The following is a 55,429-nucleotide window of genomic DNA, read 5'->3' on the forward strand; positions in this document are numbered from 1 at the left end:
TTGCCCGTGTGAAAGTAGGTAATCGTCAGGCTCCCCCTCAGCTGAAAACATCAACCCCGCCCGCACAGGCGGGGTTGCTGCGTTTACAGCCCGGCTAAAATTCAGCGAAGCGTCAGCTCTCGAACACTCGTCATCAAGCCCCGCGTGTCGGCTACTCTGCATCTGCGATCGACCGTTTGATATTTCCCAGGTTAATTCGGATTCCAAACGTTGACAGGATTCATCTCGAAAAACAAACTGCTGTGCGAGTCGCTGTTGATCAACAACTGAGGATCGCATGAACCAGAAGCCAATCATCGCTGCAGCAATCGCCGGAGCCATCATCGCTTTGGCACCGTTAAGCCCACAGGCGGCACAGCCTGCCGCATCGGCTGCGTCGAGCGCAGCCATCGCGGGAGTCAGTGTGCTTCAGGCCGAAGGGACCGTGCAGGCGGTGGATCGCGTCGCACATACCGTCACTGTCAAAGATGCAGCGAGCGGTCAGGCAACTTTCAACGTCAACCCCGATACAACGAAGCTCGCAGAGCTCAAGGCAGGGGACAAGGTGCGTGTGCGGATGGTTCGTGATGCGGTCATCACGCCGGCGTCCCACCCGTCGGCGAATATGACTGGCCAAGGCGCGGCAAACGCCGATCCGATGGCACATAGCAACGTCGCGGCGGAAATCGTGTCGGTCGATCAGAAAACGGGTGTGCTCGCGCTGCGCGGACCTAAAGGCGCAGTGTTTCACATTCAGGCGAGCAACGCGGCGCAGGTCGCGCATCTGCCAGCGGGTACGCATGTGGAAGTCGTCTACGCCCCGACCGCGAATGTGTCGGTATCGGCGGCTCAATAGATCGACCTCGCCTGGGCGACGTCATCGCCCGAGCAGCGGGTCGAAGTCAGCGGGTCGAAGTCGACATAGGCGGCGTGGCAGCGGTTCTATCGTGACCGCCGGCGCGCTTCTTAAAGGCCCGCGCTTACCAGCTTGAGCCGCGTAATTTCGGACGGGGCGCCCAGTCGTTTCGGCGGCCCCCAATAGCCGGTGCCGCGGCTCGTATAGACCCACAAGCCATTCAGCCGAGCCAGTCCTGCCGTAAACGGCTGCTGCAAGCGGACGAAGAAGTTCCATGGGAAGAACTGTCCGCCATGAGTATGGCCCGACAGTTGCAGCGTGAATCCCGCATCGGCCGCCGCCTCCGCTGTGCGCGGTTGGTGCGCGAGCAGCACCCTGATCAGCACGTCGCCGGGGGCGCCTCGCAGCGCGGCCGCCGGATCGCTGTTATGCGCAGGGTCGTAGTGCCCCGCCGAGTAGTCGGTTACACCCGCGATCACCGCTTGCGCACCGTCGTGGTTCAGCACCACGTGCTCGTTGAGCAGCACGCGCAACCCGAGCCGTTTGAATTCCGCAATCCACGCATCGGCGCCCGAATAGTATTCGTGGTTGCCCGTGACGAGATACGCGCCATGGCGCGCGGTGAGTTTCGACAACGGCTGTGTATGAGCCGACAACTGTGCGACGGAGCCGTCGACCACATCGCCGGTTACGGCGATCAGGTCTGGTTCGAGCCGGTTTACCGCGTCGACGATCGCATCGACATAGTTGTGCTTGATGGTCGGTCCGACGTGAATATCGCTGATCTGCACGATGGTGAAGCCTTCGAGCGCGCGCGGCAAATCGTCGATCGGCACTTCGATCGTCACGACGCGCGCGCGACGCCGCGCGTTGATGAAGCCGATAGCCGTGGAGATCAGCGCAAGAATCGGCACTGCGGCCGCGCTATTCTGCCGCCAGTGTGCAATCGACACCGTGTTGGGCCACAGTGCATCTACCGTCAATAGCGACGCAAGGACGATGTCGCGTGCGAATGTGAGCACGAGCAGCGACGAGAAAAAGCCCATCGCCAGCAGGCCGACCCACGCGAAGCGGTCGCCGACCGACTGCTGTTCGAAACGCCGCGCCAGCATGCCGGCCGGAATCAGTAGACATGACAGTACGAGCCAAAGCACACAAAGTGCTCGCCCGATCGAACCGATCGGCAGGTCCGGAATGATCCGGAAACCTACGTAGAGGTGAAACAGAACACCGATAGAGACAAGGCGAACGAAGAACGATGATAGGCGCATGGTAAAGGGTAGCGTGACGCGTCGGTGCCAGAAACGACAGGGTCTGTCGCGAAGCAACGTCATAGATGGGAACGCCGGCCAGTCATTCTACCGGCAGATTTGACGAGAGGTTGGAGGCGTAAAAGACAGTGCTCGACGGCTTTGCCGGGAACGGTATCGCGATGGTCCCGCGTACCGATCCGTCCGGCGACTGCCGTGGCGGACGAGGGTTCATACTTACGTCTATCTCGATATTATCGGCGCCGCGTTCGCGGCTTTTGATATGCACGACCTGTTCGACGATCTGCCTGCACCCGATGTGGCGTGGTTTCCCGATTGGCTCGCGCCGGCAACGGCCACCTCGATGCTCGAGCGCATCATCGATGAAGTCGCGTGGCGGCAGGACACGATGGGCACACCCGCAGGCCGCGTGCCGCTGCCGCGCCTGACCGCGTGGCAGGGCGAGCCCGACGCCGTCTACGTTTATTCAGGCATCCGCAACGTGCCGGACGCGTGGACTGCAGCGGTCGGCGAACTGAAAACCGCGGTTGAAACCGCTTGCGGCGCGCGCTTCAACAGCGTCTTGCTGAATCGTTACCGGACCGGCACGGACAGCATGGGCTGGCATGCGGATCGGGAACCCGAACTTGGTGACGAGCCGGTGATTGCATCGGTGAGCCTTGGCGCCACGCGCAGGTTCGACCTGCGCCACAACCGGACTGGCGCGGTGCAGTCGTTCGGGTTGAATAGCGGCAGCCTGCTCGTGATGCGCGGCCGCACGCAGGCGGAGTGGCGGCATCGAATCCCGAAGGAGCCGCGGATTCAGGGCGAGCGGATTAATCTGACGTTTCGGTATGTGATGCCGCGCGGCGCGTCGGCTGGCCGTTGAGGATCTCGGGTGTCTATAACATGTTCAAGATATAAAATTTATGCGCATAAAGATGCGCAGCAATTAATAGGACGCCGTCGTCGGCGACCATGCGACACCATGAGATTCGCCCTATGTCGTTTGGACATGCCATGCTGTAATAACTTTGTGCTTACTCTTTACTCCGGCTCACTTAACATTTTTCAGTCGAGGCAAGGCCATGAAAACGACGATCCGCAAGATGGGTAACTCGCATGGTGTGCTCATTCCGAAACCAATTTTGGCCCAGCTGGGACTGGAGGACGAAGTGGACATGCAAGTGGAAGGGAACGCGCTCGTGCTGCGTCGGCCGCAGAAAAAGGCGCGCGAGGGCTGGGCCGAAGCAAGTCGATCCGTTGCCGCGGGCCGCGGCGGTCATCTCGTGATGGGCGAGTTTCCGAATGCGGGCGACGAGGGGTTCATATGGTAGAGCGCGGCGAGGTCTGGCTAGTTGCGCTGGATCCGACCGTCGGCAGCGAGATTCAGAAGATGCGGCCCTGCGTGGTCGTGTCGCCGCCGGAATTGAATGAACACCTGAACACGATCATCGTCGCGCCGATGACCACCGGCAGCAAGCCGGCGCCGTTCCGCGTCGGCCTCACGTTTGCACGCAAACGTGGGGTGATTCTGCTCGATCAGATTCGCACTGTCGATAAAGATCGATTGATCAGGAAAGCGGGGGCCATTTCCGATCAGGCGCTCGCGTCAACGCTATCGGGGTTGCAGGAAATGTTTGTCGACTAGCGACGTCAAACGCCGCGGGCGCGACGACGGCGGCGTCGAAGGCCGCCGGGCCAGATTCATTGCATCACCGATGCGCATTCAGGCCTCGTGATTCACCGTCTTGAATTGAGCTCGCACCTTCAACCCGCACCTTCAGCGACACGAGCGCGACCAACGTAAACGCCGCAACACGAGCAGGCACCGCATACTTGGAATCCCGCTAGCCGCCGGCGTCGATGCGGCGCCTGACCGTCGCCACCAGTCGATCGAACGCGAGCGTGCTCGCAGGAAGCGCCACCGTATCAGGAAAGTGTTCGCGCGCGATGTCGGTCAATACCTGGCCCGGCGGCGCTTCGAGTAAAACGCGTGCGCCCATTTCGATCATCGCCGTCAGCGCATCGAACCACCGGACGGTATGGCGCATGTTGGTCACGAGGTCGTCGCGAATCGCATCGGCGGTATGCAACGGTCGTCCACCGCGATTGCCGATATAGACGCTTTGCGGTGCATGGAACGGGACATTGCGTGCGTAGTCGGCAAGTTCGTCGGCGGCGGCGCCGAGCAGTTCGCAATGCGACGGCACGCTGACCGCCAGTCGCGTCGCCTTGCGCGCGCCGGCGGCAAGCGCGGTATCGATGAACGCGTCGAGCGCGTCGTTCGCGCCCGCAACGACGATTTGCCGCGGAGCGTTCACATTGCCGACGAACACGCGCGGCTGCCCATTACGCGTGACTTGTGCAGCGAGCGTCTCGATCTCATGCTCGGTCAGTCCCGCGATGGCCGCGAGTCCATAACCGGCCGGGTAGGCGCTTTCCATCAGTTCGGCGCGCTTGCGAACGAGACGTACCGCATCGGCGAATTCGAGTGCGCCGCAACAGACGGCCGCGGCATAGGCGCCGACCGACAGCCCTGCGCTGAAGTCGGCTGTCAACCGTTCCACAGCTAGCGCACGCGTGATCGCCACTCCGGCCACGACCATACCGATTTGCACGGCAACGGTCGATTGAAGGGCGGCGTGATTATCTAGCGTCAACACATCGAAGCCGAGTACATCGGACGCTTCGGCGAGGGTCGCGTCGCTCGCGGGGTGGACGGGAAGCTGATGCAGAAAGCCTTCGGTCTGCGCACCTTGTCCGGGAAAGAGGAGGGCGAGCGTCATCGTATCGCGGCCCCGTCATCGCATGTCGATGGAAAAATGGAAAGCTGCTGCGATCTCGATGTCTTGCTTGCCGACGACGAGCCTGCCGTTGCGGCGCCGATTACCGCGGTCCACGGATCGTTCACCAGCGACGCGCCACCATTCGCGCGCACCATCACAGACGTTTTTCCCGCAGCAAGCTCGGCCAGTGCGACACCGCCGGCCGGCGTGTCGAGCTGCGCATCCACCCGCACGCCGAGCCGCTGCGCGAGCGCGAGCAGTTCGGCGAGCAACTGTCCGGCTGCGGCGCGGGCGAGTGGTTCAGGCGCGCGAACAAGCAGATCGAGATCGCTTGATCCATTGACCGTGGGCAGGCCGGTCGCGAGCTCGAAGCCGGCGCTGCCGGCCGGGCCCCAGACATACTGTCCAAGCGAGCGAGGCGCACGACGGAGTTCGGCTAGCATGAAAAATGCGGGCAGCAGTTCGCGCCCCCGCACGGGTTCTTGCGTGACGAGTGCTTCCGGCGGCACTGCAAACTCGACATCGCCGTCTTCGACCCACGTACCGTACCGTTGCGCCCGGCTCGCGCCGCGTATGCCGACCGCGACGGAACCCGGCGCCGACGGCGCGCGTCGCACGACTGCGAACGGCGCCCGCAGCAACGCCTCGCGAGCCCAACCAGGCTCGCCATCACGCAGCGGGACGCGGTGCAGCCGCAATATGTCGTGCGGCCGCCAACGCGCATGACCGCAGTTGCGGCCATCGCCGGGCGGCAGCGCAACCACCATCATCACGCCGCATCCCACTGCGCAGCAAGCCGCCGCCGCACTTCAATCGACGCGGCGCGCGTCTTATGCGCGGCCGCCGACTCGAGACGATGCGACAACCCGCGCGTCTTGTCCGCACGTGCGTCGCGTATCGAATCCGCAAGAATGCCGCGCACGCGTTCGATATGCGCGCCGCTCGGCGCATCCGCATCAATGTCGCCGATCAGCGTATCGAGCAGCCCCAGCCTGGCAAACGACGCGATCGAATACGACATCGGCACGATCGTTTCGCCAAGCTTGTCGAGCTCATCGACGGTACGGCGCGTCACGCGCGCCGCGGCTTCCTTGCCCATCGCGTGGACGAGCGTGCCCGGCGCATCGAGCGCGAGAATCCGGTTCGCCTGATAGCCGTGCGCGAGAAACGCGCCCGACATCGCCGGCCCGACGATCAGCGCGATCACCGGATGTCCCGCGTCGCGCGCCGTCGCATAAGCATCGACGCCGGCCGCGCACGCGAGATGCACGCCGAGCATCTCTTCACGATAGCCATACGCCTGGCTTTTCACATCGACGATCGCGACAATCGGCCGCTTTTTCGCGGTATTCGCGTCTTGCGCAATCGCATCGCGCACCGCACGGGCGAGCAGCCACCCCTGTTCGAGGCCGACCACGTTGTCGACGGCGCGCGGAAAGCGGTTGTCGGGATCCGGCACGACCGAGACAAAACGTGCGAGCTCGTCGCCGAGCGGTGCGTCGGCGCTCCAGACCGGTGCTTTCGTCGCCGGTTCGCCGGCCAGCGCGTGGAACCAGCGCGCGCCGCGTGTCAGTTGGGTATCGGTCACGGTCACTCCTTGCGCGTCGCAGTCGACGCATGGGCTTGATGAGATGCTTCGGCGTCAAACACTGCGCGCATCGTTTCGGGCGTCACCGTTTGCGGATCGATCGCGGCGAGCCGCGCGAGGTACGTGTCGACCTGCTCGCTGCGATGTGCGGCGGGCAGGCCGCGTGCAAAGGCGTCCAGCACGGCGCTGCGCACCGCGACGACATCGTCTTCGACGAGGCTGTCCGCGAGCCCCGTCGCCGCGCGCTGCTCGCCGCCGATCAGTTGCCAGATGCGGCGTTTGTCGCTCGAATCGAGCTCTTCGATACCCGCTTCCTGCTCGATCACTTCGGGTCCGTTCATGCCGAGCCGCCCCTGTTTCGTGACGACGAGGTGCGAGCACAGCGCCGCGGCCAGCGACATGCCGCCGAAGCAGCCGACCATGCCCGCGATCACGCCGACCACCGGCACGTACCGGCGCAGGGCGACGATCGCGGCCTGCATCTCGGCGATCACCGCGAGCCCGAGATTGGCTTCCTGCAGCCGCACACCGCCCGTTTCGAACAGCACGACCGGGCGCACGATCCGGCCGCGTTCGCAGTCGCGCAGCGCGAGTTCGAGCGCGGCGGCGAGTTTGCTGCCCGAGACCTCGCCGATGCTGCCGCCCTGAAACGCCGATTCGAGCGCGGCAACCACGGCGGGCTCGCCGTCGATCGTGCCGCGCGCGATCACGGCGCCATCATCGGCCTGGCAGACGATGCCTTGCAGCGGCAGCCACGGCGATTCGATGCGGTCGAACGGACCGAGCAGCTCGCGGAACGTGCCGGGGTCGAGCAGGGCGCGCGCGCGTTCGCGCGCGGGCAATTCGATGAAGCTGTCCGCAAGGACCGGCGCAGCCTGAAGCGCGGCAGTACTCATCACGCACCTCCCCGGGCACCCGAAGTACTACCTTGGGCGCCGCCATTCGCCGCGTCGGCATCGATTGCTTCGATCGCTTCCGCCAGCCTCAACGCAACCACGCCGGGCGTCGCGCCGAAATCGTTGATCTCGATATGCGCCGCGCCGTCGTAGCGCTGGAAGAAGCGATCGAGCACGCTCTTCCAGATATGGCTATACCCGTCGACGCTAGTGCGCACGTCGACGGTCGCCGTCATCGAGGCGGCGGGCGACAGCAATACTTCGAGGTCGCCGGACCCGACCACGCCGACATGCGCGCGGGCCTTGAGGGCGCGTTGCGCCGGATACTCGAACGTCAGGTGTTCCATGAGGCTGTACTCCCGGTGAAGTCTTGACGAGACAGTTTGTCGAGAAAGAGTGTCGCGGCGAGCAGATCGGCCGCGCCACCCGGAGAGGCGTTCAGCGCGACGAGCGCGCGATCGAGTGCGGCGAGCGCGACGCGCCCGCCGGCAGTCGAACTGCCGCCCGCCGCCAGCACGCGGCGGGCGCCTTGCTGGCCTGCGCGCAGGCCGGTCAGGCCGGCGCGATGCAACAGGCAGGTGTCGTCGAGCGAGGCCATGATGGCGAGCAGCGCGTCGACGCGCGCCGATGTCTCGTCGATGCCCTGTGCGCGTGCACGGAAGAGCGCCGGCAAACCGACTTCGAGCGCATGCGGAAAGCCGTCCTGTGCTTCGCGGCGCGCACCGCCGACCTGATAGCGCTCGCGCACGCGTTCGCCGTTGCTGTCGGCGGGCGCGGTAAAGCGATCGGGGAAGCAGGCAATCTGCGCGCCGAGCGAGCAGACTTCGGCGGCGCCGGACGCCGCACCGGCGGCGCGCGCAACGGTCCGCGCCGCCGCGCCGCTGATCGCCGCGCCCGCAATCATCAATCCGATAATCCAGATCGCGCCGCGATGCGCGTTGCTGCCGCCCGTCGCGCGCATCATCGCCTGTTCGCCGCTGCGGCCGATCTGCGCGAGCTCGGCACGCAGCGTCGCCGATGGCGTGCGTTGCCGCGAAGCGCGCGCGAGCGCTTCGAAGGTTGCTTCGAGCGCACGCGCCGAACGGCGCATCGTCGGCAGATCGAGATCGCGATGCGCGCCGCTGCCGCGCCCGTCGACGAGCGCCGGCTTCGGCGTCAGCTCCGCTTCCTCGATCAGCGATTCGACGGCCAGCCGCGCCAGTTGCGCATCGGACAGCACGCAGTGCGCCGCGGCGCACGCGCCGCCGCCGCGCTTCCCGCAGGTAGTCGAAGCGCCCGCTACCGCCGCTCTTAGCGCCGCAGTCGCAGTCATCGCGTCACCAGCTTCTGAAGCGTGCCGGCGGCGCGTACAGGCCGCCCGACCACGTGACGAGATCGTCGATGCTGCGCGCCGCAAGCAGCGAGCGTTTCGCATCGCCGCGCCGGATGCCGAGATCTTCGGGATAAGCCACGATGCCGCGCCGGCGCAACTCGGCGGTTTTCTCGGGCTTCGCGCGCAAGCCGATCGGCGTGACGCCGGCCACCGCGGCAATGGCCGCACGCCGTTCGTCGATGCCCTCGGCCTTGTGCAGATGCGCAATGCCTTCTTCGGTGACGACATGGCTCACGTCGTCGCCGTAAATCATCACGGGCGCGATCGGCATGCCGCTCTTCTTGCCGACGGCGATCGCGTCGAGCTCGTCGACGAAAGTCGGCTCGCCGCCTTTCTTGTACGTCTCGGCCGTTTGCACGACGAGCTTCTGGCCGCGCGCAACCGGCGCATCGCCCTTGAGCAGCTTGAGCCACGCATCGCTCGCATGACGCCGGCCGCGCGGATCGTGACCCATGTTCGGCGCGCCGCCGAAACCGGCCAGACGTCCGCGCGTGACGGTCGACGAATTCGCGTCGGCGTCGATCTGCAGCGTCGAGCCGATAAAGAGGTCGACCGCATATTGCCCGGCCAACTGGCACAACACGCGGTTCGAGCGCAGTGTGCCGTCGCTGCCGGTGAAGAACACATCGGGCCGCGCTTCGATATACGCTTCCATGCCGACTTCGCTGCCGAAGCAGTGCACGCTGTCGACCCAGCCCGATTCGATCGCCGGAATCATCGTCGGGTGCGGATTGAGCGTCCAGTGGCGGCAGATCTTGCCGCGCAGGCCGAGCGATTCGCCGTACGTGGGCAGCAGCAGTTCGATCGCCGCGGTATCGAAGCCGATGCCGTGATTCAGCGACGTCACGTTGTACGGCTCGTAGATGCCGCGAATCACCATCATCGCGGTGAGCACCTGCAGGTCGCCGATATGGCGCGGATCGCGCGTGAAAAGCGGCTCGACCGCGAACGGCCGGTCCGCTTGCACGACGACGTCGACCCATGAAGCCGGGATATCGACGCGCGGCAGTTTGTCGACGATCTCGTTGACCTGCACGATCACGATGCCATGCCGGAACGCGGCGGCTTCGGCAATGGTCGGCGTGTCTTCGGTATTCGCGCCGGTGTACAGATTGCCGTGCCGGTCGGCCTGCTCGGCGCACAGCAGCGCGACCTGCGGCGACAGGTCGACGAACATCCGTGCATACAGCTCGACATACGTATGAATCGCACCGATTTCGAGCTTGCCGTCTTCGAGCAATTGCGCCACGCGCAGGCTTTGCGGTCCCGCGAACGCGAAATCGACCTTATGCGCAATGCCCTTTTCAAACAGCGTCAGATGCTCGGGCCGGCTGATGCTCGAGATCAGCAGATGCACGTCGTGCACTTCGGCGGGATCGATCTTCGCGAACGAGCGCGACAGGAAGTCCGCCTGCTTCTGGTTGTCGCCTTCGAGCACGACACGGTCGCCCGGGCGGATCAAGGCCTGCAACGCATCGACGATACGCGTGGTGGGCAGCACGCCGTCTTCGAGCCACGGGGCGATTTGCGCAAGACGGCGGGCCTTCTCGTCTCGCCGTGTGGTCCACGAGCGGGCGGGCGCCGCGTTCGCGCTAGCCGTCGTCGCGATCAGACGGTTGGGTTCGAGTCGCTGGTTCATCGGCAGGGGTACTCACGGATGGAGAGGTTGAAACGCGCGCGCGTTTCGCGCGCGGCTTGCGCTTGTGTGCCGTTTCTTCGGTCTTTGCGCGGTCGGTCAGAAAACGGTAGATCAGCTCCCCGGTGCCGATCAGGTGAGCGGCGACAAGCGATTGCGCAGCCGCGACATCGCGGCGCTGCACCGCGTCGAGCAATTCGACGTGTTCGTGATCCGATTCGCCCTTGTACTCGGGAAAACCGAACTTGAGCCGCAGATAGCGTTCGCCGCGGCGGTGCAGATTCGCAATCATCTCGCAGAGCTGCGGACGCCCGGCGGGCGCATAAAGACTCATATGAAACGCCTCGTTGCGCGCCACGTAGAGCGACGGATCGGGTTCACGCTCCGCAGCTTTGCACAACCTGGTCACTTCGCGCAGCGATGCAGCCGTGTGCCGCGGAATGGCAAGGCCGAGCGCGAGGCTTTCGAGCGCGGAGCGAATCTCATAGATCTCGCGCGCTTCGTTCGCGGACAGCGGCGCGACCGTCGCGCCCTTGTGCACCTCGACTTTTGCCCAGCCTTCGCTTTCGAGCTGGCGCAGCGCCTCGCGCACCGGAATCGCACTAACCGAAAAGTGACGCGCGATCGCGTCCTGCCGCAGCGGAGCGCCGGGCGCGAGCGTGCCTTCGACGATGGCAGCGCGCAACGCGTCCGCGATCATGCGCGATGCGCTCGAGCGGGGCGCGCCGGCGGTGGGCAGGAATGGCGCGGCGGTCGCGTCCTCCAGGGGAAAACCATTGGTTGCGGTGTTCATGATGGCATATATTATATACAAAAATGCAAGTTTTCCAGCCGGAAAAACCCGCGAAACGCCCGCCGCAGTAAGGCGGGCGTGGCTTTTTGAAAAAAACGTCCGGTGGAGAAAACCAAGGGGCCTGGCGCGCGTGCTGCACTGTCGTTTCAGCTTGCGCAATACCACCGCGCATTTCAACCGCACGCATTTCGCACATTGAAACCGCAGTATCTGGAGGAGCATGACTGATGGATTCAGTAACCGATTCCGACCGCGCCGTTGCCGCGCGTCCACGCAAGACGCCGCTCAACCGCTCGCAGATCGCCGGCTTCTGGGGCGCATGGGCGGGCTGGACGCTCGACGGCATGGACTCGTTCATCTACGCGCTGGTTCTGACGCCGGCGCTGACCGAACTGCTGCCGCGCTCGGGTTACGCCGCGACGCCCGCAAACGTCGGCCTTGCCGGCTCGATCCTGTTTGCGCTGTTCCTCGTCGGCTGGGGACTGTCGTTCATCTGGGGGCCGATTGCGGACCGCTTCGGCCGCACGAAGGTGCTGGCCGCCACGATCTTTACGTTCGCGATCTTCACGGGTCTGTCGGCCACCGCGCATAACGTGTGGGAACTCGCCATCTACCGCTTTATCGCGGGGGTCGGCATCGGCGGCGAATGGGCGCTCGCGGGCACGTATGTGGCCGAAGCGTGGCCCGAGGACCGCCGCAAGATGGGCGCCGGCTATCTGCAGACCGGCTATTACGCAGGCTTCTTTCTCGCCGCCGCGCTCAATTACACGATCGGCGTGCACTTCGGCTGGCGCGCGATGTTCCTGACGGGCGCGGTGCCGGTCGTCATCGCGATCCTGATCCTCACGCGCGTGAAGGAATCGGAGAAGTGGCAGAAGGCCGAGTCGAAAGCGGCGCAAACGAAACCGATGCGCGAGATTTTCTCTCCTGCGTACCGGCGCCGCACGTGGGTCGCCTGCGCGTTGCTGACGATCGCGATCATCGGTTTGTGGGCCGGCGCCGTCTATGAGCCGTCGGCGGTCATCCAGCTCGCGACGCGCTCCGGCATGGACAAGATCGCCGCAACGAAGCTGGCCTCGCAAGCGACCGGTCTGCTGTCGATCGGCACGATTCTCGGCTGCCTCGTGCTGCCGCCTATGGCCGAGCGCATCGGCCGCAAGATGACGCTCGCCGTGTATTTCGCGGGCATGGCGGTGACGATCGCGCTGAGCTTCGGCTGGGCGTTCTATCTGCCGAACGGGCTCGCGCCGTTTATCGCGATTCTGTTCGTGCTCGGCTTTTTCGGCGGCAACTTCGCGTTATTTAGCCTCTGGCTGCCCGAGCAGTTCGAAACGCGCGTACGGGCGACGGCATTCGCGTTCTGCACGTCGATTGGCCGTTTCGTCGGCGCGGGCGTGAACTTCCTGCTCGGCGCGGCGGTACTCAATATGCATACGCTCGGTGTTCCGGTCGCGCTGACGGCGATTGCATTCGTCGTCGGTCTCTTCATCATTCCGTTCGCGCCGGAGACCAAAGGCAAAGTGCTGCCGCAGTAATCTGCACTGCTGGCCGGTATCTTGCCGAAGGCGCGCGGCGACAAGCCGCGCGCCTTTGCGCTTCTGGGGTTACTTCTCCGACTTTCTCGTCTTGCGCTCGCCGGGCACAAAAAAAGCTCGCCGAACGCACACTGCCGCCCGGTGTCGAAGCCGACAATGAAGTCGACCTGAGCAACGCGCAGCCATTCGATGAGCGCAGCAACCCGATGAGGAGGAGCAGCATGAACCGACGCATTCTTTCCGCGGTGATAATCGCAAGCGCAGCCGTAACCGCACTGGCAAGCAGTGCCTCGTACGCGCAACTCAATCTCAAGCAGTTCGGTATTGGCGGCGGCGACAGTTCGTCCGGCAACGCCGCAACGGGCGCTGCGTCGGCGGGCGGCGTGTCGCAATTGCTGCAGAACTACGTGGGTGCGAACCAGCAGGTGCTGGCGGGCCAGTCGAGCCTCGCCTCGGCGATGGGCATGTCGGGCGCCGCAGGGCAGGCGCAGCAGGCCGCCGGCCTGTTGAGCGGCGGCACGCCGTCGGTCAGTCAGTTGACGCAGGTCGGCAGCACGCAGCAGTCGCTGTCGCAGCAACTGACGCAGGCCTTCGCGAACGGCGGCGGTGCGTCGCCGTCGGGCTCGATCGACAAGCAGGCGTTCTCGAGCGGACTCGAATCGCTCGGCAAAGGCGTGAGCCAGTATTCGAGCCTGCAGTCGAGCCTCGGCGGCGTCGGGCAGATGAACCCGACGTCGCTGCTGCAGTCGGGCCTCAATCCGCAGTCGGCGCAGGCCGCGTCGTATATCGCGCAGTCCGCGCCCGGGCAGTTGCAGTCGCTCGCGTCGACGCTTTCGCAGGCCGTGCAGTTCGCGACGAGCCATGGGATCAGCGTGCCCTCGATCGCCAACTCGGCGCTCAAGGGATTCTGACGAACGCTAACGACCGCGCGCGACGTCAGCCGTATTCGCGCGCTTCAAAGGATGCGCACCGACCGGGCTCACGCCATGATTGCGCGGCTGTTTATTCAAACCATCGTCTGGCTCTTCGTGATGGGCGCCGTGCTGTTCGCGTCCGCGGGCACGCTCGCATGGCCGTTTGCATGGCTCTATCTCGTGGAAGTCGGCGTGCTCGGTCTCTGGCTCGGCGTATGGCTTGCGCGGCACGATCCGGCCTTGCTTGCCGAACGCATGAGCATGTTCATGCAGCCGGCGCAAAGCCGCTGGGACAAACTTTTCATGCTGTGCGCGGGGATCGGGTGGTTCGGCTGGCTCGTGTTGATCGGGATCGATGGCGGGCGCTTGCATCGATCGGGCATGCCGCTCTGGCTCAACGTGTGCGGGGCGGTTGCCGTTTGCGTCTGTATCGTCGCGACGCGGTCCGTGTTCCGTGCGAATAGCTACGCGGCGCCGGTCGTGAAGATACAAACGGAGCGGGGCCACAAGGTCAGCGATAGCGGACCGTATGCATACGTGCGCCATCCGATGTACACCGCCGCGAGCCTGTACCTTGCCGGCACGCCGCTGATGCTCGGCTCGTGGTGGGGCCTCGCGTGCGTGCCGTTGATGATCGCCGGTCTCGGCTACCGCGCGGTGCTCGAGGAACGCATGCTGATCGACGGGCTCGAAGGCTACGCCGACTATGCGGCGCGCGTGCGCTACCGGCTCGTGCCGCATGTCTGGTGACGCGAGAAGGGCGCGATCGGCCGACAAGGCGTCGCGGCAGTCAATCCGACGCGTGCCGCGCCGCGGCGCCTGCGTCACGAATCGTTCATATTGCGCAGCGCGAAAATTGACAGCGCGGCAAATCGTGGATAATGCTGCGCGAAATGCGCGATCAGGGCGCGCCGCCGACCGGTGGCGAAGTCCGATCCAACGTCGCGGCCGAACTGCCGGCCGTCCGGTTTACCCACCGGATTGACGAAAGCGAGAGGCGCATCAAACCCACGAGGTCGAAACGAAATGAACATGAACAGTCAGGCTGAAGCCGTTTGCGCGCGCGCGGCGCACGCAAACCCGCTGCTGGCGCAGACGATGCCCGCCTATGAGCAGATCAAGCGCTACGTGCTGGCGCGCATTGCCGAGGGCGCATGGACACCCGGTGCGCCGATTCCTTCGGAGACGGAACTCGTCAAGCAATTCGGCGTTGCGCGCATGACGGTTTCGCGCGCGTTGCGCGAACTGACGAACGAACGTGTGCTGACCCGCGTGCAAGGCGCGGGCACCTATGTGGCGCCGCCACGCTATGAATCGACGGTGCATGCGGTTCGCAATATCGCCGATGAAATCGCGGCACGCGGCCATCGGCATTCGGCGCATGTGCTGATGCTCGAGGCAAGCGCTGCGCAAAGCGCGCTCGATGCGCTCGGGCTTGACGAGGGGCCCGTGTTCCACTCGCGCATCGTGCATTGCGAAGAGGGCGCGCCGATCCAGTATGAAGACCGCTTCGTGAACCCGCGCCTTTTTCCCGAGTATCTCGAGCAGGACTTCACGGTCGAAACGCCGAACCAGTATATGGTGCGCGTCGTGCCGATCCAGCGCGCCGAGTTCGAGATTCACGCGCAAAAGCCCGAGGCGCAGGTGCGCCGTCACCTGCAGATGGAGATGGGCGAGCCCTGCCTGATGCTGTGGCGTCGCACATGGGTCGGCGCCGAGATTGCGACGTCGGTGCAGTTGTGGCATCCGGCGTCGCGCTTTCACCTTGCGGGCGCGCTTTAGATTGCCGCGTTGCACGTCCCGCGTTGAAGCCGGCTTTAGTACCCGGCTTCAACGCCTCGCTCCAAAGCCTGGCTTCGAAGCCTCGCCTTGAAGTGCTCCGGCGCGCTCAATGCGCATTCAAATGCCTTGCAATCGTCGGGTACACATCGATCGACGCGTTCTTGCCGAAGATGCAGTCGATATGCCCGTACCCGTCGATCAGATGCCGCTCGTAATTGTCCGGCCCGAATCGCTCGACCAGCATATCGAAGGTCATTTCGGTACTGGCCGGTAAGTAGCAGCGATTTTCGGCGCCGTGGATAAACGCGATCGGCAGCTTCATTCCCTCGAGATCCCTTAGATAGACGTCTTCGCCTTGCGCATCGACAATATGGCCTTCGCGCACGATGCGTGCGAGCTGCATGAAAAGCTCGATATCGTGGACGCCGAACAGTTCGTCGAGGTTGGCATGCAGCGGCTCGTTCAATTGCGCATGCTCGTAGACGAGTCCATAGAGGAATGTCGCGCGATGGCAGACCGCGCTATTGCATGCTTCGTCGTCTTCGTTCGGGAAGAAGCGCAGCGCCTCGTCGAGCAGATTGTGCGGCCACTTTTCGTGACGCGTGTACGCGGTCAGATCGTCGACGCCGAGAAAGCGCAGAATCTGCGGCGTATGCAGTCCTGCCTTGACGCGTTGCAACAGTCCCGGCACCAGATGCGCGGAAACCTGCGACAGCACGACCGAGCGCACGCCGCGCAGGCCCGATAGCAGCGCCATCGTCGTGACGACCGCGCCGAGACAGTGCGCGACCACCTGAATGTCTTGCGCGCCGCTCAGTTCGCGCACTTTTGCGACGGCGGCCGGAAGGTCGTAGCGCGCGATCGCATCGGCCGTGGTCGGCTCCGTCGCGCTCGGCAATTCGATGCTCACGCGCAGATCGACGAGCCAGACATCGAAGCCCGCCGCGCACAGGAATTCGACGAGGTTCGTTTCGATCAGATCGGTCGAAAAAATGCGGCTCGATACGCCGGAGCCATGCACGAGCAGCACCGGACCCTTCGTGCCGCCGTGATAACGCGTGAGCCGCAGGGTTTTGTTATCGGGCGCGGGGGTGTTGAAGTAGCTGACCTGCGGCGCCGGCGTGCGCAGCGCGCGACGCGCGCGCGGCGTGACATCGTCGTCGGCGAATTGCAGCGGCGCGGCGACGCCGCCATATTCGGTGAACAGCACGCCGGCAAAGAACTCGCCGAATTTCCGCGTCCATTTGAGCCGCGTGGCGAGATCGGGCGCATTCGTCACTTCGATCGTGCGCTGCTGCTTGAGGAAATTTTCGGGCGTGATGATCAGCGTCGCGCGGCCGAGGACGGCGGCGTCCGCTGCTTCGGACGCGCGCACTTCGAGATAAAGCGTGTTGGTCTGCTCCCACAGATTCAGCAGCGACGAACGGGTGATGATTTTCTGTCCGAACAGGAAGACCGTCTTGCCATCGGCCGCATTGAGCGTCATCCGGTAGTTCATGTTGCGGCGCTCGACATGCTCCGGGTCGACGACGAACAGATTGAAGCGGCCGTTCGAGATCTGCAGCGGTTCGGGAGACAGCGCCGCGCAAGTCAGCGTGCCGATCATCGCGGCCGTGTGCTGCGGATTGGCGAGCATGTCGGCAAGATCGGCCGATTCGACGGTTGCCGTGAAGCTCATCGGCACGCCCTGGTCCGCGGTTGCGCCGCTCGGCACATAGGTGCCTTTCATCGTTTCAGTGAAGCGCAGGCCGATTTTCGGCTGCGGCGGCGTAGCGGCAGTTCCGACCGCCGCGTAGTCGATCTGCCAGCCGCGTGCGGCGGCGAGCTGCGCGCAGTTGCGCTCCGCGAGCGCGGAAATCGTCAGCAGCGGGTTCACGCCGAGCGAGATCGGGATCACGGCGCCGTCCATCACATACAGGCCCGGATGCACCGCATGGCCCGCGATGCCGGAAAACACGCGTCCGGCTTCGTCGACGACGCCCTGTTGCGCGTCGTCGGCCATCGCACAGCCGCCGAGCGGATGCACGGTCACCGTGCGGTTGCGGAACATGTCGGATGAGATCGGATTGCGCACATACTCGCCGCCGAGCGCACTCGTTGCCGCTTCGAGCGTGTGCTCGACGACGTCGTAGATCGGCTGCTTGCCGGCGTTCGGCCAGGCGACGCGCGGACGGCCATCGTCGTCGACGGTGATGCGACCGCTTTCGTCGTCGTGCGCCATCACGAGGAAGGTCTGTGTGTTGCGCATCGCGCCGTAGTGCGGCCCGCGCAGCATGCTTTCGATCACGCGCGCTTCGTCCGCGAGCGGCGGATCGCCTTCCGGGTCCGGCATCGACACGCCTTCGACCGGCGCGGCCGCGCCGAGTACGCCGGCGAGGAAGCCGCCGATCGGCGAGGCGAGCGACCCTTCCTCGATCACGAAGCCGTCGCGCACATCGGGCGTGTTCCGATGATCGATGATGCCGGTGATGGTCGGTCCGACGCGCGGCAGATCGCCGCGCCATTGCGCGCCCCAGCCGACACCGTTGATTTCGTGGTCCGTATTGAACGCGAACGCGAGCACATCGCCGTTGCCGGTAAAGCGGTGCCCGAGTTGGGTCGACACGGGCAGACCTGCTTCGTTCGAGCGCAGCAGAATCGCGGTCGAGCCGAGCGTGCCGGCCGACAGGATCACGATATCGGCCGTGATCGACATCTCGGGCGCTCCGTACAGATCGCGGCCCAGCGCGACCGGCTGATAGCGGACGATCCATTTCTGCCGGGCCTGATCGCGCAACACGGAGTGGACCGCGACGCCCGTGAAAATCTGCGCGCCGTGCGCGACGGCATCGGGCAGATAGTTCATATGCGTCGAATTCTTCGCGTCGTAGTTGCAACCCGAATTGCAGTCGCCGCAGCCGATACAGCGGCATTGATCGACGCCCGCGGCGTTCTTGCCGTCCTTGAACGTGACGGTAATGGGCGGCCGGTAGAAGCGGTCTTCCATGCCAAGTCTTTGCGCGGACAACTCGAGCGCCGCGAGCTTGGGCAGCGGCTTCGAGTCGTGCGTGAAATCGTCGGGCACCTTTGACGGCTGCAGCATCGCGCTGGCGAGCACAAGTCGGATCGTAGCCATGTCGTTCTGTGAGCCAAGGAGTTGGTAGAATGTTTTGTCTTCCTAAGACCGCTTGGCCTCCGACTTGGCTGCAGCGCGACGTTAGCGTTGATCAGCGACGTACCGCCGAGACCGCAACCGACCACCACGTTGACGTCGGGATTCACGTGCACTTCGAGCAGCGCGAGCGGCGAGCCTTCCTGGCCGATGCCCGTGTTGTATTGCACCTGCGTAAGCCCCTCGACCGGCGTCTTCGGGTATTCGCCAGCCATGAATTCGCGGCCCCGCTCAAGCAGACACACGTCGCGTTTCGCGCGCGCCATGCGGCTCGCCGCGATCGCGCCACCGTAGCCGGACCCGACGACGACCACCTCGTAATGCGGCTTCATCGCCTCGAGGGCGCTGGACAAGCGGTTCATTTCGACCACCTCTTTATATTCGATGTGCAGGGCGGGGGAGACCCTGACGACGAGGACGGCTCGCGCGCTCGCAGCCGATCTGCAATGAGGCATGCAACCCGAACATCCTGGACTGCGCGGCAGAAAATGCAAAGGAGTTCGTGAGATAAAAAAGCGGACGGTGCCCGCGCGGACTTCGTCGATTGCCGTTGCTAATGCTTCGGTGTGCTGCGCGGCCGCCTGTTACGCGGCCGCTTCAAACGGTTCGCCTTCGATGCTCGATTCGACGGCGAGCAGGTTGAGCACGACAAGGATCGCCGCGCGGTTTTCGATGTCGATTGCGATGCCGAGCTCGCCGGTGAGCCACCGGCCGATCTTCGTGTTGGAAAAATCGATCGCGTCGGCCGTCTTTTTCATGGTGACGCCGAGCTTGACGGCGCGATAGTGATACGACGGCACGCGATGCCGCGTCGCCACGGCCGACAGGCCGCCCTTGCATTCGGAGCACCAGCCGAGGATGCCGGCGAGCACGATGCGCTCGGGTTCGTCGAGGTCCGCGATAAACGCGCGTGCGGCGGTGCGCACGCGCTGCTCGTCGAGGCCGTATTGCAGCAGCACGCTGTCGATCGGATCGTCGAGCGCGTGCGCGCGCAGATCGATTTCCTGCGCCATGCCTTCGCTTTCCATCGATACGTTGCGCTGATGACTCGCGCTGCGCAGACAGTCGATCAGATAACGGCGGAAGTACGCGCAGATCGCATAGCTGTTGGACGGCGCGCTTTCGGGGCACGCATGCGACTCCATATGGCCGGGCGCGAGACGCAACACCTTCGAATAGATGAACTGATGCACGAGTTCTTCCTTGTCCTCGCCGAGCGCATGCAGTTCGAGCGGATGATAGCCGCGCAGCGCGCGTTTCACGAGGTCGTACATCGACACCATTTCGTCGTCCGACAGTTGCGTACGGCGGCGCCACAGTTCGGGAAGGACCGCGTCGTCAAACGTGCGTGCGAATTCGTGAGTCGATACCGCGCTCATGGAAGCCTCCGTCGGGTGAAGGGCAAGGAAGCGCGGTGGAGGCGGGAAGTCCGCCGGAGCCTGGGGGGCAAAGGTGCTGAATCGGTCTTCGCGTGCTTCGGAAGACCGCATGCCGCGCTGGAATTGGTATGCAGTATGGGTTTCGCGCGGCGCATCGCCTATATGGATTAAGTGATAGCTGAAGGGTAAACCGATGGGTAAACCAGCTACGCGTTCAGGTGCAGGCGTTTGTGCGCTGCGTCATCGGGTCCGCATCCCGATACCCGAATGGAATATTGCAGCGGTAGACTCTGCGTACACGAAAAACGACCACGAAGTAACGCAGCCGTTCAGCCCTGCGAGCGCGCCTGCTTTACCTCAAGGAGACCGCACGATGCGGGCCGATCCGATCCAGCGTGCCATCGACGAAGACCTCGTCCGCGTGCTTTACGCGCAGGACCCGATTGCCTTTTTCTCGCACTGGTTTTCGATCGCAATGCTGGTCGCGCTGTACTGGGCCGATATGCCGTACCCGCAGCGCTTCGCCGTGTGTTTTATCTTCTACGCGCTCGCGAACTGCGCGGGTCTCGCGCTATGGATGTGCCATCGGCGCTGGCCCGACGCACTGCAGGCGCGCGCGTGGATCTATCTGCATGCGGTGCGCAACGCGCTGCTGTATGCGGCGCCGGGTCTTGCGATCTGGTTTGCGTTTCAAAGCACGCATACGAACCTGCCGCTGCTGCACACCGTACTGATCGTCACGCTGGCCGCAGGCGTGTTTATGTCGAACGGCTTCGACGTCGTCAATTTCTCGACGTCGATCGCATTCCTGCTGCTGCCGTCGATCGTGCTGCACTTCGGCGTCCGCACGTTCGACCGCACCATTCTGGCGATCGTCCTCGCGTTCTTCTTCTGCGCGATCAACGTCTATGCGCTTAGCTATCGCAAGCTGTTTCAGCGCGTCGTGCAGGCGCGCGTCGATCAACAGACGCTGGCCGAATCGCTGGCCGAGCAGAAGCTCGTTGCCGAGGAGGCGAGCCTCGCGAAGTCGCGGTTCTTTGCAGCCGCCAGCCACGACTTGCGCCAGCCGCTGCACGCGATCGGTCTGCTGGCGGCGTCGCTGAACGACCCGACGGCAACCCATGCGCAACACGCGAAGACCGCTGACCATATCGTCAACAACGTCGAGGCGCTCAATCAGCTGTTCAACCAGGTGCTCGACCTTGCGCGGCTCGAAAGCGGCGTGACGCAGGTGGTCAAGCTGCATTTCCGGCTCTCCGAACTGTTCGAGCGCGTCGGCAACCAGTACTGGCCGCAGGCCGCGGCGAAGGGGCTCGCGCTGCGTATCGCGCCAACCTCGGCCGTCGTGCACGGCGACCCTGTGCTGCTCGAGCGGATTCTCAGCAATCTGCTGTCGAACGCGGTGCGCTATACGGAAAGCGGTGCGATCTGGATGGGCTTCAGGCGCTCGGGCCGCCTCGCGGGCGGCTATATCGAGGTGCGCGATTCCGGCATCGGCGTCCCGCCCGATGAACAGGAACGTATTTTCGAGGAGTTCTACCAGGTGGCCAATCCGCAGCGCGACGCGCGGCAAGGGCACGGTCTCGGCTTGCCGACCGTCAGACGCCTCGTCGAACTGCTCGGCGGCGAACTGCAATTGCGCTCGCGGCCTGGGCGCGGTTCGGTGTTCCGCTTTACCGTCGACGCGGGCGACCCGGCGCGCATCGTCGCGGGGCTCAACGAAACGGCGAGCGGAGCGTCGGCGGCACTCGGCCGGCATGTGCTGTGCATCGACGACGAACCGGCGATTCTCGAAGGGCTGTCGAGTCTGCTTGGGCGTTGGGGCTGCATCGTACGCGGCGCGCACGACGAGTTGCAGGCGTTGCGTGCAATCGATGAGGGCTTCATGCCCGACGCGGTGCTGTGCGACTACCAGCTCGCGAACCACCGAACCGGCGCGCAGGCGCTCGCTGCCGTGCGCGACGCATTGCGCCGGCGTGGCCGCGATCAGGTCGTCACGCTGCTGATTACCGGCGATATGGCGTCCGCCGAACTGCAGGCGCTTGCGCGCGATGGCATTCCGGTACTGCACAAGCCCGTGACCGCGGCGCGGCTGCGCCGTACGCTCGAGATGCTGTGGCAGCAGCCGCAGACGCCGATGGTCGTGGCGTTCGCGCCAAACGAGCAGGAGGGCGCGGTAGCGCCTCAGGTGGCGCAGGCAATACAACAGCAGGCAATGCCGCAAGCGCTGTCAGGAAGGCGCGCGTAGCGCGTTTGCCGCTCGTGTCCTGCGGTGCAGAGCAGCGCAACCGGATCGGTGAGCCGTTATGCTCGCCTCGTCGCCTTCCTTGCACCGGACGTCGCCGCGTTGAACTCCCTTCCGGTTTGCAGAAGAAAAACTCCACCCAGTATTGCCGCCATCGCTATCAGCTCGATGCCCCGAACCGACTCGTGGGCGATCAGCGATCCCATGATTAGTGCGATGACAGGCGGAACGTAGGTCACGCTGGAAGCGGCGACTGCACCAAGCCGGGCAACGATCGCGTAATAAAGGATATAGGCGAGGCCGGTGCCCGTCAGACCAAGCCCCAGCACGAGTCCCAAAACTGCGCGGGCATTGTCGGTGACGTGCATCATGCCGCGAAAGTCCGTGATGCAGCTAATGAGGACAAGAGCGAAGCCGATCTGCCAGGTGGAGAGAACGAGCGGCGAGAGGTCGAGGTTCGACAAGAACCGCCGCGCGTAAACGAACGAGCATCCAACGCTCAGCGAGCCGGCGATCATGTAACCGACGCCTCGCGGATCGATGCCGCCGCCGTGCGCATTCCACGGCCGGGCGATCATGAGCACGCCTACGAACCCAAGGACGATGCCACCGATCATGCGTACATTCAGGCGCTCCTCGCGCAGCAACGCCCACGCGCAAAGAAACGAGAAGAGCGGGATTGCGCCGCTCAACATTCCCGCGACACTCGATGGCAGGAGTGCAGTTCCTTTGGCGAACGCGTAGTAATAGATCACGGTGGCGAGCAGCGACATCACGATGAAGTGGTGTGCGTGGCGCAGGTGTGTCCATCTGAGCGCCCGCGTGAAGAGCGCGACCGCGAGCAGCGGCATGAAGCCGAAGAGCACGCGAAGAAACACGATCTGGCTGGCGGAGATCTCAACGCTTGCCCACTTCATGAACAGGAAATTCGTGCCCCAGACAAGGCCGAGCGCCGCGAAGGCGAGATAAGCGGGATTCATGACGTCAAAATGGCGGAGCGGATGATGGGGTCTCGATTGTCTTCGCGGCGCCGGTGCGCTACAAACCATTTAAACTTTGCCATGGAATAGAAAACCTGCACCATGCGACGCTATCCTCCACTGAAAGCACTCCCCGCGTTCGAAGCCGCGATGCGGCGTGGCAGCTTTACGCTCGCCGCCGACGAGTTGCGCGTAACCCCCGGCGCGATCGGTCAACAAATCCAGAAACTCGAAGCGTGGCTCGGCGTAACGCTGTTCGTTCGACAGATTCGGCAGGTGACGCCCACTTCGGAAGGTCGAGCGTACTTCGCGCAGATTCGGCCTGCTCTTGCGGAAATCGTTAGCGCGAGCCATCGTCTTCGTGAGCGCCGCAAGAAAGGTGTCCGCCTATCCATGCCGCCGAGCTTTGCCGCGAAGTGGTTCGGGCCGCGCATGGCGGATTTTCTGCAAGCGAGCCCGGGAATGTCACTGAGTCTGAGCACGACCACAACGATGGTTGATTTCGAGCTGGATGGAGTCGACCTGGCCGTCAGACACTTCGACGGCAACGCTCCGCATCTATGCGTACAACTGCTTTGCCATGACGAAGCTCGTGTGTACTGCCACCCTGCATATGCGAAGAAACGCAAGTTGAGGCGGCCCGACGATTTGCGGTCGGCCACACTGCTGCACAACACGTTGCATCCGTACTGGAAGGCGTGGTTCGATCGTTTCACTGGACTCGATGAATCTCAGATAGAGGCTATTGCCGGCCTGCAGTTCGACCAGTCATTGATGGCAATCGAAGCGGCGGTATCCGCTCAGGGCGTTGTGCTGACAAGTCCACTGTTGCTTGAAGCGGAGCTCGCGCGGGGAGAACTCGTCGATCCGTTCGGCAAGGCGCTGCCGCTAGAGCGTGGCTACTATCTCGTCCATCCCGACACCGGCGAATCTCAACAAGCCGTGCAATCGCTCAAGGGCTGGTTCGCCGGGCAAATGGCTATCGGAACGCCAGGCTAGTTCGCACTCTTGACCGCGGCCGTCGACGGACCGCGCGCGATCATGAAATGTCTGCCGGCCACCGCACGGCGACGTATCGATGCGACGCCGTGCGATGCCGGGCTATCGTCGGCGTATCAGAACGCAGGCAAGTCGTTTACCCAGCGAATAATGTTTTTCAAATGGTCTGCCGGATCGCCGGGTATCGTGGTGGTCCACGTTTTGTCCTTCATGATCGACAGCGGCGCATAGGCAATTGCACCGACAATGACTTCAGAAGGCCGTGGACTGAAGATGCGGCACCAGCGCCATCAAGGCCGACCCATGCTCGGGTGTATGCGCGGCAAGCGCATTGAGGCGAGCGGTCATCATGTCCTTATCGAGGATTGTGTACAGGCCCCCATGCTTCATCAGCGTCGTCAACGAACGGGACGTGCTGTGCGGACCGGGCCGTGATCGAATGGCGTGATTCAACGCGCGAAGGTTTGCGCACAGCAGGGCGTCCTGATCTGTCTTGAGCATCGCTATACCTGTTTGGTGAGATTCAATGGGAAGTGAGGCAGTTCGTCGGCCCAGGCTGCAGGAAATCAGCGAGGGCATCGATGCTCTGCTGCAACACAGGCTCCGATTTCAAAACAGGTGAACGGCCGTCGCATTCCGTGTTGAAACTGATGCCTGATGAAGTATGAGATTTGTATCGGGCGCGAAGCGGCTTCTCTATCGTTGCGTCTATGCGCTCAAACCCCGTTTCAATGGCATGTTCCCGGCGGCGGGCGCGATTCTGTGGACGACCTCTTCGGAAGCGCTGCCTGGCGATCTCGACCTCCACGTGTCCGCCACGCATCTGTTCGACCCGGCGCTATCGCCGACGGGCGGTGCGTTGGTGCTCGCGGTATCGGTGACGCAACCGGAATCGCTCGGACGATTGCGGCTCGCCAACCGCGACCCGCGCTGCGCGCCGCACATCGACTACGCGATGCTGACCACGGATCGCGACCGCCGCCGCATGCTTCGCAGTTCAGAATGTCGTTTTGACTCGCGCCCGAACATCACGGTAAAGTCGACTTCCTTTCTGTAGACGCGGCTCGACAGTTCCGGAACGATGCGTTCCGTGAACCACGTCGCGATATTCCAATACATGTCCTTGTAGCAGCCCAACACGCATGCAAGATGCGTGGCCGCGGGGCAAGGTCGTCATGCCTGCTCTTTTGTGTGTCAATCGATACATATTTGGCTTGACAGAGGGCTCGTCGTAACTATGATATCTATCGAATGTTTCAGAAAGGTATTTTTCGCGTTGCCGTTAGAAAGAAAGCGCGTTTTTGTGGCCGGTGCGAGCCGCGGTATCGGCGCTGCTATCGCGCGGCAATTGTCGGCTGGACAAAGGGCCTCGCCCGCGCCGCTGGCGACAGTGGGGAAGCTGGTGAGCTGGCGGGCCTTTTCAGCGGCGCTTGCCGGACCTTTTATCACGCTGGTGGCGAGCCGTCTGCCATACCGCTTCGTTCTTCTCCAAACAAAGGAATTTGATCATGGAATCTCGTCTTTCCGGCAAGGTTGCGTTTGTCACGGGCGGAGCGCGGGGCATTGGCGCGGCGGTGGTGCGCCGTCTCGCGCGGGAAGGGGCGGCGGTCGCATTCACATATTACAGTTCGGCGGACAGCGCGCTGGCCCTTGCCGACAGCGTCAAGAAAGACGGAGGCAATGTGCTGGCGATCAAGGCCGATGTCGCGAACGACGAAGCGCTCACGCGCGCAATCGACGATGCGGCGAAGGAAATGGGCAAGGTGGACATTCTTGTCAATAATGCCGGCGTGCTGTATCTCGGCACCGTAGACAGTTTCTCGCTGCAAGATTTTGACAAGACACTGGCCGTCAATGTCCGCGCCGTATTCGTCGGCGTGAAGGCGGTGTTGCCACACATGGGACAGGGCGGCCGCATCATCACGATCGGCAGCTGCAATTCCGAGCGCATGCCGTTTCCCGGCGGCAGCGCTTACGCGATGAGCAAGTCGGCGCTGCGCGGCCTGACGCAAGGCATGGCGCGCGACCTCGCGCCTCGAGGCATTACCGTAAACAACGTGCACCCGGGTCCGGTCGACACCGATATGAATCCGCAGAACACCGAGTTCGGAGCGAAGCTGCACGAGTTGATGGCGGTGCAGCGGCATAGCACGGCCGACGAGATCGCCGGCATGGTGGCCTATGTCGCGAGCGACGAGGCGGCATTCGTGACAGGCGCGAATCTGGGCATCGACGGCGGCATCAACGCGTGAAGAACTGGCACGACCCGCATCGTGCATGCAGAGTGGTCACGGTCGCTTGCCTGTAGGGCAGGCGTCCTGTTTCGTGGTGCCTGGACCGTGCGGAGATCTTTTGCGTCGTTCAACGGCGCGCGGCCGTATTTCCCGTCAATACAGGCCAGCCTGCCAGCGCAGCCTTGCCGGTTTTGGCGAGCGTGGTGCGACTCGCTCCATCGCGAGCCTGGATCGACATGCCTTGTTGTACCGTCATCAGATACGTGGCCAGCCCGTTGACATCTGTGCAAGCCGCAATCTCTCCGGTCTTCACGCCGGACGCCAGTTTGCGTGCCAGGGTTTTTGCGCAATCGCTTCGTCTGCGTATGAGTTCGTCGCGGACCGAGGCGCTGTCGTCGGCGGCGTGGAGTGCCGACAACACAACGAGGCATCCGGTTGGTTTGCCTTTGCGCGTAAATGCCCGTGCGCTCTCCATCAGAAATCCTTCTGCTGCGTCATAGGCGGTCTGCGCAGCCGCGACGGTTCCCCATATCGAAGCCCCATCCGTTTTGACGTAGAACGCGACTGCCTCGCGAAAAAGCGCTTCTTTCGATCCAAACGCCGCATACAGACTCGGCGACGCAATGCCCATCGCAGACGTCAGATCGACCATCGACGCGCCATCGAAACCTTTCGCCCAGAACACATCCATCGCGCGGGCCAGAGCCACGTCCCGGTCAAAGCCACGCGGTCTTCCACGGGTTCCCATCGCGAACTCCAATTATTTGTCGTTCAGTATATATTCTGACCGATAGATGCCAAGCCGTAACGGAACGACTGCTTTTCGCGCGAACGCTGCCATTGCGTGCGGCATGCGCCTCATTGATTGCGCGAGGCGCTTTGGTCCGCGTCGGGCCAGGCAGACATCGCAACGTCGATCATGTGCTCGAGCACTTCAGACGACGCGCCACTCTGCGGAAAGTTCAGAACCGCCTGCAAGACGCCGAGATAGTACCAGGCCAACGCGTCCACATCGCTCTCAGGTTCAAGCTCGCCCGTCGCTACGGCTTCGCGCAATAGATTCGCGAAAACTTCGCGTTGCCTCGCAATGCCCGCAAGTGCAGTTGCCTTGCCCGCGGCGGCGAGATCGATCAATTCGACGCTGCTTCGCGCCAGCAGGCAACCGGCCGGGCGCCGCGACGCGCCGGGTTTCGGCAAGAAATCGCGCAATATCGCCTCGACGCTCGCACGCGCCGAATCGGCACGCGCCGAAGTCATCCGTTTGATCACCCGCTCCGTGTAGACCTCCAGCGCATCGCGGAAAAGGTTGTCCTTGTCGCCAAAGCGCAGGTAAAGGCTCGAGCGCGACAAGCCGGTCGCCTCTGTGAGGTCATGGATCGAAGCGGTCGCATAGCCGTGGCGCCAGAAGACGTCGATCGCGGCGGCGATGACGGCGCCCTCGTGATATTGCGGCTTTCCACTCATACATTCTCCTGTTGACAAGCTGGAACGATTGTTCCATCATTCTTGTACCGATCGTTCCATCATACATCAGGGGAAGTGCCGTGCTCAATGAGTCACCTCAGCCACCTCAGCCGGTATCGCGCCGCATGCGCGTTGCCGTCGCAGGCGCGACGGGCCGTGTCGGCGCCACATTAATCGACCGACTGGGCGCCGATCCCGTCGATGTCATTGCACTTACGCGGCAAAACGCCTCAGCGCAATGGGCATCGAACGTGGCTGCCGCGACGGTGGACTTCGACCGGCACGCCACGCTTCAGGAAGCGCTTCGCGGCGTCGATAAGCTGTTTGTCGCACACGGCACATCGGCCCGGCAGGTGCAGAACGAGATCGCGCTTATCGACGCCGCCGTAGCCGCCGGTGTTCGCCACATCGTCAAGCTTTCGGTCATGGGGCCGGCAACGCGGCTCAATCCGTTTGCCTGGCACATGCAGATCGAAGCCCATCTGGCCCGCCTGCCGGTCGCGTCGACTGCACTGAGGCCCGCCACTTTCGCCGACGTGCTCAAGCGCGCAGGCGCCCTCGTAGCGGCAGGCCGTTGGGCCGGGGCAGCAGGCGACGGCAGTGCGAACTTCATCGATACGCGAGACGTTGCCGAAGCGGCACGCGTTGCCTTGCTCGAAGACGTCGCTGACCAGTCCCAGCGCGCATATCACCTGAGCGGGCCGCGCAACTGGACGATGCAGCAGATAGCCGACGAGTTATCGCATCTGCTCGGCCGGCCGGTTGTGTATCACCATCGGTCGCCGGCGGAGCATCGCGAGGCCTTGCTTGCCGATGGGCAGCCCGCGCTGGTTGCCGACCTGCTTGTTGGTTTGGACCTGCTTTTCAGCGAATCGGCGCTCGCAGAAACCACCTCGACCGTCGAGAAATTGACGGGCCAGCCTCCGCGTTCCTTGTCTGACTGGCTGAGAGAAAACATCGCGATCTTCCAGCAATAAGCGCATTCATCGCTCGCACTCGCGAGGCGCTGAAAGCGTGCCGATTTAAGGTTGGTACCTGGAGGCGGATTGGAACGGCCAGAGTTTCCCGCAGTCTGGCCATAACTCCATAGAAATCTTGCGGGGACATGAGACAAGTGATGAACAATCGATCGTTGCGCGCCCGCCGCGGGCTACCGCTTGCGGTACTGCTTTCGTTGCTGGCAGGACCGGCTTTTTCGCAAACAGCGGACGTGACACCCGCCGACACCGAGGCGGTTCGCGAGCTGTTTCTCCAGCAGGCGGCCGCCGAGACCGCACATGACATCGACGCGCTGAACGGCATGTTCGCGCCTGCCGCGCCGGGGCAGCCCGATCCCGTGTCGTTCGTGGCGCGCGCATACCGCTTTTGGGGCAAGGACGCCGTGATGCAGCATTTCAAGCAGACCTTCGCCGGGACATGGAGTCTCGAGCCAGACCCGAGTGCGCTGCGCGTCATTGCGCTAAACCGCGATACGGTACAGGTGTACGCACCGACCAAAGTAACGATCGGTGTGCCGGGTCAGCCGGCGAAGACCGCGACGTTTCTGATCAACGAGTTTATGATCCGCAGCCCGTCCGGCTGGAAGGTTGCCACGGTGATTCCGGTGCCGGCGCAATAGAGCGCAATAGGGGACGAGCAGATGACTATTCATACCATGCTGGCCTGCTGCGCCGCTGCCTCGCTGGTCAGTCTCGCGCACGCTGAAACGCCGCATCGTTTTACCGATGCGGACCGTCAGGCCGTTGAAGCGGTTTTCATCCGGCAAGCGCAGGCGGCCACCGCGCACGACATCAACGCGTTCGAGGGTGTGCTGGTCTCGGCGCCGGCCGGCGAGCCCGATCCGATTGTGCTGCTCGCTCGGTCCTATCAGTTCTGGGGCAAGCCGGCGCTGATCGAGCATTTCAAGAAAACGTTCGAGGGCGTGTGGAAGTTCGAGCCGGACACTGCGAAGATCCGTATTGTTCCGCTGAGCGCTGACGTTGCGCAGTTGTATGCGCCTACGCGGGTCACGGTCGGCGCTTCGGAAGCCACCGCAAAAACCGCGTCGTTTCTCGTCTATGAAACGGCCGTGCGAACCGCTGACGGCTGGCGCATTGCTTCGATCGTGCCGGTGCCCGCGCAGTAGCCGGTGCGTATTGCAACATGGATGAAGGGCCGGTCTTTATCGCCGGGCAGCGAGCGTGTTTTCGCATCGCCGCTCACACGGCGACAAACCGCGGGTCCAGATTGGCAATGGCAAACTCCCGCACGTGCTGCACAAACGACTTCAACAACAATGCAGGCGGCCTCTGGGATGGCGTCAAAATCGAAAAGTCCGTAACCAGTGCCGGCTCGAACGGCTTGAACACGACGCCCATGCCGCGATAGCTCCATGCGCTCATTGCATCGATCAGCGAAATCCCAACCCCAGCCTCGACGAACGAACAGATGGCATGCGACACCTGTGTTTCGAGCTGGGCCTTGAGTCGAATGCCGTGAGCCGCAAACAGCGCTTCGATCTGCAGCCGCGAATCGAGCGTGCGCGGATGCGCAATGAAGCGCTCTCCGGCAATGTCCTGAGGTCGAATCGTGTCCAGTGCACAGAGCCGATGCCCGGCTGGTAACGCGCATACCATCTGCGTAGAGATCAATCGCTCGCCGTGCGCGCTAGGATGATTCATCGACAGGATCGCAAAGCCTATATCGCAGCGTTGGCCAACAACCATATCGATCACCGACGGCGACGAATGCACGAGCACGGACACGTGAGCCTCGGTATGTGTCTTCAGATAGTCGGCAACCGCATGCGGCAGGAACGACAACGCGATAGCGGGTGCTCCCACGATCTGCAGCGTGCCGCGCTGTAACGCACGGATTTCTTCAGCCGCGCGTGCGATCCGGTCGACTCCGAAGAGCGAGCGTTGTACCTCTTCGTACAGCGCTTGCGCTTCGACGGTCGGATAGAGCCGCCCCTTCACGCGCTCGAATAGCGAAAACCCTAGCGATCGTTCGAGATCGGCCAGAAGACGTGTCGTCGCAGGCTGCGAGATATGCAGCATCTCGCTTGCGCGCGTGACAGTCTGGCAAAGCATCGTGGCCCGAAAGGCTTCGAGCTGGCGCAGTTTCATTGAGCAAGATCCATAACAAAATATTATGGCGTAGCCAAAAAAAAGAATTTTCCATCCGATTTTTCTCTACCTATTGTGACATCCAATGCGCTTTTGCAGAGCAATTTGCGCGTGCAGGAGCCATAGCCTTTTGTGTTCGGGCGTTCGTTCCTGCCACGGTGCAGGCAACCGGGGAGAAAAAATTGATCAGGACCAGACTGGCCGCTGCGGCATTCGCGGCTTGTGCGTCGCTTAACGCGCTCACGGCATCGGCGCAGCCCACGCTCTACGTCGGCTCATACGGCGGTTCGACGCAGACTGCGTTCGAAAAGAGCATCATCCCGGCGTTTGAAAAGGCCCATGACGTCAAGATTGTCTACGTGCCGGGCAATTCGACCGACACGCTCGCAAAACTCCAGGCGCAGAAGGACAAGGAAGAGCTGAACGTGGTGCTGCTCGACGACGGCCCGATGTATCAGGCAGTGCAGTTCGGCTTCTGCGACAAGCTCGCCGAGGCGCCGGTCTATCACGACCTGTATCCGCTCGCGCATATGAGCGACAAGGCAGTCGCGCTGGGCGTCGTGGCCACTGGCCTTGCCTACAACACCGATGCGTTCAGGAAGGCCGGCCTGCCACCGCCGACTTCGTGGACCGCGCTGACCGACAGGCGCTTTATCCAGAAGATCGCGATACCGCCGATTTCGAACACTTATGGCTTGCAGACGCTGCTGATGTTCGCTCGTCTGAATGGCGGCGGCGAGACCAATATCGCGCCTGGCTTTAACGCACTGATCAAGCAGGTCGCGCCTAACGTGCTCGCGTGGGAGCCGTCGCCGGGCAAGATGACCGAACTCTTTCAGGACGGCGACATAACGCTCGCGGTATGGGGCAGCGGCCGTGTACTGACGCTCGCGCAAACCGGCTTCCCGATCCGCTTCGTGTATCCGAAGGAGGGCGCGATGGCACTGCTGACCGCGGTGTGTCCGGTCGTGCAGAACAAGCAGGCGGAGCTCTCGCAGCAGTTCGTGCAGTACCTGCTGTCGACGCAGGTTCAAACCCTCCTCGCGCAAACCCAGGCTTGGGGGCCGGTCAACAGCAAGACCCAGCTTGCGCCCGCGGTTGCGGCGACCGTGCCTTACGGCAAAGACCAGATTGCGAATCTGAAGACCACCGACTGGGCCATTGTCAACGAGAAGCGCGCCGACTGGACCAACCAGTGGAACCGGCAGGTCGAGCGCTAAACGGCCGCGCGCTGATCTGACTGAGTTCTCTTCCAAACCGACGGCGCAACGGGCGATCCTCGTTGCGTGCCACCATGACATTCCTGCAACTCGACAGTCTGTCAAAGCGCTTTGGCGATCTCAACGCCGTTCAGGGCCTCTCGCTCGACGTGGCGCGCGGCGAGTTCGTCTCGTTGCTCGGCCCGTCCGGCTGCGGCAAGACGACGACGCTGCAGATGATCGCCGGCTTCGTCACGCCAAGTGCCGGCCGCATCCTGCTCGATGGCCGCGACATCTCGCGACTCGCGCCCGAGAAGCGCGGGATGGGCGTCGTGTTCCAGAGCTACGCGCTGTTTCCGCACATGAGCGTCGCGGAGAACGTCGGCTTCGGACTCGACATGCGCAAGGTGCCGCGTGCCGAGCGTGCGAAGCGGATTCGGCAGACGCTGTCGCTGGTGCGGCTGGAGGGTCTCGACAAGCGTTACCCGCGCGAACTGTCGGGCGGCCAGCGCCAGCGCGTCGCAATTGCACGAGCGCTGGTGATCGAGCCGGAAGTGTTGCTGCTCGACGAGCCGATGTCCAACCTCGATGCCAAGCTGCGCGAGGAGATGCATATCGAGCTGCGCGCGATCCAGCGTCAACTCGGCATCACGACGATTCTCGTCACGCATGACCAGGTTGAAGCGATGACGATGAGCGACCGGATTGCCGTGATGCACGGCGGACGCATCGTGCAGATCGCCGCGCCGCTCGATGCTTACGAGCGTCCCGAATCGCCGTTCGCCTCGACGTTTCTCGGCCGCACCAATGCGCTCGCGGGCACCGTGCTCGAACGCAAGCCGCGGTGCTGCGTCGTGCAGGTCGGCGCGCGCACGGTGCATGTGCCGCACGATGGCCGCGAGATCGGCGACGCGGTGAACGTTTACGTGCGCCCTGAAAAATTGCGGCTGACGGCGGGCGGGGACGGCGCACTGCCGGGCCTTATCCGCACGCGCCTGTTTCTTGGCAGCCACTGGATGCTCGAGGTCGAAAGCGTGCTCGGCACGTTCCGTGTCAGCCAGCCCAATATCGGCACGCCGCCGCCGACTGAAGGCGAGGCCGTCAACGTTGCGTGGTCGGACGACGATCTGCGCATTCTCAACGCGGAGGCATCCCATGGCTGACCTCGCGCTCGCCCCGGAACGGCACGCGCAGCGCGCCCCCTGGCTACTCGCCGGACCCGCATTGCTGCTGTTCGTCGGCCTGCTGGTGGTGCCGATGTTCCTGATCGCGGTACTGTCGTTCCATGCGTTCGACGGCACTCGCGGCGTTCTGCCCGGCTACACGGTGTCCAACTATATCGAAGTGCTGAGCGATCCCTACTATCACGAAATATTCCTGCGCACAGCGGGGTTGTCGCTTGCTGTCACGGCGCTGTCGATCGTGCTCGGCGTGCCCGAAACATTGATTCTCGCGCGCATGAGAAGCCCGTGGCGCAGCCTGTTTCTGCTGATCATCCTCGGGCCGCTGCTGATCCCGGTCGTGGTGCGCACGCTCGGCTGGGCGATTCTGATGGGCCGCGTCGGCCTTATCAACGAGGCATTGCTCGCGCTGCATCTGACCGATTCGCCGGTCCGGCTGCTGTTTTCGATGACGGGCGTCACGATCGCGCTCGTGCATGTGCTGGTGCCGTTCATGGTGATTCCGGTGTGGGCGTCGATCCAGAAGCTCGACCCGCAGGTCGAGAACGCCGGCCTGTCGCTCGGTGGTCCGCGCTTCACGGTGTTCCGGCGCGTCGTGCTGCCGCAACTGCTGCCGGGCGTATTGTCGGGCAGCATCATCGTGTTCGCGCTGTCCGCGTCGGCGTTCGCCACGCCGGCGATTCTGGGCGGCCGCCGGCTCAAGGTCGTCGCGACTGCCGCTTACGACGAATTCCTGAGTACGCTCAACTGGCCGCTCGGCGCGGCGATCGCGGTCCTGCTGCTGATCGCGAACGTCGCGATCATCCTCGGATGCAACCGGCTCATCGAACGGCGCTTCCGGGCGATCTTCGAGTCCTGACCGGAGCGTTCACGATGCGCAAGAATGGTGTATTCCCGCTTCTCTATCACACGCTTTTCATCGCGTTCATGGTCGCGCCGCTGGTCGTGGTGGTCGCGGTGTCGTTCACCGGCAAGGGCTATATCTCGATGCCGACCGACGGGCTGTCGCTGCGCTGGTTCCGTGCGCTCGGGCAGGCCGACGATTTCATCTCCGCGTTCTGGCTGTCGATCCGTCTCGGCGTCGTCGCGGCGACCGTCGCGGTCGCGCTCGCGGTGCCGGCCGCACTCGCGCTGACGCGCTACCGGTTCGCCGGGCGCGGCGCGTTGACGAGTTTCTTTCTGTCGCCGCTGATGATCCCGTACGTGGTGTTGGGCGTGGCGTTTCTGCGCTTTTTCACGCTCGCAGGGCTGACCGGCTCATTCTTCTGGCTCGCACTGACTCACGTGATTGTCGTGATGCCGTATGCGCTGCGTCTCGTGCTGGCATCCGCCACCGGTCTCGAACGCGACGGCGAGCGTGCGGCGCGCTCGCTCGGTGCGGGACGGCTCACGGCGTTTCGCCGCGTCGTATTGCCGCTGATGCTACCGGGCGTCGCGGGCGGCTGGATCCTCGCCTTCATTCAAAGCTTCGATGAGCTGACGATGACCGTGTTCGTCGCGACGCCCGGCACCACGACGCTGCCGGTTGCGATGTACAACGACATCGCGCAGAACATCGATCCGCTCGTGACGTCCATTTCGGCCGTACTGATCGTCGGTACGGTGCTGCTGATGATCGTGCTCGACCGCATTGCCGGACTCGACCGTGTCCTCATCGGCAAAGGTTGATGACAGGGATACCTTCAATGAAAGCAACTGAGGTGATCGTGGTCGGCGGCGGTCTCGTCGGCATGGCGGTCGCATACGGTCTCGCGCGGCACGGCGCAAAGGTCACCGTGCTCGATGAAGGCGACGACGCCTTGCGCGCGTCGCGCGGCAACTTCGGGCTGGTGTGGGTGCAGGGCAAGGGCTACGGGCTGCCGGCCTATGCGCGCTGGAGCATGGAATCGGCGCGGCTGTGGCCGCAACTGGCGGCCGCGCTGCTCGACGAGTCGGGCGTGGACGTGCAACTGAAGCAGCCTGGCGGCTTCCACTTCGTCCATTCGGAAGCGCAAGCGCGCGAACGCGAGGCGCGGCTTGGCTGGTTGCGCGACGCGCTTGGCGGTGCGTATCCGTTCGAGATGCTCGACCATGCAGCGGTCCGCGCGCATCTACCGGCGGTCGGTCCCGAGGTGTTCGGCGCGAGCTATACGCCGATGGACGGCCATGCGAATCCGCTCAAGTTGCTGCGTGCGCTCTATGCAGCGTGCGAGAGGCGCGGCGTCGAATGGGTGCGCAACCAGCGGGTCCAGCGGATCGACCCTGCGCAAGGCGTATTCACGGTGCACGGCATCGGACGCAGCTGGCAGGCGGAGAAGGTCGTGCTGGCCGCGGGCCTCGGCAATGCCGTGCTGGCGCCGCGGGTCGGCCTGCATGCGCCGGTGCGCCCGAACCGCGGGCAGGTGCTGATCGGCGAGCGCACGACGCGCTTTCTCGACTATCCGACCACCTACGTGCGTCAGACCGACGAAGGCACGATCCAGCTCGGCGATTCGATGGAGGATGTCGGCTACGACGACACCACGACCATCGACGTGCTCGGCACCATCGCCCGGCGCGGCGTGCGCAGCTTCCCGGTTCTCGCGGGGCTCAAGCTGGTGCGCGCATGGAGCGCGCTGCGGGTGATGAGCCCCGATGGTTTTCCGATCTACGAGCAATCCCGTTCATCGCCGGGCGCCTTCGTCGTCACCTGTCACAGTGGCGTGACGCTCGCGGCGGCGCACGCGCTGCGCATCGCGCCGTGGATTGCCGGCGCGGGCGCGCCGCAGGACCTGGACGTATTCGCGGGCGACCGCTTTCTGAATCCGCAACGGACTTTCGATCATGCCCACTAGCAGTCTATTCAGTGTGCCGGCACGGGCCGGCGACGGTGCGCCGCGCATCACCGTCGAACTCGACGGCGTAGCGCTTCAGGTGCCGCCCGGATGTAGCGTCGCGGCGGCGCTGCTGGTCTCTGGCGTCACGCGATTTCGCAGCACGCCGGTCAGCGGCAGCGCACGCGCGCCGTACTGCATGATGGGCGTCTGCTTCGAATGCCTGATGGAGATCGATGGCGAGCCGAACCGGCAGACCTGTCTGGTGGAAGTGCGCGACGGCATGAAGATCCGGAGTCAGGAGGGCGCCCGTGACCTCATGGCCGGCGCGATGGAGGACCATCATGAACAGTGAACAGGTCGATCTCGCAATCGTCGGCGGCGGACCGGCGGGCATGGCCGCGGCCACGCTCGCTGCGAGTCTGGGCGTATCGGTGGTGCTGCTCGACGAACAGACCGCGCCCGGCGGCCAGATTTATCGCAATGTCGCCGCCGCGCCACCGGGACGGCTCGACGTGCTCGGTCCCGACTACGCCGCGGGCCGCGCCCTGGTCGACGCGTTCCAGCGATCCACCGCACGCCACATCGGCGCAGCGGCCGTGTGGCACGTCAGCGCCGAACGAATGGTCCATTATCTTCAGGATGGCCAGGTTAAATCGCTGCAGGCGCGGCAGGTGATCCTGTGTACCGGCGCGCTCGAACGGCCGTTCCCGATTCCGGGCTGGACCCTGCCGGGCGTGCTGAGCGCGGGCGCGGCGCAGATCCTGCTCAAGACCGCGGACGCGAGGCCGTCGGAGCCGGTGGTGCTGGCGGGCTGCGGGCCGCTGCTTTATCTGCTCGGCTGGCAATACATGCGCGCGGGGGTTCCGGTGCGCGCGATCGTCGATACCACCGATGCCGCCGACCGGCGTCGCGCGCTCGCGCATGTCGGCGGCGCGATCGCCGGCTGGCGCTATCTGGAGAAAGGGCTGACGATGATGCGCGCCTTGCGGCGCGCCGGCGTGCCGTTCTATCGAGGCGCGAGCGGACTCGAGGTCGAAGGCGACGATGCCGCGCATGCGTTGCGCTTTGTCAGCGCGGGCCGCGCGCAGCGGATCGAAAGCCGTGTGGTGTTGCTGCATCAGGGCATCGTGCCCAATACGCAGTTCACGTGGTCGCTTCGCGCGGCGCATCGTTGGGACGATGCGCAGCTGTGCTTCGTGCCGATCACGGACGACTGGGGCGCGCTCGATCTGCCCGGCCTTTATGTGGCCGGCGACGGTCGCGGCATTGGCGGTGCGCTCGCGGCCGCGCTGCAGGGACAACTTTCGGCGCTCGGCGCGGCATGCGCTCTCGGTCGGCTCCCGGTCGCCGAACGCGATCGCCGGGCCTTGCCGCTGCGCGCGGAACTGGCTGCGCACTTGCGGGTGCGGCCGTTCCTCGATGCGTTATACCGGCCAAAAGCGCAGAACCGTGTTCCCGCCGATGACGTGCTCGTCTGCCGGTGCGAAGAAGTCACCGCCGGCACGCTGCGCGAACATGTGAAGCTCGGCTGCACCGGCCCGAACCAGGCGAAATCGTTTGGGCGCTGTGGCATGGGGCCGTGTCAGGGCCGGCTATGCGGCCTCACGGTGACCGAAGTCATTGCCGATGCGAGGCAGGTCTCGCCGGAAGAGGTCGGTTACTACCGCATCAGACCGCCGATCAAGCCGATCACGCTCGGCGAGCTGGCGCGGGAAGCGTGATGGCTGCCTCCTCGATATACGCGTCGGGTACCACAGGGTCGGACGTGATTGTCATCGGCGGCGGCTTTCATGGTTTGTCGAGCGCGTTGCATCTCGCTCGTGCCGGCGCCCGGGTGACGGTGCTCGAAGCCGAATACTGCGGGCGGCATGCATCGGGCGTCAATGCGGGTGGCGTGCGCACGCTGGGACGCCATGTCGCCGAGGTTCCGCTCGCGCTCGCGTCACGCGAACTGTGGCACCGGCTGCCGGAACTGGTCGGCGATACCGCCGGCTTCGTGCCGAGCGGACAGATCAAGTTAGCGGAAACCGACGCCGAGCTGGAACTGCTGCGCGCGCGCGTCGCTGACCTCAACCAGCGTGGTTATCGGCATGAAGTCCTGATCGACGCGGCCACCGTGCGCACGCTGCTGCCCGCTGTCGCGCCGCATGTGACGGGCGGCATCTGGGCTGCCGACGATGGTCATGCGTTGCCGTTTCGCGCGGTCACGGCTTTCCGCCGCGCGGCGCAGCGGATCGGCGTCACGGTTCACGAAGGTATGCGCGCGGACGCGCTGCGGCGCGTCGGCGAGCGTTGGGAAGTCACGGCGGCAGGGCGATGCTTCAGCGCCGAATACGTGGTCAACGCGGCGGGCGCATGGGCGAGCGGTATCGCAAAGCAGGTCGGCGAGCCGGTTCCGGAGGAGCCGGTTGCGTTGCTGCTGACCATCACGCATCGCGTGCCCGCATTCTGTACGCCCGTCGTCGGCGCCACTGGGCGTCCACTGTCGTTCAAGCAGTTCGACAATGGGACGGTGCTGATCGGCGGTGGCGTTCGCGGCTCGGTCGACATGGCTGCTCGCAACGGCGAGGTCGACTTCGCGCAACTGGCGTCGAACGCGCGTACCGCAATCAATCTGTTTCCGCATCTGCGCGGCGTCGGGATCAACCGGAGCTGGGCCGGCATCGAAGGCTTCATGCCCGACGGCATCCCCGTCATCAGTCCGAGCCGGACGGCGCCGAAGCTCGTTCACTCATTCGGCTTCTCGGCGCATGGTTTCGAACTCGCTCCCGCTGTTGGCCACATCGTCGCGGAGCTTGTGACGAGCGGCTGTAGCGCGCTGCCAGTCGAACCGTTTCGCATCGACCGCTTTCATTGAACCGGCCAGGGCGATCGAACCGATTTTGGCGCGCGTTTGAGACCCTAGGGTTTATACCTATTTCAGCAACTTTCATTTGTTCTGCGGGCGCTTAATCAGGAGCCGCTTCCGGCCTAGACTGTAATCACTGAAACGCAAACGGGTGTTTGCGGAAAACCAGGCTCTGGAGGTAAGGATCATGAAACTCGTTCAATCGCTCGTCGTGGCTGCCGCTCTTGCTATTCCCGCTGTGTCGTCTTTCGCTCAATCGGATGCGGCGGCCGTACCGGTCAACCCGCAGGTATCGCATGTGAACGATGCGAACCAGGATTCCGGCGGGGTTGCGGATGGCACATCGGCGTCGGGAAGCCATCAGCATCTGCGTGCGTTCCGTAGCGATGTATCGCGCTTGGGCCACAAGATTCAAGGTTCGATTCGTCCCGACGCAAACGATGGGATGAAGCCGATTTACTTTGGTTCATAAATCGCCGCGTTGAATTCACAGGGCCGCACTGACGTTTGCTTCAGACGGTGTGCGTCCTGGTGGCAGCGCATCGAAGGCGCGCAGATCAATCTGCGCGCCGTCGCTTTTTAAAAGAGGTATGCCGCTGCGCGTGCGTTGGGCTGCGAACCTCGCGTGTTCCGGTGACGGTTTCTACGCGATGGCTTAGCCCGCGTCTCCGGAACTGGTGACCCTCTGAATGCTGCTCAGCATCTCTGCCAGATATCGCAGCAAGCCGACCGTATCGCCGAACTCCATGAAGCCGGGCTGCTCTCCGTCGGAGAACAGGAGGGTGCCGTCGAGCTTCGCATCGATGACGAGGTCGCCGTAAGCGGCATGCGGACGGTATTCGTCCGCGTTGAGCCGGAATGTATTGTTGTTGAGCGCCGCTTCGCGCAGACGCATCAGAAACTGCACCTCGGGCGCTCGTGAATCCGACATCTGATGAACTTCGAAGAAGTCTGCCACCGCGACGATCGCGTTCATACTCGGAATGCGCGTCGCAAAGGCGAGGCGCTGAGCAGCGTCGCTGAACGCCGGCCACTCGGGCAAATCTGCCGGCGGCGTGCGTTTGGTCGGCGCGCCGTCCGCGGCGAGCGCACGGTCTTCACCGGTGGTGCGCGTGACCGCGAACAGCGGCTCGGCTGCACTGAGGTCCGGTGCCTTTTCGCCTTTATCGATCCAGTCGGCAAGCATGCTCGCGTATGCGGAGAGGCTCAGCAGCTGTGCATTGATAAAAGCGATTGCTGGATTGCATGAGTTGCGCGAATAAGTTTGGGGCATGTCGGCTCCTGCAGGTCGGTGAGCGTTGCGTGCGTCGCGCAACGCTCGTGCCCGCTCTGATTATCAGCTCGACATGCTGCTTTCTGCGAGGCTAGTGCATCGATGACCTGCGGGAGTCGATCGTCGTCGTGCGAACTGCACACTCAGCGAAATAACCGGCTACGGTGTTCACCGGTCGAACGCGATCAGGTCCTTGAAGATCAGGTGACCCCAGGTTTTCCCGCGCCCATGCACGAGCAGTCCGCCTTCAGAAAGCCCGCCGAGCTGGATCGGCGCGAAACCGAGCTGTTCCGCAAGCGCACCGATTTCCGCCGCGGCGCCGCCGTCGTCGCTCGCGAGGAAGACGACCCTCCTGCCACCGTGTACGGCCGGATCCTGGTCAAGGACGGCAGCGACCAGATGATTGAAGCCTTTCACCGCCCTCGCTCCGGTGAACGTCCTCGCGACGAAAGCAGAGGATGGGAGACCGCCCAATTCCTCGAGCGGGGCTTGCGTGTTCATCGCGTCGACGACGGTCTTCCCGCTCCAGTCGGGCAATGCTTTTGCGACCTCCGGGTGCGACTCGAAACGGACGGCCAAAAAGATGACGTCTGCCTTGACGGCTTCGGCTACGGTTTTGGGAATGATCGTCGGTCCGATCGCGGCCGCATCGGCTGCAAAGCTTGCCGGATCGCGCGTGGTTGCAACGGCCACTTCGATGCCTTTGCGGGCGAACGCCCTGGCAAGGGCGTGGCCGATCTTGCCGAAGCCAATGATGGCGTAACTCATAGGTTTCACCTTCGTTTCCCGTTGCGCTCAGAGCTTGTAACCGCCGCTCGCTTCGATTGTTTGGCCGGTCACCCAATGGCCTTCGTCGGAGGCCAGAAACGCGACGACGGCGGCGATTTCCGAAGGCTCGCCGAAGCGGCCCAGCGCGATTTGGGCTTCGACCGCCTTGACGAGTTCGCGATTCTGCCGAAAATCGGCGTTTGCATCGGTTCGCGTGAAGCCCGGCGCGACGGCGTTCGCGGTGATGCCACGCGGCCCCAGTTCGATTGCGAGCGTATGGGTCAGGGTGTTGATGGCCGCTTTTGCCATCGAGTAGACCGGCGCAACCGTCACGGGCTTGGTGGCGGCAGCGGAAGAAATGTTGATGATGCGTCCACCTTCGGCGAGACGATCGAGCGCGGCCTGAACGATGAAGAAGGGCGCGCGGGCGTAGACCGCCATCAAGGTGTCCCAACTTTCCGGCGTCGCTTCCTTGAAGCCAAGCCAACCGGTATTGCCCGCGTTATTGACCAGAATGTCGAGCGTTTTGCTGCCGTTGCGCCGGCTGAATTCGTCGTCGAGATTCTCGAACAAAGCCGGGACGGTGGCCGGATCGACGAGATCCGCATGGATCGCGAACGCGGTACCTCCCGCTTTCTCAATGGCCGCGACCACTTCATCCGCGCTCGATTTGCTCGCGTTGTAGGTGAGCGCGACTGTCGCACCGTCCATTGCAAGACGTTCTGCGATGGCGCGGCCGATGCCCCGCGATGCACCGGTAACAAGCGCTGTTTTGCCCTTTAGCGATGATGACATCGTTTTTTATCCTCAGAGTTGCGCGAGGCCACCGTCGACGGCGACCTCGCTGGCGGTCATGAAACTGCTGTCCGATGACGCGAGAAAGGCGGCTACCGCCCCGATCTCCGCTGGATCGGCCATACGCTGAAGCGGATTCATCGAGGCGAAGACCTTCTGGCCTTCTTCGCCTAGCGCTGCCTTCGCGAGTTCGGTCGCGGTCGGCCCGGGCGACAGCACGTTGACCCGGATGCCGGTGCCCTTCAGGTCTTCGGCCCAGGTCCGGGCGAGGTTCCGCACCGCTGCCTTGCTTGCGCTGTAGGCCGCGAATGCCGCGGCTCCCGTGGTGCCGGCGCTCGATCCGGTCAGGATGATCGAACCGCCTGGGCCCATGAGCGGCAGCGCCTTCTGCACCGTAAAGATCGTTCCTTTGACATTGGTGTCGAACGTGTCGTCGATATGCTCGGCGGTGATCTGACCGAGCGCAAGCGGGCTCCCTGTTCCAGCGTTGGCGAACACGATGTCGAGCGTTCCACGCTCGGCCTTCACCGCTTCGTAGAGCCGGTCGAGGTCGGCGAGGCTCGAGACCGAGCCGTTCACCGCGCGGGCATTCGGCCCAAGTTCGGCCACACCGGCGTCGAGCGCTTCCTGGCGGCGGCCGAAGATGAAGACAAAGGCGCCTTCCTCGATGAAGCGCCTCGCTGCGGCACGGCCGATACCGGTGCCGCCGCCGGTGATCACGGCGGTCTTTCCATTCAGTCTGTTCATTCGTGCATCCTTCGAAAAATTCGACAGACACGATTCTGCGGCTCTTGATTCATGAAGCCAATTGACGAAAGATGTATAGTTACCATCTACTTTTTAGATATCTATGCTCGACAACGTCACCATCAATCAGTTGCGGGCCTTCGTCGCCGTGTGCGATCAGGGAAGCTTTTCAGGGGCTGCACGGGAGTTGAGGCGTGCACAGTCGGCGATCAGTCACGCGATCGGCGCGCTCGAGAATGCGTTCGATGTAGCGCTGTTCGAGCGCAACACTCGCAGAGCGACGCTTACCGCCGCGGGCCGCAGTCTGTTGCCCGATGCTCGTGGGGTGATCTCGCGCACCGAGGAAATGAAGATGCGCGCGGTTTCGATCGCTGAGGCCGGGGTTCCACAGGTCTCGATTGCTGTTGATACCTATTTTTCTCGAGCGCATCTGATTGAATGCCTGCGCACGCTGCAGGCGGATTTTCCGACGGTTGCCATCAATCTGCGCATGACGACCATGCAGGGCGGAGAGCGTCTGGTTCTCGAAGGCACATGCGCGTTGGCGGTGACGATCACGGATGTGCCGGAGCTGAGCCCGGGCACCATAGAAAGAGACCACTTATGCGATGCGCAGATGGTGACCGTCTGTGCGCCATCGCATCCGCTGGCCTTAAGCGGGGGGCCGATTTCGCGCGAGGAATTTGCGCGGCACATCCAGCTTGTCGTAACCGACAATCAGCCCGATGCGGAAAAGACACAACAGGGGGTCGCGAGCGAACGCCAGTGGTGGGTGAACGACCTCGGCGCGAAGCATGATCTGCTCAGGGGCGGCTTGTGCTGGGGGCATATGCCGCGGCATATGGTCGAGGAAGATCTCGCAAAGGGAACACTGGTCAAACTCCAGCGGCGTGCATGGCACATGCGCGCCCTCACGTTCATGATCTCGCACCGGCGCGGGTACTCGTTTTCCGAATGCGAGACACGGTTGGTCGAACTCCTTGGGCGTTGTCATGCTTTGCAAAGGGGGAAGAAGAGGGAAAGGGTGGTGCAAGGTCGCTGACGGCTATCGGACGTACGGAGCGGCACATTTTCGTCTACGTCAGACGAAGATTCGCTTGCCGAACTGCAATTCAAGTTCTTCTTTGTCATGGAGACGATTACGAAGCTGCCCGTCGACAGGCTGGTAGCGGGTCATGTCGCTCGATTCGGGACGCGCGTCGAGGTGCTCACGCAGATCGCGTTTGATAACGACGTGAAAAGAAGGGGCCACCGCGGCAGAATACGATTTCGGCGAACCGTTCGCCGATGCGACGATGCGCACGGCCATCAGGGTGGAGTTGGTCGGGAAGCGGCAGATCGGCAAAGTCCCGTTGTCCGTACAGGTCAAGTCCGTCGAGGTAGTGACGGTATGGATCGGCCGCCGCACGCATGTGCACGATATGCCGCAATTTCTGCTGGATGACGGTCGGTGTCAATTTCCCAGCCGTGCGCTCGGCAGGATCGCCTGTCGCGCGAAACGACACTTTTCCTGGCATCAGCGCACTTTGATCGAATGCTCCGGGACCGGGCTGTTGGGCATACGATCGCTTGCAAGTGGAGAGTAGCGAGCTTAACAAACCGTGCGCGGTTGCCGAACCGCTCATAGCCAATAATGGTCGTTCGTTGCGGTCAACTGAACGACTCATCGCCAGATTGCGGATCTGGAACGGCGTCGCACGCGGCGCATGAAAACCTTATCGGATGGAGCGGTTCGGCCGGTCGACTGAAGCGGACCGAACGTTGTCGGAACGTTCGGGTTCAGCATGATTCGGCCAACGCCAAGGCGTCCGCGCCAGCGGCAATGCGAAGCGGACACGATGGGTCGTTCACCGCGCGCCACACCGCTTCAGCAACGTCGAGTGCGCGCGTGACCAGCGACGCCTGCCCCATTCCAGCAAAGACAGTCTGCGTGAAGGCCGCGTACTCCTCGGGCGCGTTGCCTTGCATGCGGGATCGCGCGTTTTCACCAAAGGATGTTTCCGGCGCCCGGCCTGGCAGCACCAGGTTCACCCGAACATTGAACGGTTGGAGTTCCAGCGCCAGGGACTCGGTGAATGCGTTGACCGCCGCCTTGCTCGCTGTGTAGACGGACAGCAGAGGCAGCGACTTCAACGTCACACTCGACGTGACGTTCACGATGACACCTGCTTGGCGTTCGCGGAACTGAGGCAGCACCGCCTGCGTCATCGCGATCGTCCCGAACGTATTGGTCTCGAACAGCTCGCGGGCGACTTGCATCGAAGTGCCTTCCAGCGCGGCCAGCATGCCGATCCCTGCGTTGTTGACCAAAGCGTCGATCGGACCTGCCGCCTGCACGGCCTCGCGGATGCTGTCCGGATGGGTGACGTCGAGGGCGAGCACACGCAGACGTTTGGAGCGCGGCATCGAATCCTCGCGCGGCGTTCGCATCGTGGCGACGACCTTCCAGTTGCGGTCGAGGAAATAGCGCGCGGTTTCGAGGCCAAAGCCGGACGAGCATCCGGTGATCAGAACGGTTTTCATCGGGACATGCCGTGGGTTGATTGCGGAATCGAGACGATAAGACGCCGCAACCGGACTTGCTACAATCGAAAGTCCACATTTTCTTTGCAAGAGTCCAAACATGATTGACCCCTTGGCGGAGGTGGTCACGTTGCTTCAGCCTCGCGCGCGATTCGCGAAAGTGGTCAATGGCGCGGGTTCATGGGGCGTTCGCCGTTCGGAGGTCGGGCAACCGTTTTACTGCGTGATCCTTGAAGGTTCCTGCCGCCTTGCAGTCGATGGACCGAAGCCGATCGCCTTGAACGAAGGCGACTTTGTGCTGATTCCCGCGGCGCATGACTTCACGATGTCGAGCATCGAGCCAACGACATCGACGGCCTTCGATATCGCGCCCGTTGCGGTATCCGCTGCCGAGTTCAGAGTCGGCGCTCAAAGCGGTCCACCTGACGTTCGACTGCTCGTGGGGCACTTCACCTTCGGCTCGCCTGACGCGGCTTTGCTCGTTTCGCTTCTCCCGCAACTCGTGCACGTTCGCGCGCAGAAGAGACTGGCCACGCTTGTGCAATTAGTGGGCGACGAATCTCGCGCGCAACGGCCCGCGCGAGAGGTCGTGCTAGCACGGCTGCTCGAGGTTCTGATGATCGAGGCGTTGCGGTTCACTGCGGGCACGGCGGCGTCGCCGGGCCTGTTGCGCGGGCTTGCCGACGAGCGCCTTGCGCTTGCAATCCGACTGGTTCACGAAAGTCCGGGCCGGCGCTGGACGGTTGCGCAACTGGCGAAGGAAGCAGCGCTATCGCGTTCGGCATTCTTCGAACGGTTCACCCAAGCAGTGGGCGTCCCGCCGATTGAGTACCTGCTCGCCTGGCGTATGGCAATCGCGAGGAACATGCTGCGGCACGATAAGCGGAGTATTGCGGAAGTCGCGCAACGCGTTGGATACAGTTCTGCCAGCACTTTTAGCGTTGCATTTACGCGCCACGTCGGACTGTCGCCGACACGGTATGCACAGGAGCAAATGCGAGCTTCGTCCGCGTAGTCCGCGTCACGCGAACTGGCTGCGCTGAAATGCGGTATGCCAAATGGCGGCGAACGACTGCAGTTGGACCCGAAAAGGATCTTCGCTGACGCCGGGCTCGATCACCCGATTCGGATCGCCAGGCGATGGTCGTCTCGCGGCGACTCATCGAGATAGGCGGCCGGTAGACAGGCAGTTGATTTACAGGCTTCCGAATTCTGTCGCGATAAGGCACGCTTGGCGGCGGCACGACGCTGACGCTAGCCGCGCAGCGCGACGATTTCGGTGGCCGGCCCCGGCACTCGCACTGGGTGCAGGAAACGGGCATGTTCAGCAGTGACAAGCGGCACGATACGTGGGCGTGCGGGTCGCCGGAAGAATGCACGCAACTGTATGGCAGCGCGTACACGAACACCGGCGGCGCGATCGATCCGCCGACGCCGGTCGGCAATATCGCAGCAACGATCCAGGCGCCGAATCTGTCGATCACGTCGAACGGGCAGATCCAGAACGTCGGCAACGTGATCGGCACATCGGTTTCGTTGACGGGTCAGCAACTGATCAACGGTATCACGACGGCTAATACGTATACGCCGCGCGTCAATGCGCCGTCGCAGGTTATTTCGTTGAGCCCGGTGAATTTGCCGGGGCTCAATCTTTCGACGCCGCGCCGTGTCGGTGATCCGTTGCCGACCGCGGTGGCCGGTCAGGCGGCCTTCGTCGAAGGCTCGCTCGCGCCTTCGGCGATTGGCGACCTTGGTCCGCAGGATTTGCTGAACAACCTGCCGTTGAACCTGCAGCCGGGCTCGACGCTGTTCTACTACAACCCGCAGGAAGAGGACGTGTTGCGGCAGCAGGCCGCGCTGCAGCAGACGGGCAAGGCCAGCTTTATCGATGGGCTGAGCTACGACAGTACGAGCGGCGCGACGGTGACCGAGCAGGAGAAGGCGTACCTGTATCAGAACGCGATCGACTACGCGAAGGCGAACAACCTGCAGCTTGGCGATGCATTGACGCAGGCACAGGTGAGTGAACTCGACAAGCCGATGCTGTGGTACGTCGAGCAGACCGTGCCCGATCCGGATTGCAAGGCGACCGGTAACGCCACCTGTCCGACGATCACCGCGCTGATGCCGCAGGTGTATCTGCCGAGCGATACGAGTGCGATGTCGGCGGGTGGGAATATTTCTGGCGCCGATGTCACGCTTAATTTCAATCAGGATGGCAACGGCAGCATTCTGAATACCGGCAGCATCACGGCATCGGACACGCTGACGGTCAATACGCAGACGCTGACCAATCAGGCCAATCAGGTCGACGTTGGGCAGATATGGAGCAAGGTGTCGGGCGGGTATGTCGACACGACAGGCACCACGGTTCAGCCGGGCGGGTTTATGAGCGCGGCGAACATGGACCTGAATGTCGAGACGCTCAATCAGATCGGTGGGGCGTTGCAGGCGTTGAACGCGGACGGCAGCGTGAACACCGATCGCACGCAGGCTTTACTTGAACAGATTCAGGCGCAGCTCGGCACAAATTTCACGCAGACGTCGGAGAGCGACAACCTGCATACGGATTTCGTGAAAGAGGGTGGTGGGTTCGGCATTGGGCAACTGATCGGCATGATTGCGGCAGTGGTTCTGTCGGTGTACATGGGGCCCGAGATGTTCGCGCTCTATAACCGGCTGATTGATCCGATTGCGCTCGCGGCAATCGGTCCGACGCTGGCCGTGCTAGGGAGTGCCGCGGCGACCGGGCTTGCGGCGGCGACAACCGCGCTTGCAGCGGGGGCGGTCTCGCAGGTCATTTCGACGGGCAGCCTCGATCTCAAGCAGGACATCGAGGGCGCTGGCGTCGCGGGTCTTACGGCCGGATTGGCGCAGGGGCTGCTTGGGTCCACCGGGATCACGAACTGGGGCAACGGGGTCACGCAGGCGTCGTCGAACACCACGCTGGCCGATATCGGCAACACGGTGGAGAACATCGGCGGACAGGCACTGATCGGAGCGTCGGTGCAGACGGTTATTGAAGGCGGGAGTTTTGGGAGTGCACTGCTGAACTCGGCTGCGCAAAATGCGGCGGCAGTGGGAGCGAATGGCATTGGCAAGGCAGGTTCCGAGTATTCCTGGATGAGTTCGGATAGCCCCCTTTATGTGATTGCTCATGCAGGACTCGGATGTGCCGCTGGAGCTGCTGAAGGAACAGGGTGCGCTGGTGGGGCGATTGGTGGGGCTGTGTCGGCCGGGGTGAACCCGATCATCAACGGCAGTGGCAATCTTTCGCCAGCGGCGTTGGCCGGCATCGAGATGCTGGTGAGCGGGAGTGTTGCGGGCGCGCTCGGGTTCAATGTTCAGGGAGCAGCAACGGCGGCCCAGAACGAGACGCTCAACAACTTCTGTGAGCACAATTCGTGTGGCGCGGCACTGACCGCATTCCTGAACAACGTTAGCTCGGCGCTGAACGCTGGCGCGGACGTTCCCGTAATGGATGCGGCCGCGGGAACTGACGTGCTAGCAGGCATCGGGAATACCGCCCTGAACATCAGCAGTGGGTCCCTGCCAGGCAGCGACAGTTTCGTGCCGTATTTCCAGTACAACAACCCGGCGCTTGGCGCGCTGGGTGAGACATACGCAACCTTGGGGCTTGGCGCGCTCGCTTTGTCGGCGTTCGAAGGTGCACTTGCCGCAAACACGGCGGGTACGTCAGAAGGCACGGCCAACGCAGCAACCCTTCAGGGTTTGAAGGGGCAGCTCGCGAACGAAAACTTGGCCAATATCGCTGCGCAGGACCCACGATTGGCGGCTGCGGTGAACGGCAGCGGCACCAGTAATATCAACTTCCCCATTGGAACAGGTACCGCGGCGGAAGCTGATACCCTTGGGCAAACGTGGGTCGGGGACGGCGCTCGGCCTATAAATGGCGTGCCGGGCGGTTTAGTGAGCGCCGACGGAACTCGGGTGTATAGGCCACCAACGGCTAAACCAAACACCCCTGTGCAATACGCCCCTACCGGTGTGTTGGCAAATTTCCAGCAACTGGAAAATGGCGTGGTTATAAGCAACGGACACTTGAACATCTCAAAGCCATGAAAGCAATCGTTAAGAGTATCGATACCGGTAGCCATGTGGCCTTCGACAAAGATTTGCCGGAGGACCAGATGTGCTTCGGCTTCTGGGTCACCGTGCAAGTTGGGCCAGATAACGAAGAGGGGGGACATCTGTATCAGATACTGGTATGCACCCCCGATTGGATCAAGACGAAATATCTTCATGCGGGCGCCGTATGGGGGCGTCATATGTTGATCGTCTCTCATTACGACTGCGATCGCATTAAGAGTGAGATTGCTCGGTATGTTGAAGGATGTACGGGGAAGAATTTTTGGGAGTTGGCGCAGAAGGTGGCGAGGATTGGTGCTTGGGAATTCGAGGACTATCAGGGTTAGCCGGGTGCCGTCGCGAATGCCGGTGTTGGTGACTTGTTGCCACAAACAGTGCAGCCGAGAGTGACTCGACTATTCAGTTCGGGGCTAACGACAATCAGAGCACCCACACCTTCCGTCACGTTATCGGCGGCGGCTATGATGCAACCGCAGTTCAAAGCGCGGTGACAGGTGACCTCAACAATATCGGGGCGTCGTTGCCTCAGGGGCAGTGCACAGGCACCGTTGTTGTGAACGGGACGACCTTCAACTACAGTGCCTACAAGCTTCCCAACGGCACGATTAACGAATACCTGAACACTGCTTTATTTGCGAAGAAACTGCGGATATTCAAAATCGGCTGAGAGCATGCTTGTACGGTTAGCCAATGGGCCTGGGCGCATGCTGATCTCCCGAGTTAGAAGCCCGCTTTCCCCGCCAGCCGATAATCTGCTCGAGCTCCGCGCATGACATGCGCCGAGAGTAACCAAGGTCCAAATCCACACCCCACCCCGGGCATGCCGCTTGCTCCCACCCGCAAGTCACAACAGAACATCGATCACACCAGGCGTCTGATCTCGCGTCTGTCACCCATGTCGCCAATGACTGATCCGATCGATCCTGCCCGCCACGCAGCGCGCGACACCGCCGCCACCGCCACCGACACCACAGACGGCGACCAGCCCGACGCTTCCACGACGCCGCCGACGCGCCACCGCGCGCCGCGCCCGCGTCGGATACCGAAAGCGCGCGTCGAACCGCCGCACGACACGTTCACATCAACCGTCTACTCGCCCGATCCCGAACACGCTGCACTGCCGTTCAACACCCGCAAGCAGCAATGGTTCGACGCCCGCGGCTGGCAGCCATTCGACTTCCAGCGCGAGGTCTGGCGCGCGATTGCGGCCGGCTCGAGCGGCCTGCTGCACGCCACGACCGGCGCCGGCAAGACCTGGGCCGTATGGTTCGGCGCAATGGCGGCGTTCGGAGATCACCCGCCGCGCGCGCTCGCGGATCCGCTCACGGTCCTATGGGTGACGCCCATGCGCGCACTCGCCGCCGATACCGCCCGGGCGCTGCAAAGCTCCGCGCAAGAACTCGCCGTGCCTTGGACCGTTGGCCTGCGCACCGGCGACACCGGCTCGGCGGAACGCGCGCGCCAGAACCGGCGAATGCCGAGCGCACTCGTCACGACGCCGGAAAGCCTCGCGCTGATGCTCACGCGCAGCGACGCACGCGACGAGCTCAAGCACGTGCGCCTGGTGGTTGTCGACGAATGGCACGAACTGCTTGGCAACAAACGCGGCACGCAGATGCAGCTCGCGATTGCGCGCCTCGCGCGCTGGCGCACCGATCTGCAAGTGTGGGGACTGTCGGCGACGCTCGGCAATCTCGAGTTCGCCGCCGATGTGCTGCTCGCGCCGGTTCGCACGCCGCGCTCGACCGTCAGCGGCATGCAACCGAAGACGCTGATCATCGACACGCTGATCCCCGCGACGATCGAACGCTTTCCGTGGGGTGGCCACCTGGGCACGCGGCAGGTGGGGCCGGTCGCCGCGGGCATCGACGAAGCACGCACGTCGCTCGTCTTCACCAACACCCGCTCGCAGGCCGAGATCTGGTATCAGGCGTTGCTCGAAGCGCGGCCCGACTGGGCCGGACTGATCGCGCTTCATCACGGCTCGCTCGCGCAAGAAGTGCGCGAATGGGTCGAAGACGGACTGAAGAACGGCAAACTCAAAGCGGTTGTGTGCACTTCGAGCCTCGATCTCGGCGTCGACTTTCTGCCGGTCGAGCGCGTGTTTCAGATCGGCTCGCCGAAGGGCGTCGCACGGCTCATGCAGCGCGCGGGACGCTCGGGCCACGCGCCCGGCCGCGCGTCGCGCATCACGATCGTGCCGACCCATGCACTCGAGCTGGTGGAAGCCGCCGCCGCGCGGCGCGCGGTCGAGGCGCGGCGGATCGAAGGCCGCGACACGCCGCACAAGCCATTCGACGTGCTGGTCCAGCATCTGGTCACCGTCGCGATCGGCGGCGGCTTCACCGCGCCCGATCTGCTCGACGAAATCCGTACGACCTTCGCATACCGCGACCTCAGCGCCTCCGAATTCGACTGGGCGCTGACCTTCGTCGAACGCGGCGGCGCATCGCTGCACGCGTATCCGGACTATCACCGCGTGGCGCGCCACGATGACGGCATGTATCGCGTGCCGCGCGAAGATCTGATCAGGCGCCATCGCAACAATATCGGCACGATCGTCTCGAACGCGACGCTGCAAGTCGCCTGGCTCAGCGGCGGACGCATCGGCTCGATGGAAGAATCGTTCATCTCGCGGCTCAAGCCCGGCGACAACTTCACATTCGGCGGCCGGGCGCTGGAACTCGTGCGCGTGCGCGACATGACAGCGTATGTGCGGCGCGCAAGTTCGTCGCGAGGGGCGATGCCGCAGTGGGCAGGCAGCAAAATGCCCCTGTCGTCGGAGTTGGCGGACGCGACACTGGCGATGCTTGCGGAAGCCCAAGGCGGCGTCTACATCGAGCCGGAGATGATCGCGGTTCGGCCCTTGCTGCAACTACAGGCGAACTGGTCGGCGCTGCCGGAAGCCGGCGTACTCGTCGTCGAAGCGCTGCAAACCCGCGAAGGCCATCACTTCTTTTGCTATCCATTCGCCGGACGCATTGCACATATCGGCCTCGCGTCGCTGCTCGGCTGGCGCGCGTCGCGACATCAGCCGGGCACATTCTCGATCTCCGCCAACGACTACGGCTTCGAACTGCTGTCGTCGCAACCGTTCGACTGGGCGAGCCTGATTGCGGGCGGCCTGTTTTCCGCCACGCACCTCACCGACGACATCATGGAAAGCCTCAACGCATCGGAACTGGCGATGCGTCGCTTCCGCGAAATCGCCCGTGTTTCCGGGCTCATTTACCAAAGCCATCCGGGGCAGCACAAAAGCGCACGGCAATTGCAAGCCTCGAGCGGTCTCTTCTACGAGGTGTTTCGCAAGCACGACAGCAACAACCTGCTGCTCGCGCAAGCCGATTCGGAGGTCAGGTTGCAGGAACTCGAACTACGCCGCATCGAGCGCGCGCTTGTTGCGATGAATGCGTGCCGGCTCGCTTTGACGCATCCGAAGAAGCCAACACCGTTCGCATTCCCGCTGATCGTCGCGCGCATCCGCGAAAAACTCAGCACCGAAAAACTCGCCGACCGCATCGAACGCATGCTGGCCGAGCTCGACAAGGCCGGACGCTGATGACTTTCCAGACCCTGACTGCCGAAGTGGGCGGCTTCGCGCTGCAACTGTGCGCACAGCGCGCGGCGTTCGACCCGCATCTGCGCAGCCTGTTCGTCGCGGATGCGCATTTCGGCAAAGACGCCGTATTCCGCGCGCATGGCGTGCCGGTGCCGGCCGGCGGTACTCACGACGATCTCGCGCGGCTCGATTCGCTGATCGCGACGCACCGGCCGGTATCGATCGTGTTCCTCGGCGATCTGCTGCATGGCAGGGCATCGCTTGGCAGCGCAACGGTGGACGCGCTCGGCGAATGGCGTGCGCGGCATGCGTCTGTGCGCGTCGTGACAATCGAAGGCAATCATGACCGTAGCGCCGGAATGTTGCCGCTTTCGCTCGACATCGAGACGGTGCAGGAGCCGTGGATGCATGGGCCCTGGGCGCTGTGCCACTACCCGCAGGTGGTCGACGGCGCATACGCGCTCGCAGGCCACCAGCACCCGGTCTGCGTGATCTCGAGCAGGTCGGATTCCGTGCGCGTGCCATGCTTTCGCTTTGCGACGAGATACGGCGTGCTTCCGGCGTTCGGCGCATTCACAGGCGGATTCGTCGTCAACCAGCTTGCCGACGATGCGGCGATCTATGCAATCGCGCAGCACCGGGTCATTGCCGTTCGCGAGCGCCGATAACTCACGACGACCCGGTCCGGAATCCGGGGGCGTCCATCGAGCGAGCTGTTCGAGCACATCGGCGACGCAGCCCGTTACAGCACTTTCCCCGTCTCCAGCCACCCGTTGATCACCGCGATCGCCGTTGCCCGGTTATGCACGCCGAGTGCACGGAAAATCACGGACAGATGCACCTTCACGGTCCCTTCGGCCACGCCGAGGTCGCGCGCGATCATCTTGTTGGTCCAGCCGCGATGCACGAGCCGCATGATTTCCTGCTGGCGCGGCGACAGGTTTTCGAGCAGATGCCGCTGATGCGGCTGCAGCGCTTCGACGCGCGCAATCGGTTCGGCCTCGGCCGCGCCCGCGGCACCCCCCGCGCTCGACGTCGAACCGGACGCCGCGCCCGACGCCGCGCCTGCAGTTTCCGGCAAGGCCGCGTCGCGCGCGCCGAGCAGGCTGAGCGCCTCCATCGGCACATACGCACCGCCCGACAGCACGAGCTCGATCGCCTTCAGCATGACGCTCGACGGTTGCCGCTTCGGCACGAAGCCGAGCGCGCCGGCGGCCAGCACCGCGCGCATCTCGTCGGGCGACTCCTCGGCGGACAGCACGACGACCGGCAGCGCCGGATTCGCCTTCAGCAGGCTCTCGAGCGATGCGGCGCCGCTCATGCCGGGCATATGCAGATCGACGATCGCAAGGTCGTGGTTCGCATCGGGCCGCGCCAGCGCGGCAAGCGTTTCCCAACTCTCGGCTTCGTCGAACTGTGCGGCTGGATCGAGTCCGCGCAACAGTCCTTTGACACCCTGGCGGATCAGTTCATGGTCGTCGGCCACAAGAAACTTCATGATGTCTCCGCGAATTGGCCCTGCTGGTTCGTCCTGCCACCGCCGGACCGTCCATGCCGCCCACGCCGCACCGAAAATTTCCGCATTGCGGCATACGCGCCCCTGACGGCCAGCCGGCGCGGCTCGAAGTCCGCGTCCGGCGTCCCGCTCTGGTTGCCGGTTGCTTATTGTTGGCGTCCTCGCCGGCGAAAGCAATCGTGCCGTCGCCGGAGGCTGGTCCCTCGCGCCACCGCGATTGGCTTGCGGGCTGCGCGGCCCGGTACCGGGCGTCGCGGCAGCGGCGGCGCAATGCGATGTCGAGTGGCGCGACGCGCAGGCGCCGCGGCCTGCTACGTAGACGAGTACGCCGAAACGTTTTTGAAGGGATGTCCGCGTGGAGAAGTGATAGCCAAAAGGCTTATCCGCACGCGCGTAGCAACGGGGACGGGCGACGCACGACTGACAAGACCGAAGTGTTCACCGCATGTCCGATGCATGCGGACGAGCCCATCCGGCCTAGCGGCTGACGGCAAACAGCGTCGCGTTCATCAGCACCCTGAACGCAAACCCGACCGTCATCGCGCTGCCAACACCGACACACCACAGCGCGACGAACCACAGCCAGCCGGGCAGGCGGCGCGCGCTCGCTTCAGTGATAGTGGACTTCGCCATGACGCACCTTTCCGCGGAACACCCAGTAACCGAGCATCGTGTACGCGATGATGATGGGCAGGATCACCGCGGCGCCCGCGAGCGTGAACATCTGGCTCGAGCGTGGCGCGGCCGCTTGCCAGAGCGTGACGCTCGACGGAATCGCATAGGGCCAGAGGCTCACGAGCAGGCCGATATAGCCGAGCAGCACCAGCGCGAGCGCCAGCATGAACGGCGTGTTGTGATGCCGCTCGCGCACCGCGCGATACATGAAGAACGCGCACAGCGCGACGAGGAACGGCACCGGCAAAAGCCGTGTGAACAGACCCGAATCGAACCAGCGCTGTGCGATGTTCGGATCCTGCAGCGGGGTCCACAGGCTGACGAGTGCGATAAACACGAGCAGCACGACGGTCAGCGGCCATACGACGCGATGCAGGCGCCGTTGCAGATCGCCTTCGGTCTTCGCGACGAGCCAGCAGCAGCCTAGCAGTGCATAAGTCGCGACGAGCCCGAGCCCGGTCAGCAGCGAAAACGGTGTGAGCCAGCCGAAC

General features: G+C 63.5%; 57 protein-coding genes and 1 pseudogene (1 of these 58 cut by a window edge). 31 read left to right on the forward strand and 27 right to left on the reverse strand.

Features of this window, described 5'->3' with window-relative positions; translation table 11 throughout:
• Positions 1 to 390 (reverse strand): hypothetical protein (locus QYH69_RS05285; RefSeq protein WP_308830843.1); only part of this gene is annotated, 390 nt, incomplete at its 3' end.
• Positions 391 to 403: 13 nt separating this feature from the next.
• Here QYH69_RS05285 and QYH69_RS05290 point away from each other — a divergent pair.
• Positions 404 to 835 carry a hypothetical protein gene (locus QYH69_RS05290; RefSeq protein WP_308830844.1) on the forward strand — a complete coding sequence of 144 codons (432 nt, stop codon included), beginning with the start codon at positions 404 to 406 and terminating at the stop codon, positions 833 to 835.
• A gap of 110 nt (positions 836 to 945) precedes the next feature.
• On the opposite strand, the gene QYH69_RS05295 is transcribed toward QYH69_RS05290, so the two are convergent.
• A complete protein-coding gene (locus QYH69_RS05295) occupies positions 946 to 2,106 on the reverse strand; it encodes a metallophosphoesterase (protein WP_308830845.1) in 1,161 nt (386 codons plus the stop codon).
• 262 nt (positions 2,107 to 2,368) lie between these two features.
• On the opposite strand from QYH69_RS05295, the gene QYH69_RS05300 reads away from it, so the two are divergent.
• From QYH69_RS05300 to QYH69_RS05310, 3 genes are all read left to right on the forward strand, one after another.
• A complete protein-coding gene (locus tag QYH69_RS05300; protein WP_308830846.1) occupies positions 2,369 to 2,974 on the forward strand; it encodes an alpha-ketoglutarate-dependent dioxygenase AlkB in 606 nt (201 codons plus the stop codon).
• 199 nt (positions 2,975 to 3,173) lie between these two features.
• The gene (locus tag QYH69_RS05305) at positions 3,174 to 3,422 is read left to right on the forward strand and encodes an AbrB/MazE/SpoVT family DNA-binding domain-containing protein (protein WP_308830847.1); all 249 of its coding nucleotides are present in this window, start codon (positions 3,174 to 3,176) and stop codon (positions 3,420 to 3,422) included.
• Positions 3,416 to 3,736: a type II toxin-antitoxin system PemK/MazF family toxin gene (locus QYH69_RS05310; protein WP_308830848.1), complete on the forward strand. Its 321-nt coding sequence runs from the start codon at positions 3,416 to 3,418 to the stop codon at positions 3,734 to 3,736. Before QYH69_RS05305 ends, QYH69_RS05310 begins: the two co-directional genes overlap by 7 nt.
• A 199-nt stretch (positions 3,737 to 3,935) precedes the next feature.
• On the opposite strand, the gene mdcH is transcribed toward QYH69_RS05310, so the two are convergent.
• From mdcH to QYH69_RS05350, 8 genes are read right to left on the reverse strand one after another with little or no spacing between them, the layout of a single operon-like run.
• A complete protein-coding gene (gene mdcH, locus QYH69_RS05315) occupies positions 3,936 to 4,874 on the reverse strand; it encodes a malonate decarboxylase subunit epsilon (protein ID WP_308830849.1) in 939 nt (312 codons plus the stop codon).
• Positions 4,871 to 5,644, reverse strand: coding sequence for a malonate decarboxylase holo-ACP synthase (locus QYH69_RS05320; RefSeq protein ID WP_308831072.1), 774 nt, complete (start codon positions 5,642 to 5,644; stop codon positions 4,871 to 4,873). Before QYH69_RS05320 ends, mdcH begins: the two co-directional genes overlap by 4 nt.
• Positions 5,644 to 6,462, reverse strand: a complete 819-nt coding sequence (gene mdcE / locus QYH69_RS05325; protein WP_308830850.1) for a biotin-independent malonate decarboxylase subunit gamma — start codon at positions 6,460 to 6,462, stop codon at positions 5,644 to 5,646. The genes QYH69_RS05320 and mdcE overlap by 1 nt, the downstream gene beginning before the upstream one ends.
• A 2-nt stretch (positions 6,463 to 6,464) precedes the next feature.
• Entirely contained in the window at positions 6,465 to 7,358 is an 894-nt protein-coding gene (locus tag QYH69_RS05330; RefSeq protein ID WP_308830851.1) for a biotin-independent malonate decarboxylase subunit beta, read from the reverse strand.
• On the reverse strand, positions 7,358 to 7,705 hold the full coding sequence (locus tag QYH69_RS05335) for a malonate decarboxylase subunit delta (RefSeq protein WP_308830852.1): 348 nt from the start codon (positions 7,703 to 7,705) through the stop codon (positions 7,358 to 7,360). The genes QYH69_RS05330 and QYH69_RS05335 overlap by 1 nt, the downstream gene beginning before the upstream one ends.
• Positions 7,693 to 8,670 carry a triphosphoribosyl-dephospho-CoA synthase gene (locus QYH69_RS05340; RefSeq protein ID WP_308830853.1) on the reverse strand — a complete coding sequence of 326 codons (978 nt, stop codon included), beginning with the start codon at positions 8,668 to 8,670 and terminating at the stop codon, positions 7,693 to 7,695. Before QYH69_RS05340 ends, QYH69_RS05335 begins: the two co-directional genes overlap by 13 nt.
• Positions 8,671 to 8,674: 4 nt before the next feature.
• Positions 8,675 to 10,369 (reverse strand): malonate decarboxylase subunit alpha, encoded by a 1,695-nt coding sequence (gene mdcA / locus QYH69_RS05345; protein ID WP_308830854.1) that lies wholly within the window; start codon positions 10,367 to 10,369, stop codon positions 8,675 to 8,677.
• Positions 10,323 to 11,159 carry a GntR family transcriptional regulator gene (locus tag QYH69_RS05350; RefSeq protein ID WP_308830855.1) on the reverse strand — a complete coding sequence of 279 codons (837 nt, stop codon included), beginning with the start codon at positions 11,157 to 11,159 and terminating at the stop codon, positions 10,323 to 10,325. The genes mdcA and QYH69_RS05350 overlap by 47 nt, the downstream gene beginning before the upstream one ends.
• Between QYH69_RS05350 and QYH69_RS05355 the strand changes: the two genes are divergently transcribed.
• The 4 genes from QYH69_RS05355 (at position 11,065) to QYH69_RS05370 (ending at position 14,358) form a co-directional block, all read left to right on the forward strand.
• Complete coding sequence (locus QYH69_RS05355) at positions 11,065 to 11,358, forward strand: hypothetical protein (RefSeq protein ID WP_308831090.1); 294 nt, start codon at positions 11,065 to 11,067, stop codon at positions 11,356 to 11,358. The two genes, QYH69_RS05350 and QYH69_RS05355, sit on opposite strands and share 95 nt — an antisense overlap.
• Before the next feature lie 28 nt (positions 11,359 to 11,386).
• A complete protein-coding gene (locus QYH69_RS05360; RefSeq protein WP_308830856.1) occupies positions 11,387 to 12,694 on the forward strand; it encodes an MFS transporter in 1,308 nt (435 codons plus the stop codon).
• 221 nt (positions 12,695 to 12,915) lie between these two features.
• Positions 12,916 to 13,605 (forward strand): hypothetical protein, encoded by a 690-nt coding sequence (locus QYH69_RS05365; RefSeq protein WP_308830857.1) that lies wholly within the window; start codon positions 12,916 to 12,918, stop codon positions 13,603 to 13,605.
• 75 nt (positions 13,606 to 13,680) lie between these two features.
• Positions 13,681 to 14,358 (forward strand): isoprenylcysteine carboxylmethyltransferase family protein, encoded by a 678-nt coding sequence (locus QYH69_RS05370; protein WP_308830858.1) that lies wholly within the window; start codon positions 13,681 to 13,683, stop codon positions 14,356 to 14,358.
• A gap of 74 nt (positions 14,359 to 14,432) precedes the next feature.
• On the opposite strand, the gene QYH69_RS05375 is transcribed toward QYH69_RS05370, so the two are convergent.
• Positions 14,433 to 14,642, reverse strand: coding sequence for a hypothetical protein (locus QYH69_RS05375; RefSeq protein WP_308830859.1), 210 nt, complete (start codon positions 14,640 to 14,642; stop codon positions 14,433 to 14,435).
• Here QYH69_RS05375 and hutC point away from each other — a divergent pair.
• On the forward strand, positions 14,641 to 15,390 hold the full coding sequence (gene hutC / locus QYH69_RS05380) for a histidine utilization repressor (protein ID WP_374992352.1): 750 nt from the start codon (positions 14,641 to 14,643) through the stop codon (positions 15,388 to 15,390). The two genes, QYH69_RS05375 and hutC, sit on opposite strands and share 2 nt — an antisense overlap.
• A 106-nt stretch (positions 15,391 to 15,496) precedes the next feature.
• Here hutC and QYH69_RS05385 read toward each other — a convergent pair.
• Together QYH69_RS05385 and QYH69_RS05390 are read right to left on the reverse strand one after the other, a co-directional pair.
• A pseudogene (locus QYH69_RS05385) lies at positions 15,497 to 18,903 on the reverse strand (alpha/beta fold hydrolase).
• 222 nt (positions 18,904 to 19,125) lie between these two features.
• On the reverse strand, positions 19,126 to 19,920 hold the full coding sequence (locus tag QYH69_RS05390; RefSeq protein WP_308830861.1) for a hypothetical protein: 795 nt from the start codon (positions 19,918 to 19,920) through the stop codon (positions 19,126 to 19,128).
• Between the two features lie 373 nt (positions 19,921 to 20,293).
• Here QYH69_RS05390 and QYH69_RS05395 point away from each other — a divergent pair, with 373 nt between their 5' ends.
• The gene (locus QYH69_RS05395; protein ID WP_308830862.1) at positions 20,294 to 22,168 is read left to right on the forward strand and encodes a hybrid sensor histidine kinase/response regulator; all 1,875 of its coding nucleotides are present in this window, start codon (positions 20,294 to 20,296) and stop codon (positions 22,166 to 22,168) included.
• Positions 22,169 to 22,224: 56 nt separating this feature from the next.
• On the opposite strand, the gene QYH69_RS05400 is transcribed toward QYH69_RS05395, so the two are convergent.
• Positions 22,225 to 23,145: a DMT family transporter gene (locus QYH69_RS05400; protein ID WP_308830863.1), complete on the reverse strand. Its 921-nt coding sequence runs from the start codon at positions 23,143 to 23,145 to the stop codon at positions 22,225 to 22,227.
• Between the two features lie 102 nt (positions 23,146 to 23,247).
• Between QYH69_RS05400 and QYH69_RS05405 the strand changes: the two genes are divergently transcribed.
• Positions 23,248 to 24,144: a LysR substrate-binding domain-containing protein gene (locus tag QYH69_RS05405; RefSeq protein ID WP_308830864.1), complete on the forward strand. Its 897-nt coding sequence runs from the start codon at positions 23,248 to 23,250 to the stop codon at positions 24,142 to 24,144.
• A gap of 252 nt (positions 24,145 to 24,396) precedes the next feature.
• On the opposite strand, the gene QYH69_RS05410 is transcribed toward QYH69_RS05405, so the two are convergent.
• Positions 24,397 to 24,723 (reverse strand): hypothetical protein, encoded by a 327-nt coding sequence (locus QYH69_RS05410; protein ID WP_308830865.1) that lies wholly within the window; start codon positions 24,721 to 24,723, stop codon positions 24,397 to 24,399.
• A gap of 85 nt (positions 24,724 to 24,808) precedes the next feature.
• On the opposite strand from QYH69_RS05410, the gene QYH69_RS05415 reads away from it, so the two are divergent.
• Together QYH69_RS05415 and QYH69_RS05420 are read left to right on the forward strand one after the other, a co-directional pair.
• Positions 24,809 to 25,201: a hypothetical protein gene (locus QYH69_RS05415; protein WP_308830866.1), complete on the forward strand. Its 393-nt coding sequence runs from the start codon at positions 24,809 to 24,811 to the stop codon at positions 25,199 to 25,201.
• Between the two features lie 451 nt (positions 25,202 to 25,652).
• A complete protein-coding gene (locus tag QYH69_RS05420; protein WP_308830867.1) occupies positions 25,653 to 26,396 on the forward strand; it encodes an SDR family oxidoreductase in 744 nt (247 codons plus the stop codon).
• 109 nt (positions 26,397 to 26,505) lie between these two features.
• Here QYH69_RS05420 and QYH69_RS05425 read toward each other — a convergent pair whose 3' ends face one another.
• Entirely contained in the window at positions 26,506 to 27,126 is a 621-nt protein-coding gene (locus QYH69_RS05425) for a TetR/AcrR family transcriptional regulator (RefSeq protein WP_308831074.1), read from the reverse strand.
• Positions 27,127 to 27,236: 110 nt separating this feature from the next.
• Positions 27,237 to 27,842, reverse strand: a complete 606-nt coding sequence (locus QYH69_RS05430) for a TetR/AcrR family transcriptional regulator (protein ID WP_308830868.1) — start codon at positions 27,840 to 27,842, stop codon at positions 27,237 to 27,239.
• Positions 27,843 to 27,967: 125 nt separating this feature from the next.
• On the opposite strand from QYH69_RS05430, the gene QYH69_RS05435 reads away from it, so the two are divergent.
• From QYH69_RS05435 to QYH69_RS05445, 3 genes are all read left to right on the forward strand, one after another.
• Positions 27,968 to 28,819 carry an NmrA family NAD(P)-binding protein gene (locus QYH69_RS05435; RefSeq protein WP_308830869.1) on the forward strand — a complete coding sequence of 284 codons (852 nt, stop codon included), beginning with the start codon at positions 27,968 to 27,970 and terminating at the stop codon, positions 28,817 to 28,819.
• Between the two features lie 140 nt (positions 28,820 to 28,959).
• Positions 28,960 to 29,460 carry a nuclear transport factor 2 family protein gene (locus tag QYH69_RS05440; RefSeq protein WP_308830870.1) on the forward strand — a complete coding sequence of 167 codons (501 nt, stop codon included), beginning with the start codon at positions 28,960 to 28,962 and terminating at the stop codon, positions 29,458 to 29,460.
• A gap of 21 nt (positions 29,461 to 29,481) precedes the next feature.
• Positions 29,482 to 29,967: a nuclear transport factor 2 family protein gene (locus tag QYH69_RS05445; protein WP_308830871.1), complete on the forward strand. Its 486-nt coding sequence runs from the start codon at positions 29,482 to 29,484 to the stop codon at positions 29,965 to 29,967.
• 73 nt (positions 29,968 to 30,040) lie between these two features.
• Here the strand turns inward: QYH69_RS05445 and QYH69_RS05450 are convergent, their stop codons facing one another.
• Entirely contained in the window at positions 30,041 to 30,949 is a 909-nt protein-coding gene (locus QYH69_RS05450; protein WP_308830872.1) for a LysR substrate-binding domain-containing protein, read from the reverse strand.
• Positions 30,950 to 31,131: 182 nt separating this feature from the next.
• On the opposite strand from QYH69_RS05450, the gene QYH69_RS05455 reads away from it, so the two are divergent.
• The 9 genes from QYH69_RS05455 to QYH69_RS05495 all read left to right on the forward strand — a co-directional run bounded on the left by QYH69_RS05455 (position 31,132) and on the right by QYH69_RS05495 (position 39,444).
• Positions 31,132 to 32,169: an ABC transporter substrate-binding protein gene (locus QYH69_RS05455; protein WP_308830873.1), complete on the forward strand. Its 1,038-nt coding sequence runs from the start codon at positions 31,132 to 31,134 to the stop codon at positions 32,167 to 32,169.
• A 74-nt stretch (positions 32,170 to 32,243) separates the two neighbouring features.
• The gene (locus QYH69_RS05460; RefSeq protein WP_308830874.1) at positions 32,244 to 33,311 is read left to right on the forward strand and encodes an ABC transporter ATP-binding protein; all 1,068 of its coding nucleotides are present in this window, start codon (positions 32,244 to 32,246) and stop codon (positions 33,309 to 33,311) included.
• Positions 33,304 to 34,188: an ABC transporter permease gene (locus QYH69_RS05465; protein WP_308830875.1), complete on the forward strand. Its 885-nt coding sequence runs from the start codon at positions 33,304 to 33,306 to the stop codon at positions 34,186 to 34,188. The genes QYH69_RS05460 and QYH69_RS05465 overlap by 8 nt, the downstream gene beginning before the upstream one ends.
• Positions 34,189 to 34,202: 14 nt before the next feature.
• Positions 34,203 to 34,997 (forward strand): ABC transporter permease, encoded by a 795-nt coding sequence (locus QYH69_RS05470; RefSeq protein ID WP_308830876.1) that lies wholly within the window; start codon positions 34,203 to 34,205, stop codon positions 34,995 to 34,997.
• Between the two features lie 17 nt (positions 34,998 to 35,014).
• Positions 35,015 to 36,142: an FAD-dependent oxidoreductase gene (locus QYH69_RS05475; protein ID WP_308830877.1), complete on the forward strand. Its 1,128-nt coding sequence runs from the start codon at positions 35,015 to 35,017 to the stop codon at positions 36,140 to 36,142.
• Positions 36,132 to 36,476, forward strand: coding sequence for a (2Fe-2S)-binding protein (locus tag QYH69_RS05480; protein ID WP_308830878.1), 345 nt, complete (start codon positions 36,132 to 36,134; stop codon positions 36,474 to 36,476). Before QYH69_RS05475 ends, QYH69_RS05480 begins: the two co-directional genes overlap by 11 nt.
• Positions 36,466 to 37,845, forward strand: coding sequence for an FAD/NAD(P)-binding oxidoreductase (locus tag QYH69_RS05485; protein WP_308830879.1), 1,380 nt, complete (start codon positions 36,466 to 36,468; stop codon positions 37,843 to 37,845). The genes QYH69_RS05480 and QYH69_RS05485 overlap by 11 nt, the downstream gene beginning before the upstream one ends.
• A complete protein-coding gene (locus tag QYH69_RS05490) occupies positions 37,845 to 38,981 on the forward strand; it encodes an FAD-dependent oxidoreductase (protein WP_308830880.1) in 1,137 nt (378 codons plus the stop codon). The genes QYH69_RS05485 and QYH69_RS05490 overlap by 1 nt, the downstream gene beginning before the upstream one ends.
• A 178-nt stretch (positions 38,982 to 39,159) precedes the next feature.
• Complete coding sequence (locus tag QYH69_RS05495; RefSeq protein ID WP_308830881.1) at positions 39,160 to 39,444, forward strand: hypothetical protein; 285 nt, start codon at positions 39,160 to 39,162, stop codon at positions 39,442 to 39,444.
• Positions 39,445 to 39,627: 183 nt separating this feature from the next.
• Here the strand turns inward: QYH69_RS05495 and QYH69_RS05500 are convergent, their stop codons facing one another.
• The 4 genes from QYH69_RS05500 to QYH69_RS05515 form a co-directional block, all read right to left on the reverse strand.
• Complete coding sequence (locus tag QYH69_RS05500; RefSeq protein WP_308830882.1) at positions 39,628 to 40,245, reverse strand: hypothetical protein; 618 nt, start codon at positions 40,243 to 40,245, stop codon at positions 39,628 to 39,630.
• Between the two features lie 168 nt (positions 40,246 to 40,413).
• Positions 40,414 to 41,013: an NAD(P)-binding domain-containing protein gene (locus QYH69_RS05505; protein ID WP_308830883.1), complete on the reverse strand. Its 600-nt coding sequence runs from the start codon at positions 41,011 to 41,013 to the stop codon at positions 40,414 to 40,416.
• Positions 41,014 to 41,040: 27 nt separating this feature from the next.
• Positions 41,041 to 41,808 carry an SDR family oxidoreductase gene (locus tag QYH69_RS05510; protein ID WP_308830884.1) on the reverse strand — a complete coding sequence of 256 codons (768 nt, stop codon included), beginning with the start codon at positions 41,806 to 41,808 and terminating at the stop codon, positions 41,041 to 41,043.
• Between the two features lie 12 nt (positions 41,809 to 41,820).
• Positions 41,821 to 42,555, reverse strand: a complete 735-nt coding sequence (locus QYH69_RS05515; protein WP_308830885.1) for an SDR family oxidoreductase — start codon at positions 42,553 to 42,555, stop codon at positions 41,821 to 41,823.
• 103 nt (positions 42,556 to 42,658) lie between these two features.
• On the opposite strand from QYH69_RS05515, the gene QYH69_RS05520 reads away from it, so the two are divergent.
• On the forward strand, positions 42,659 to 43,597 hold the full coding sequence (locus QYH69_RS05520; RefSeq protein ID WP_308830886.1) for a LysR family transcriptional regulator: 939 nt from the start codon (positions 42,659 to 42,661) through the stop codon (positions 43,595 to 43,597).
• 39 nt (positions 43,598 to 43,636) lie between these two features.
• Here QYH69_RS05520 and QYH69_RS05525 read toward each other — a convergent pair whose 3' ends face one another.
• Together QYH69_RS05525 and QYH69_RS05530 are read right to left on the reverse strand one after the other, a co-directional pair.
• On the reverse strand, positions 43,637 to 43,924 hold the full coding sequence (locus QYH69_RS05525; protein ID WP_308830887.1) for a hypothetical protein: 288 nt from the start codon (positions 43,922 to 43,924) through the stop codon (positions 43,637 to 43,639).
• 410 nt (positions 43,925 to 44,334) lie between these two features.
• A complete protein-coding gene (locus QYH69_RS05530; RefSeq protein WP_308830888.1) occupies positions 44,335 to 45,078 on the reverse strand; it encodes an SDR family oxidoreductase in 744 nt (247 codons plus the stop codon).
• 100 nt (positions 45,079 to 45,178) lie between these two features.
• On the opposite strand from QYH69_RS05530, the gene QYH69_RS05535 reads away from it, so the two are divergent.
• From QYH69_RS05535 to pdeM, 5 genes are all read left to right on the forward strand, one after another.
• Positions 45,179 to 46,093: an AraC family transcriptional regulator gene (locus QYH69_RS05535; RefSeq protein ID WP_308830889.1), complete on the forward strand. Its 915-nt coding sequence runs from the start codon at positions 45,179 to 45,181 to the stop codon at positions 46,091 to 46,093.
• A 290-nt stretch (positions 46,094 to 46,383) separates the two neighbouring features.
• Positions 46,384 to 49,161: a DUF637 domain-containing protein gene (locus tag QYH69_RS05540; RefSeq protein WP_308830890.1), complete on the forward strand. Its 2,778-nt coding sequence runs from the start codon at positions 46,384 to 46,386 to the stop codon at positions 49,159 to 49,161.
• Complete coding sequence (locus QYH69_RS05545; RefSeq protein WP_075160350.1) at positions 49,158 to 49,514, forward strand: immunity 8 family protein; 357 nt, start codon at positions 49,158 to 49,160, stop codon at positions 49,512 to 49,514. The genes QYH69_RS05540 and QYH69_RS05545 overlap by 4 nt, the downstream gene beginning before the upstream one ends.
• Before the next feature lie 578 nt (positions 49,515 to 50,092).
• Entirely contained in the window at positions 50,093 to 52,747 is a 2,655-nt protein-coding gene (locus QYH69_RS05550; RefSeq protein ID WP_308830891.1) for a ligase-associated DNA damage response DEXH box helicase, read from the forward strand.
• Positions 52,747 to 53,415, forward strand: a complete 669-nt coding sequence (gene pdeM / locus QYH69_RS05555; RefSeq protein ID WP_308830892.1) for a ligase-associated DNA damage response endonuclease PdeM — start codon at positions 52,747 to 52,749, stop codon at positions 53,413 to 53,415. Before QYH69_RS05550 ends, pdeM begins: the two co-directional genes overlap by 1 nt.
• 74 nt (positions 53,416 to 53,489) lie before the next feature.
• Here the strand turns inward: pdeM and QYH69_RS05560 are convergent, their stop codons facing one another.
• The 3 genes from QYH69_RS05560 to cydB all read right to left on the reverse strand — a co-directional run.
• Positions 53,490 to 54,245 carry a response regulator transcription factor gene (locus QYH69_RS05560; protein ID WP_308830893.1) on the reverse strand — a complete coding sequence of 252 codons (756 nt, stop codon included), beginning with the start codon at positions 54,243 to 54,245 and terminating at the stop codon, positions 53,490 to 53,492.
• 495 nt (positions 54,246 to 54,740) lie between these two features.
• Positions 54,741 to 54,896, reverse strand: a complete 156-nt coding sequence (locus tag QYH69_RS05565) for a hypothetical protein (RefSeq protein ID WP_308830894.1) — start codon at positions 54,894 to 54,896, stop codon at positions 54,741 to 54,743.
• On the reverse strand, positions 54,874 to 55,429 hold the 3' portion of the coding sequence (cydB, locus tag QYH69_RS05570) for a cytochrome d ubiquinol oxidase subunit II (RefSeq protein WP_308830895.1). 446 nt of this gene lie beyond the right edge of the window; 556 of the gene's 1,002 nt are visible here — the last part of the coding sequence; its start codon lies beyond the right edge, outside the window; the stop codon is at positions 54,874 to 54,876. Before cydB ends, QYH69_RS05565 begins: the two co-directional genes overlap by 23 nt.

It is taken from the genome of Paraburkholderia sp. SARCC-3016 (genome assembly GCF_031119615.1).
Classification (GTDB): domain Bacteria; phylum Pseudomonadota; class Gammaproteobacteria; order Burkholderiales; family Burkholderiaceae; genus Paraburkholderia.

Coding starts and splice junctions, on each gene's coding strand:
- QYH69_RS05295 (WP_308830845.1), bottom strand. CDS start 2,106: ATGCGCCTATCATCGTTCTTCGTTCGCCTTGTCTCTATCGGTGTTCTG.
- QYH69_RS05300 (WP_308830846.1), top strand. CDS start 2,369: ATGCACGACCTGTTCGACGATCTGCCTGCACCCGATGTGGCGTGGTTT.
- QYH69_RS05305 (WP_308830847.1), top strand. CDS start 3,174: ATGAAAACGACGATCCGCAAGATGGGTAACTCGCATGGTGTGCTCATT.
- QYH69_RS05310 (WP_308830848.1), top strand. CDS start 3,416: ATGGTAGAGCGCGGCGAGGTCTGGCTAGTTGCGCTGGATCCGACCGTC.
- mdcH (WP_308830849.1), bottom strand. CDS start 4,874: ATGACGCTCGCCCTCCTCTTTCCCGGACAAGGTGCGCAGACCGAAGGC.
- QYH69_RS05320 (WP_308831072.1), bottom strand. CDS start 5,644: ATGATGGTGGTTGCGCTGCCGCCCGGCGATGGCCGCAACTGCGGTCAT.
- QYH69_RS05330 (WP_308830851.1), bottom strand. CDS start 7,358: ATGAGTACTGCCGCGCTTCAGGCTGCGCCGGTCCTTGCGGACAGCTTC.
- QYH69_RS05335 (WP_308830852.1), bottom strand. CDS start 7,705: ATGGAACACCTGACGTTCGAGTATCCGGCGCAACGCGCCCTCAAGGCC.
- QYH69_RS05340 (WP_308830853.1), bottom strand. CDS start 8,670: ATGACTGCGACTGCGGCGCTAAGAGCGGCGGTAGCGGGCGCTTCGACT.
- mdcA (WP_308830854.1), bottom strand. CDS start 10,369: ATGAACCAGCGACTCGAACCCAACCGTCTGATCGCGACGACGGCTAGC.
- QYH69_RS05355 (WP_308831090.1), top strand. CDS start 11,065: ATGCGCGATGCGCTCGAGCGGGGCGCGCCGGCGGTGGGCAGGAATGGC.
- QYH69_RS05350 (WP_308830855.1), bottom strand. CDS start 11,159: ATGAACACCGCAACCAATGGTTTTCCCCTGGAGGACGCGACCGCCGCG.
- QYH69_RS05360 (WP_308830856.1), top strand. CDS start 11,387: ATGGATTCAGTAACCGATTCCGACCGCGCCGTTGCCGCGCGTCCACGC.
- QYH69_RS05365 (WP_308830857.1), top strand. CDS start 12,916: ATGAACCGACGCATTCTTTCCGCGGTGATAATCGCAAGCGCAGCCGTA.
- QYH69_RS05370 (WP_308830858.1), top strand. CDS start 13,681: ATGATTGCGCGGCTGTTTATTCAAACCATCGTCTGGCTCTTCGTGATG.
- hutC (WP_374992352.1), top strand. CDS start 14,641: ATGAACAGTCAGGCTGAAGCCGTTTGCGCGCGCGCGGCGCACGCAAAC.
- QYH69_RS05375 (WP_308830859.1), bottom strand. CDS start 14,642: ATGTTCATTTCGTTTCGACCTCGTGGGTTTGATGCGCCTCTCGCTTTC.
- QYH69_RS05390 (WP_308830861.1), bottom strand. CDS start 19,920: ATGAGCGCGGTATCGACTCACGAATTCGCACGCACGTTTGACGACGCG.
- QYH69_RS05395 (WP_308830862.1), top strand. CDS start 20,294: ATGCGGGCCGATCCGATCCAGCGTGCCATCGACGAAGACCTCGTCCGC.
- QYH69_RS05400 (WP_308830863.1), bottom strand. CDS start 23,145: ATGAATCCCGCTTATCTCGCCTTCGCGGCGCTCGGCCTTGTCTGGGGC.
- QYH69_RS05405 (WP_308830864.1), top strand. CDS start 23,248: ATGCGACGCTATCCTCCACTGAAAGCACTCCCCGCGTTCGAAGCCGCG.
- QYH69_RS05410 (WP_308830865.1), bottom strand. CDS start 24,723: ATGCCCTCGCTGATTTCCTGCAGCCTGGGCCGACGAACTGCCTCACTT.
- QYH69_RS05415 (WP_308830866.1), top strand. CDS start 24,809: ATGAGATTTGTATCGGGCGCGAAGCGGCTTCTCTATCGTTGCGTCTAT.
- QYH69_RS05420 (WP_308830867.1), top strand. CDS start 25,653: ATGGAATCTCGTCTTTCCGGCAAGGTTGCGTTTGTCACGGGCGGAGCG.
- QYH69_RS05425 (WP_308831074.1), bottom strand. CDS start 27,126: ATGGGAACCCGTGGAAGACCGCGTGGCTTTGACCGGGACGTGGCTCTG.
- QYH69_RS05430 (WP_308830868.1), bottom strand. CDS start 27,842: ATGAGTGGAAAGCCGCAATATCACGAGGGCGCCGTCATCGCCGCCGCG.
- QYH69_RS05435 (WP_308830869.1), top strand. CDS start 27,968: ATGCGCGTTGCCGTCGCAGGCGCGACGGGCCGTGTCGGCGCCACATTA.
- QYH69_RS05440 (WP_308830870.1), top strand. CDS start 28,960: ATGAACAATCGATCGTTGCGCGCCCGCCGCGGGCTACCGCTTGCGGTA.
- QYH69_RS05445 (WP_308830871.1), top strand. CDS start 29,482: ATGACTATTCATACCATGCTGGCCTGCTGCGCCGCTGCCTCGCTGGTC.
- QYH69_RS05450 (WP_308830872.1), bottom strand. CDS start 30,949: ATGAAACTGCGCCAGCTCGAAGCCTTTCGGGCCACGATGCTTTGCCAG.
- QYH69_RS05460 (WP_308830874.1), top strand. CDS start 32,244: ATGACATTCCTGCAACTCGACAGTCTGTCAAAGCGCTTTGGCGATCTC.
- QYH69_RS05465 (WP_308830875.1), top strand. CDS start 33,304: ATGGCTGACCTCGCGCTCGCCCCGGAACGGCACGCGCAGCGCGCCCCC.
- QYH69_RS05470 (WP_308830876.1), top strand. CDS start 34,203: ATGCGCAAGAATGGTGTATTCCCGCTTCTCTATCACACGCTTTTCATC.
- QYH69_RS05475 (WP_308830877.1), top strand. CDS start 35,015: ATGAAAGCAACTGAGGTGATCGTGGTCGGCGGCGGTCTCGTCGGCATG.
- QYH69_RS05480 (WP_308830878.1), top strand. CDS start 36,132: ATGCCCACTAGCAGTCTATTCAGTGTGCCGGCACGGGCCGGCGACGGT.
- QYH69_RS05485 (WP_308830879.1), top strand. CDS start 36,466: ATGAACAGTGAACAGGTCGATCTCGCAATCGTCGGCGGCGGACCGGCG.
- QYH69_RS05490 (WP_308830880.1), top strand. CDS start 37,845: ATGGCTGCCTCCTCGATATACGCGTCGGGTACCACAGGGTCGGACGTG.
- QYH69_RS05495 (WP_308830881.1), top strand. CDS start 39,160: ATGAAACTCGTTCAATCGCTCGTCGTGGCTGCCGCTCTTGCTATTCCC.
- QYH69_RS05500 (WP_308830882.1), bottom strand. CDS start 40,245: ATGCCCCAAACTTATTCGCGCAACTCATGCAATCCAGCAATCGCTTTT.
- QYH69_RS05505 (WP_308830883.1), bottom strand. CDS start 41,013: ATGAGTTACGCCATCATTGGCTTCGGCAAGATCGGCCACGCCCTTGCC.
- QYH69_RS05510 (WP_308830884.1), bottom strand. CDS start 41,808: ATGTCATCATCGCTAAAGGGCAAAACAGCGCTTGTTACCGGTGCATCG.
- QYH69_RS05515 (WP_308830885.1), bottom strand. CDS start 42,555: ATGAACAGACTGAATGGAAAGACCGCCGTGATCACCGGCGGCGGCACC.
- QYH69_RS05520 (WP_308830886.1), top strand. CDS start 42,659: ATGCTCGACAACGTCACCATCAATCAGTTGCGGGCCTTCGTCGCCGTG.
- QYH69_RS05530 (WP_308830888.1), bottom strand. CDS start 45,078: ATGAAAACCGTTCTGATCACCGGATGCTCGTCCGGCTTTGGCCTCGAA.
- QYH69_RS05535 (WP_308830889.1), top strand. CDS start 45,179: ATGATTGACCCCTTGGCGGAGGTGGTCACGTTGCTTCAGCCTCGCGCG.
- QYH69_RS05545 (WP_075160350.1), top strand. CDS start 49,158: ATGAAAGCAATCGTTAAGAGTATCGATACCGGTAGCCATGTGGCCTTC.
- QYH69_RS05550 (WP_308830891.1), top strand. CDS start 50,093: ATGACTGATCCGATCGATCCTGCCCGCCACGCAGCGCGCGACACCGCC.
- pdeM (WP_308830892.1), top strand. CDS start 52,747: ATGACTTTCCAGACCCTGACTGCCGAAGTGGGCGGCTTCGCGCTGCAA.
- QYH69_RS05560 (WP_308830893.1), bottom strand. CDS start 54,245: ATGAAGTTTCTTGTGGCCGACGACCATGAACTGATCCGCCAGGGTGTC.
- QYH69_RS05565 (WP_308830894.1), bottom strand. CDS start 54,896: ATGGCGAAGTCCACTATCACTGAAGCGAGCGCGCGCCGCCTGCCCGGC.